Origin of the sequence: Streptomyces sp. NPDC005805 (assembly GCF_040630445.1) — a bacterium.
Lineage (GTDB): Bacteria > Actinomycetota > Actinomycetes > Streptomycetales > Streptomycetaceae > Streptomyces.
The window spans coordinates 55,171-112,841 of record NZ_JBEXXN010000018.1 but is presented as its reverse complement, the minus strand read 5'-3'; the positions used below and the strand labels follow the sequence as shown (position 1 = coordinate 112,841).

Sequence of the window (57,671 nt, the reverse complement as noted above, 5' to 3'; positions counted from 1 at the left end):
TACGACGGTCGGGCCGGCGGTGGACGGGTTCGGCGCGAAGGTGGTCATGGCGGGGTTCCTTGTCTTCTGTGTCTTCTGTGGGAGTCCGGGGTGCGGGTGGGGTGGTGGCGGGACCGCCGGGCAGGCCCGTTGAGTGCAACCGGTCGTGACGGGACCTCAGGCGCTGGTGGCCGCGGTGCCGTGGAGGGCTTCGAGGACCGGGTTCAGCCGGGCGAAGAAGCCGGGCAGGTCCTGCTGGAAGTAGAAGTGGTCGCCGGGCAGCACCTCGGGCTCGATCTCGTGCCCGGCCACCCCGGACCAGCCGGCGAGCATGCCGACCGGCACGATGGGGTCGGTGTCGCCGCCGAAGACCGCGACCGGGCAGTCCAGCCGCACGCCAGGGGCGGTGCAGCGGTAGACGTCGTCGATGGCGAAGTCGGCCCGGATGGACGGCAGGACGATCTCGCGCAGCTCCGGGTCGTCGAGGATGCCGTCGTCCGTGCCGCCGCGCGCCTTGATGGCGGCCACCAGCTCGTCGTCGTCCATCCGCTCGGGGTACACGGGGCACTGGTTGGGCAGGACGGGCGCCCGGCAGGCGGAGGCGATCAGTCCGCGCGGGGTGCGGCCCGCGGCCTGGAGGGCGCGGGTCACCTCGAAGGCGACCAGGGAGCCCATGCTGTGGCCGAGGACGACCAGGGCGCCGGTGTCGGCGGGAAGCGCGTCGACCACCGGCAGGGCCAGGTCGTCGACGGAGCCGGGCAGGTCCTCGCAGTAGCGGGCGCCCCGGCCCGGGTACTGGCCGATCAGCAGCCGCACATCGGCCGGCAGGTGCTCGCGCCAGACGCTGTACGCGTGGGCGTTGCCGCCGGCGTGCGGGAGCACCAGCAGCGACAGGCGGTGCGGCGCGTCCCCGGGGAGGTCCCAGACGACGTCCTCGGGGGCGGGGCCGGGACCGGCCTCGGGGCTCGGGGAGGTGGTGGCGTCGTTGCTGCTCATGAGCTGATCCGATCTGTCTCGGTGCGGCGGCGGAGGGCGGGTCGCGCCTTCCGTGCCGGAGTGGTCCTGAGGGTGTCGATGTGCGCCGCGAGCCGGGCCGCGGTGGGGTGCTGGAACACGTCCCGCACGGTGAGGCGGACGTCGAGGGCGCCGGCGATGTGGTTGGTGAGGCGGGCTCCCAGGAGGGAGTGGCCGCCGAGGGCGAAGAAGTCGTCGTCGATGGTGAGGGCGTCGGTGGGGGTGTCGAGGGTGCGGGCGAAGAGGGCGAGCAGGGTCTCTTCGAGGTGCGTGCGCGGGGCGCGTCCGCCGGTGGTGAGGGGCGCGGGGGCGGGCAGGGCACGCTTGTCGACCTTGCCGTTCGGGGTGAGGGGCAGCCGCTCCAGAACGGTCAGGTAGGTGGGCACCAGGTGCTCGGGCAGCCGGTGCGCCACATGTCGGCGGATCTCGTCCGGTGCGGTGTCCCGCGCGGTGACGAGGTAGGCGGCGAGCCGGTCCCGGTGGACGGTGACCACGGCCTGGGCGACGTCGGGGTGGGTGAGCAGCGCGGCCTCGGTCTCGCCGGGTTCGACCCGGAAGCCACGGATCTTGATCTGGTCGTCCGCCCGGCCCTCGTAGACCAGACGGCCGTGGGCGTCGAAGCGGGCCAGGTCGCCGGTGCGATAGAGGCGGGTGCCCCGGCCGCCGAAGGGGTTGGGGACGAAACGGGTGGCGGTCAGGTCCGGTCGGCCCAGGTAGCCGTGGGCCAGGCCCTCCCCCGCGAGATACAACTCACCGGTGACCCCGGGCGGGCAGAGGTTGAGGTGTGCGTCGAGCACATAGGCGCCCTTGTTGATCAGAGGTACGCCGATCGGGACGAGGGTGTGGGGCGCGTCGCCCGGTTCAATGGCGTGGGTGGTGGTGAAGCCCATGGACTCGGCAGGGCCGTAGCCATTGGCGATCACGATGCCGGGCTTCAGCCGCTGGAGTTTATGGACGTGGGCGGGGGACGCGGCCTCACCGCCGGTGAACGCGACGGTGACCGAGTCGAACGCCTCCGGGTGCTCGTCCACCAGGAAGTTGAACAGGCTCGCCGACAGCTGAAGCATCGTCACCCGGTGCCGACGCGACAACTCGCTGATCAGCACCGGCTCCGGACGCTGGCCGGGCTGAAGAACCGTCGTCCCGCCGTGGAGGAGGGCTCCCCAGAACTCCAGGCTGAACGCGTCCCAGGACACGGGCGAGCACTGGAGGAACACCTCGTCCGGCCCGAAGGAACCGTACGTCTGGGCGGTGACGGTGGAGACCAGGTTGCGGTGCGAGGAGAGAATCCCCTTGGGCCGCCCAGTCGACCCGGAGGTGAACATCAGGCAGGCCGGGTCTTCGGGTCCGACGGGGACACCGAGGTCGTCGGTGCTCTCGGAGGTGAGGGTGTCCGGTGTGTCGGTGTGGACGGCCCACGGTCCGTCGAGGCGGTGTGCGAGGGCCGGGCGGGTGACGAGATGGCGGATTCCCGCGTCCTCGGCGGCGGACCGCAGGCGCTCGTCGGGGAAGTCCGGGTCCAGCAGGGTGTGCCCGGCACCCGTCTTGGTCACCGCGAGGAGGGCGACGGCGAAGTCCGCGCCGCGTTCCAGCAGCACCCCCGCCATATCACCGCGTCCCAGGCCGTGGGACCGCAGGCGATGGGCCAAGCGGTTGGCGCAGGAGTTGAGTTCGGCGTAGGTGAGTGTCCGGTCTCCGTCGACGATGGCGGTCCGCTCCGGGTTTCGGGCGGCCTGTTCATCGAACCGCTCCACCAGCGTCCCGTCACCCGTCTCGGCGACCGTGCCGGCCCACGGCCCGGTCAGCAGTACACGCTCCTCGGCTGACAGGGTCTCCAGGCGGGAGAGCCGTACCTCGGGGTCGGCCAGCACCTGGGACAGCACCCGGCCCAGGACACTGCCCAACCGCCGCACGGTCGCCGCGTCGAAGAGATCGGCGGCGAAGAGGATCGCACCGTGCAGGCGGCGGCTGTCGTCGGATCGGACCAGGAATTCGAGGTCGAACTTGGCCGCGCCGTTCGCCGTGCCGGAGACCGTGGCCGTGCGGACACCCGCCAGGGAGAGTGCCGGGCGGCTGCCTACTTCGAGGCCGAGGCAGATCTGGAACAGGGGGTGCCGGGCCAGGGTCCGGGACGGGTTGATCGCCTCCAGGACCAGATCGAACGGCGCCTCCTGGTGCGCGAACGCGTCCAGATCCGCCGCACGCACCCGTCCCAGCAGCTCACGGAAGGTCGGATCACCCGCACTGCTCGTCCGCAGCACCAGCGTGTTCACGAAGAAGCCGACCAGCCCGCTCAATGCTTCGTCGCTGCGGCCCGCCACCGGTGATCCGATAGCGAGGTCTTCGCCCGCGCCCAGTCGGCTCAACGCCGCGGCCAGGGCCGCATGGACGACCATGAACGGGGTGACGCCTTCGGCGCGGGCCAGAGCAGTGACCTGCTCGAAGGCGGCTTCGCCCAGGTCGAGTTCAAGCTGCCCACCGCGGTGCGAGGCGGTCGCCGGCCGGGGCCGGTCCAGCGTCAGGCCGTGCTCCTCCGGGAGCGCGCTCAGCGCCTCGCGCCAGAAGCCCAGCTCTCTGTTCAGGACGCTCCCGGGGTCGTCCGGGGCGCCAAGGACCCTCCGCTGCCATGCCGCATAGTCCACGTACCTCACCCCCAACGGCTCCAAAGCACTGCTCTCCTCACCGGCCACGCGGGCCGCGTACGCCTGCTCCAATTCCCCGAAGAACACTCCGTTGGACACCCCGTCCGTCGCGATGTGATGCAGCACCAGCGACAAGACGGCCGAACTGTCCCCGAGATCGAAGAGCACCGCTCGCACGGGAATCTCCGAGGCCAGGTCGAACGCGCGCCCGGCGGCCTCGGCGAGGAGGGCATCCACCTCGGCCGCCCCGGCCCGGCGACGCTCCACGGAGATCCGTGCTCGCTCCACGGGAAGCACCCGTTGGCGTGGCTCGCCGTCCACCACCTCGAACACCGTCCGCAGCGGAGCATGCCGCTCCACCACATCCCGGAGCGCCCACTCCAACGCGTCCACATCGAGCGCACCACCGTCCAGACGCACCACCATCGGCACGTTGTACGCAGCGCTCCCACCGTCGAGCTGTGCCAGCAACCACAACCGCCGCTGTGCGAACGACACCGGGGTCAAGGCGTCGTCGCCGCCGGGGGTGCCCTCGCCAGGGAGGATCGGCGGGAGGGCCGTGGTGCCGGTCTGGGCGGCGATCAGCTCGGCGAGGCCGGCCACCGTCGGCTGCCCGAACACATCCCGGATCGTCAGGCGGGCGCCCAGCGCCGCGGCGACACGGTTCGTCAGCCGGGCCGCGAGGAGGGAGTGGCCGCCGAGGGTGAAGAAGCTGTCGTCGATGGTGAGGGCGTCGGTGGGGGTGTCGAGGGTGCGGGCGAAGAGGGCGAGCAGGGTCTCTTCGAGGGGCGTGCGCGGGGCGCGCCCGCCGGTGGTGAGGGGCGCGGGGGCGGGCAGGGCACGCTTGTCGACCTTGCCGTTCGGGGTGAGCGGCAGCCGCTCCAGAACGGTGACATGGGTCGGGACGAGGTGTTCCGGCAGACGATCGGCGACATGCCGCCGCACCTCGGCGGTGTCGGTGTCCCCTGCCACGACCACATACGCGGCCAACTGCTGCTCGTGTGCGGTCACCACGGCCTGAGTGACCTCGGGGTGGGTCAGGAGCACACTCTCGGTCTCGCCCGGCTCGACCCGGAAACCACGGATCTTGATCTGGTCGTCCGCCCGACCCTCGTAGACCAGACGGCCGTGGGCGTCGAAACGGGCGAGGTCGCCGGTGCGGTAGAGGCGGGTGCCCCGGCCACCGAAGGGGTTGGGGACGAAACGGGTGGCGGTCAGGTCCGGTCGGCCCAGGTAGCCATGGGCCAGGCCCTCCCCCGCGAGATACAACTCCCCCGTCACACCGGGCGGGCAGAGGTTGAGGTGTGCGTCGAGCACATAGGCGCCCTTGTTGATCAGAGGTACGCCGATCGGGACGAGGGTGTGGGGCGCGTCGCCCGGTTCAATGGCGTGGGTGGTGGTGAAGCCCATGGACTCGGCAGGGCCGTAGCCGTTGGCGATCACGATGCCGGGCTTCAGCCGCTGGAGTTTATGGACGTGGGCGGGGGACGCGGCCTCACCGCCTGTGAAGGCCACCGTGACCGAGTCGAACGCCTCGGGGTGTTCGTCCACCAGGAAGTTGAACAGGCTCGCCGACAGCTGAAGCATCGTCACCCGGTGCCGGCGGGACAACTCGCTGATCAGGGCGGGTTCCGGACGCTGGCCGGGCTGGAGCACGGTCGTCCCGCCGTGGAGGAGGGCTCCCCAGAACTCCAGGCTGAACGCGTCCCAGGACACGGGCGAGCACTGGAGGAACACCTCGTCCGGCCCGAAGGAACCGTACGTCTGGGCGGTGACCGTCGAGACCAGGTTGCGGTGCGAGGAGAGAATCCCCTTCGGCCGCCCGGTCGACCCGGAGGTGAACATCAGACAGGCGATGTCGTCCCCGGTGACCTCCGTGGCCAGGTTGGCGGACGGCAGGCCGGCCAGGTCGTGCAGATCGGCCAGGACCGTGGTCCACGTCCCGTCGAGCCGTGCCGCGAGGTCCGGCTCGGTGACCAGGACGCCGATGCCGGCGTCGGTGGCCGCCGCATGCAGGCGCTCATCGGGGAAGTCCGGGTCCAGCAGGGTGTACCCGGCACCCGTCTTGGTCACCGCGAGGAGGGCGACGGCGAAGTCCGCGCCACGCTCCAGCAGCACCCCCGCCATATCACCGCGTCCCAGGCCGTGGGACCGCAGGCGATGGGCCAAGCGGTTGGCGCAGGAGTTGAGTTCGGCGTACGTCAACTCCCGGTCCCCGTCGACGATCGCCGTCCGCTCCGGATGCCGAACGACTGCCTCCTCGAACCGCCCCACCAGCGTCCCGTCACCCGTCTCGGCGACGCTCCCCGCCCACGGCCCGGTCAGCAGCGCACGCTCCTCGGCGGACAGCGTCTCCAGACGCGAGAGCCGCACCCCGGGGTCGGCCAGCACCTGGGGCAGCACCCGGCCCAGGACACTGCCCAACCGCCGCACGGTCGCCGCGTCGAAGAGATCGGCGGCGAAGAGGACGGTGGCCCGCAGCGCGCGGTCGTCCTCCGAGCGGACGAAGACCTCCAGGTCGAACTTGGCGGACCCACTGGACGTTTTCTCGACGCGGCCGGTCCCGGCGCCAGGGAGCGTGAGGTGTGCCCCGGGCTCGTCGGTCTCCAGGGTGAGGCAGATCTGGAACAGCGGATGGCGGGCCAGGGTCCGAGAGGGGTTGATCGCCTCCAGGACCAGATCGAACGGCGCCTCCTGGTGCGCGAAGGCGTCCAGATCCGCCGCACGCACCCGTCCCAGCAGCTCACGGAAGGTCGGATCACCCGCACTGCTCGTCCGCAGCACCAGCGTGTTCACGAAGAAGCCGACCAGCCCGCTCAGTGCCTCGTCACCGCGCCCCGCCACAGGCGACCCGATCGCCAGATCCTCCCCTGCGCCGAGCTGGCTCAGCACAGCGACCAGGGCCGCGTGCACCACCATGAACGGGGTCACACCCTCCGCCCGCGCGACCTCCCTCACTCGCGTGAACAGGCCCTCGCCCAGGTCGAGTTCCACCTGACCACCACGGTGCGAGGCCGTCGCAGGACGGGGGCGGTCCAGCGTCAGACCGTGCTCCTCCGGAAGGTCCTTCAGCGTCTCGCGCCAGTAGCCCAGCTCCCGGTTGAGCACGCTCCCGGCGTCGTCCGGCGCCCCCAGCACTCGCCGCTGCCAGGCCGCGTAATCCGCGTACCGCACCCGCAGCGGTTCGAGGGCACTGCTCTTCCCACCGGCCGCGCGCGCCGCGTACGCCTGTTCCAGATCCCCGAAGAACACTCCGTTGGACACCCCGTCCGTCGCGATGTGATGCAGCACCAGCGACAACACCGACGAGCCGTTCCCGAGGTCGAAGACGCAGGCCCGCAACGGGATCTCCGACGCGAGGTCGAAGACCCGCCCCGCCGTCTCGCCCAGCAGCGCGTCCAGCTCGGCGGGCTCGACCCGCCGGTGCTCGACGGACACCCCGGCCCGCTCCACCGGCAGCACCCGCTGCCGCGGCTCGCCGTCCACCACCTCGAACACCGTCCGCAGCGGAGCATGCCGTTCCACCACATCCCCGAGCGCCCACTCCAACGCGTCCACATCGAGCGCACCGCCGTCCAGACGCACCACCATCGGCACGTTGTACGCAGCGCTCCCACCGTCGAGCTGTGCCAGCAACCACAACCGCCGCTGCGCGAACGACACGGGGGCCAAGGCGTCATCGCCATCGGGGTCGCCCTCGCCCGGAACGAGCGCGGGCAGTGCGGCGCTACCGCCCTGCGCGGCGATCAGCTCCGCCAGACCGGCCACCGTCGGCTGCCCGAACACATCCCGGATCGTCAGCCGTACACCCAGCGCCTCGGCGACACGGTTCGTCAGCCGGGCCGCGAGCAGTGAGTGACCGCCCAGGGTGAAGAAGCTGTCGTCGATGCCGACCGGGCCGGTCGTCTCCAGCACCGTGGCGAAGAGGGCGGCGAGGGTCTCTTCGGTGCGGTCGCGCGGTGCGCGGGTCGGTTCCTGGACGGCCACCGGCTCCGGCAGTGCCCGCTTGTCGATCTTTCCGTTGGGGGTGACGGGCAACCGGTCGAGGACCGTCAGGTAGGTGGGGACGAGGTGTTCCGGCAGACGGTCGGCGACATGCCGGCGGATCTCGGCGGTGTCGGTCTCCCCTGCCACGACCACATACCCGGCCAGCCGCTGCTGATGCACGGTCACCACGGCCCGGGTGACCCCGGGGTGGGTGAGCAGCGCGGCCTCGGTCTCGCCCGGCTCGACCCGGAAACCACGGATCTTGATCTGGTCGTCCGCCCGACCCTCGTACACCAGCCGGCCGTCCGCGTCGAAACGGGCCAGGTCACCCGTGCGGTACAGCCGCCCGCCCGCCGGACCGAACGGATTCGGAACGAAACGGGACGCCGTCAGGTCGGGCCGGCCGAGGTAGCCGTGGGCCAGGCCGTCGCCGCCCACGTACAGCTCGCCCGTCACACCCGGAGGGCAGAGCCGAAGGCGCCCGTCGAGCACATGGGCGGGTTTGTTGACCAGCGGCGTCCCGACGGGGATCGGGGCGGACGGGCCGGCCTCCTCCCCCACCGTGTGGGTGGTCGCGAAGATCATGACCTCGGCGGGGCCGTAACCGTTGAGGACCGTGATGCCGGGCCGGAGCCGCCGCAGTCGGTGGACGTGGGCGGGGGAGGCGGCCTCGCCGACGGTGAACGCGGTGGTGACCGTCTCGAAGGCCTCGGGGTGCTCGTCGGTGAGGTAGTTGAAGAGGGTGGCGGAGAGCAGGAGCGTGGTGACGCCGTGCCGGCGGGCGAGGTCGGCGACCAGGGCCGGTTCGGGCTTCTGGCCGGGCTGGAGGACCGAGGTGCCGCCGTGCAGGAGGGCTCCCCACAGCTCCAGGCTGAACGCGTCCCAGGAGACCGGGGAGCACTGGAGCCAGACCTGCTCGGGGCCGGTGGGCAGGTAGGGCTGGCCGATCAGGGTGGCGACCAGGTTGCGGTGGGAGGAGAGGATGGCCTTCGGCCGTCCCGTCGAGCCCGAGGTGAACATCAGGCAGGCCGGGTCCTCGGGGCTCACGGGCACGCCGAGGTTGTCGCCGCTCCCGGACCCGCTCCCCGACCCGGGCGCGTCCGGGTCCGCGTCGTGCACCGTCCAGGGCCCGTCGGCGCGTTCCGCGAGCCCGGGGCGGGTGACGAGGTGGGTGATACCGGCGTCGGTGGCCGCCGAGCGGAGGCGTTCTCCGGGGAAGTCGGGGTCGAGCAGGACGTGCGCGGCTCCGGTCTTGAGGACGGCGAGGAGGGCGGTGACGAAGGGGATGCCGCGTTCCAGGAGTACGCCCGCCAGGTCGCCACGGCCGAGCCCCCGGGAGGCGAGGCGGTGGGCCAGGCGGTTGGCGGCGGTGTTGAGTTCGGCGTAGGAGAGGTGTCCGTCGGCGTCGACGAGGGCGACGGCGTCCGGGGAGCGCTCGGCCTGCTGCTCGAAGCGTGCGACGAGGGTGGTGTCCACCGGGTCGGTGAGGGGCCCGGCCCAGGGGCCGGTCAGGGCGGTGTGCTCGGCCTCCGTCAGCACGTCCAGGTCGCCGACCGCGCGTCCCGTCGGGTCGGCCGCCGCGCCGAGGACGGTGGTGAGGAAGGCGGCGAACCGGTCCTGGTGGGCGGCGACGGCGGCTGGGTCGACGCCCTCGACCGGGGTGTCGAAGTCGATGCGCAGCCCGTGTGCGGCGCCGAGGTCGAGGACGGCGACGGCGAGGTCGCCGACGGGGCCGTTGCTGATGTTGTGGTTGACGGTGGGGTGTCCGCAGACGGTGAGGTCGCCGTGGAAGCCCATGATGTTGAGGACGGGGGTGGCGAGTCCCCGGGTGCCGGAGCCGTCCAGGGCGCCGGCGTCCCGGCACAGGTCCTCGTAGCGGGTGGACTGGTGGCGCAGCCCGTGCTTCACCTCGGCCGCCACGGTCCGCACCAGGTCGCGGAGGGGTTCCCCGGGGTTCACGCGGAGCCGCAGGGGGACGATGTTGGACATCATGCCGGGGGTGCTGCGGGCGAGGCGGGTGGTGCGGCCGGTGACGGGCAGGGCGATGACGAGTTCGTCCCGTGCGGTGACGCGGTGGAGGTAGGCGGTGAAGAGGGCGATCAGGAGGACGGACCAGGAGACGCGCTCACCGCGGGCGACGGTGCGCAGCCGGTCGGCGTCCTCGGCGGTGATGTGCACGCTGCGGCGGGCGAAGGCGAGGCCGCCGTGGGCGGGGGCGGCACGGCCGGTGCCCCGGACGAGTCCGGCGGGTCCGGCGGGTCCGGCGGGGGCACCGGCGAGGTGGTCACGCCAGGCGGCGCGGGTGGCGGCGGCCTCCTCGGAGTCCCGGTACGCGGCGTCCTCGGCGAGGAGTTCGGCGAGGCCCCCGAACGGTGAGTCGCCCCAGGGTTCCCCGGCGACGGCCCGCTCGTACAGTTCGACGAGCCGGGCGAGGGCCATCGACACGCCCACGCCGTCGACGACCAGGTGGTGGAAGCCGTAGAAGTAGAAGTGCCGTTTCTCGTCCAGTCTGATCAGTGCGCAGCGGACCGGCGGGGCCCCGCCCGCGAGGTCGAAGGGTGCGGTGATCAGGGCGTCGATCAGCCGCCAGGCCGCGGCCTCGGGGTCGTCCGTGCCGCTGACGTCGGTGAACGGGAGCCGCCGGTCGCCGGCGTCGGGGTCGATGACCTGGCGGATCTGCTCGCCGTCGTCCTCGAAGCCGCTGATGCGGAGGAAGTCGGCCTCCTCCACGAGCCGGCGCCAGGCGGCGTCCATCAGCTCCGGGTCCACCGGGCCGTTGATCTCGCGGCACTCGGCGACGTTGTACTTGACGCCGGTGGGGTCGAGGGTGTGGGCCGTCCAGATGTCCCGCTGGGCCACCGAGAGCGGCAGCCGGACCGGGGCCGGTGCGGGGACGACGGGCGGGCCGAACGGCATGGGGGCTCCTGGGGAAGTCACGGCTGGGGGCGGGCGATGGCCCTGCGGGCGGCACGAGCGGGGCGGCGGCGCAGTGGCCATACAACCCGTGGACGGGTGCCGGGAGCGGCAGTTGATCCGGCGGTACGCCAGCGGATCGGGGGTGCTGCGGCAGTCAGGCGGCAGCCGTTCCGGCAGGCACCGGGGCGGCGGCCAGGGCGCGGACCACGCAGAGCACGCGGAAGGCCGAGCGGCCGCCGTCCGTGCTGGGGCGGACGACACCGCTGATCAGCAGGTCGCGGATGACGCGGCCGCAGTGCGGCAGGGGCCGGCCGGTGAGCCGCAGGACGTCTTCGAGGACGAACTCGCCGTCACCGTCGGCGCAGAGGCCGGTGATCAGGTCCCGGTGGCCGGGCGGCAGGGCCCCGAGGGTGCGGGCGACGCGGTCCTGGAGGCGGGGTCCGGAGCGGCCGTCGGCGAGGTGGTCGAGGAGGGCGGCGGGGTCGGACTCGACGATGCCTCGGAGGGTGGGCAGGTCGCAGACGGTGAGCCAGGACGCGGCGGCGGCGAGGGCGAGCGGGTGGCCGTCCAGGCGGTGGCAGACCTCGGCGATATGGGCGAGGTCCTGCTCGTCGGGGACGAGGTCGGGGCGGACGCGGCGCAGCCGGCCGAGGAAGAGCCGGACGGCGGGCGCGTCGGGTCGGACACCGCCCCGGGCCGGGTCGGGGGCCTCCAGCGGGGAGAGGAGGAAGAGCCGTTCGCCGGGGACGTTCCAGGGTTCGTCGGCGGTGATCAGGAGCCGCAGGCCGGGGACGTCCCGGAGCAGCCGGGTGAGGCGGTGGGCGTCGAGAGTCGCGGGCTCCGCGCCGTCGAGAACGAGGAAAGCGCCGCGGTCGCCGAGCGCGAGGGCGAGGGCGGGGGGCAGGTCGTCGGGGTGACCCTCGCCGCGCAGGTGGGCGGCGCAGTCGGCGGTGAGGGCGGCGAGCGGGTCGTCGTCGGCGGGGAGGCAGTCGGCGACGGCTCCGGGGGCGGTGTGCCAGAGGACGGGGAGTCCGGTCTCGTGCAGCCGGGCGGCGACTTCCAGGGCGAGCCGGGTCTTGCCGACGCCGCTCAACCCGACGACGGTGACGAGGCGTTCGGCCCCGGTGCGCAGTTCCTCGGTGACGACGGCGGCCTCGGCCCCGCGTTCGACCAGGGGGTGGAGGGGGACGGGCGGCGCCGATCGCTCCATGGGCAGATGCCGGGCGGAGGCGCCGGGGTGTCCGCGTCTGACCGCGTCTTCGAGGGCGGTCCGGGCTCTCGGGCCGAGGCGCAGTCCGTCGGCGATGAGGCGGATGGTGTCGGTGCGCGGGCGCTGGGCCTTCCCCTTCTCCAGGTCGCGGATGGCGCGGACGCTGATGGTGGAGAGGTCCGCGAGTTCGCGCTGGGTGAGGCCGATACGGAGCCGGTGGCCGCGGATGAGGGTGCCGAGGGCGGCGATCGCCGTCGTGGTGCCGCCCTCCGGGGAGAGACCGGTCGTCATGAAGAGCTCCCGCTGGTCGAGTGGGGGGCGAGTGCCGGACGCGGGACCCGGGTCGGGTCGCCGGTCCGGGCTGGTGCCTCGCCGTCTGCTGTCCCCCATCGTCGGGACGCGCCTATCGGAGGGGCATCCCGTCGTTAACCGGGGGCGCCAGGGACGAATGTGGCGTCTGTGACAGCGGTTGACCTGCGGTGACGGGCCGGTGATAGCGGGCCGGCGCCCGGGCGGGGAAAGGGCCGTCCGGTGATAGCGGGGGGATAGGGCAGCGAGCGGTCCCGTGAATCCGGCCGTTCCTAGCGTGGTGGTCACAAGGAAACGCCGGCCCCGAAGACCTCAGGGAGAACCCGATGCAGAAGACCGCCGCCACCCGCAACGTCCTCCGCGCCGCCGTCACCTCCGCGCTGATCGTCCTGGTGACGGGTGCGGGGCTGGGCGCGGCCCAGGCGGACGAGGCCGCGCCGGCCACGCCCCCGGGGGCGACCGCGACCACCGTCCCCGCCGACGGTTCCGGTTCCGGTTCGACCGACGGTTCCGGTTCCGGCTCCGGTTCGGCCGAGGGCTCGGGTTCCACGGGCGGCTCGACCACCGCCAACAACCCCTGGGACTGACCCGGGCCGCCCCGCTGCCCCAGCGCTCAGCCCCCGCCCCTCCCCCGAGTGGACGCGGTCAGCAGGCTCCGATGAGCCGTTCCGCCTCCGCCAGCTCCCGCACCATCCGCCGCTCGCGGAACACCTCGACCGCCGGCGTCAGCAGTTCCCGGGAACGCCCCGGTTCCTCCGCCAGCAGCCTGGCCAGGTCCAGGCGGGCCAGTGCGCCACCGCTAAAATCCATGATCCTCTCCCGTGCGGCCACGGCACGGTCGTAGAAGTCCCTGGCCCGGTCCGGGCGGCCCATCAGGGCGAACGCCCGCCCCAGATCGCGCAGCAGGTGCCCCTCCCCGATCACGTCGCCGGACTCGCGGCAGAGTTCCAGTACCTCCGCGAAGGTGAGCACGGCCAGATCGTTGCGGCCCTGCTCCAGCAGCAACTGCCCGACGCGCCGCAGGGTCCGCGCCCGGCCGCCGGTGTATCCGATCTCCTCGTAGACGGCGAGCGCCTCGTCGAGCTGCTTCTGTGCCATGTCGGTCTCGCCCTGGCGCATCCGGATGTGGGCGCTCTGGGTCAGCACGATGGCCCGGCCCACCACGTCGCCGGCCCGGTCGAAGTCGGCGAGGGACCGGCCGTACAGCTCCAGTGCCGTGGTGTCGTCGCCGCCGGTGCGGGCGATGAGCGCCAGGTCGCGGTGGCAGAGCGCCTCGCCCGTGGGCTCGTCGAGGGCCTGGAAGACGTCGAGCGCGGAGGTGAGGGACTGGCGCGCGGTGTCGAACTGGTTGCGGCTCATATAGAGGGAGCCGAGGGAGGCCCGGATCGCCGCGGTGCCCCGCAGGTTGCCGGCCTTACGGACGGCGGCCAGCGCGCTGAGGTGGGTCCGCTCCCACAGGTCGTAGTGGCCGCGCACCTCGAACAGGGTGACCAGGGAGGTGGCGAGGTCCCAGCTGAGGTCGTGCAGTCCTTCCTCGGCGGCCTGTTCGACCATGCCGCAGAGCGCGGTCTGTTCCGCGTCGAGCCAGGCCAGCGGCTCGGCCAGCGCCTCGTCGGTGTAGGCGGCGGGCGGCTCCCAGCGGGCGGCCTCGCCGTGCAGGACGGTGAAGTCGCCGCCGTACACCTTCCGGTGGGCCTGCTGGGCGAGGTGCATCCAGCCGCCGGCCATCCGGGCGAAGGCGGCATGCCGTTCCTCGGGCGGGTGCTGGGCGGCGAGCTGTTCGCGGGCGTAGACGCGGATGATCTCGTGGAAGCGGTACCGGAAGCCGCCGGTGGGCTCGACTCCGGCGACGTCCAGCATCTGCACGTCGACGAGGGGTTCCATGAGGTCGGAGGGGAAGGGGCGGTGGTCGTCGAGGAGGGCGCCGGGCAGCCAGCTCGGCAGGGTGGGGGCGCGGGCGATGCTCAGCAGCCGCAGCAGGCCGCGGTCCTGCGGGGCGAGTCCTTCGTAGGTGAGGGCGAGGCTGGCGCGCATGGTCATCTCGCCGTGCGCGAGTTCGTCGAGCCGGTGCCGTTCGTTGGCGAGGCGCTGCACCATGGAGGCCAGCGGCCAGTGGGGGCGGGCGGCGAGGCGGGCGGCGACGATCCGCAGGGCGAGCGGGAGGCGTCCCACGCTGCGGACCAGGGCCTCGGCGGCGACCGCCTCATGGGCGACGCGTTCCCGGCCGACGATCCGGGCGAGCAGTTCCAGGGCCCGGTCCTCGTCGAGGACGTCGAGTTCCACGCGGTGGGCGCCGGGCAGGGCGGTGAGGCGGGCGCGGCTGGTGACGAGGACGGCGCAGCCCCGGCTGCCGGGGAGCAGCGGCAGGACCTGCCCCTCGGCCGCCGCGTCGTCGAGGACGACGAGGACGCGGCGGGAGGCGAGCCGGGTGCGGTACATCTCGGCGCGTTCGTCGAGGGATTCGGGGATGAGCTGGCCGGGGATGCCGAGGGCGCGCAGGAATCTGCCGAGGACCTCGACGGGGGTCGCGGGGGTGCCGCTGGTGCCGCGCAGGTCGCAGTAGAGCTGCCCGTCGGGGAAGCCGGCCTCGGCGAGGGCGTGGGCGACATGGACGGCCAGGGTCGACTTGCCGGTGCCGGGCTTGCCGGTGATGGCGGCGAGTCCGACGGTGCCGCGGCGGCCCGGCCCGCCGGTGAGAGCCTCTTCCAGGGCGGCACGCTGGGCGGTGTCGGCGACGAAGTCGGCCGCCTCGGCCGGGAGTTGGTGGGGGACGGCGTCGGCGGGGTGGTCGCCCGGGGGCGGCGCGGCGGCCGGGAGGGCGCCGTCACTCGCTGTGACCGGCGCCCCGGGTCCCGCGTCCGGCTGAACCGTTTCCTCAGACGGACTCCCGGCGGGTGCGCGGCGCGGAGCCCCGACGGTGGCCGGCCCGGATCCGTTCCCGGACGACCGGAAGCCGTTGCCGGACGGCTGGAAATCGCCCGTCGGCACGGCCTCATGGGACCGTGGGACCTCGCGCGCCGATGGCGGGAACTCGCTCACCGGCGGCGGCAGTTCACCGGCCAGGATCGCGGCCTCAAGCTCCCTCAGCTCCCTGCCGGGCTCCAGACCGAGTTCCTCCGCGAGGTACCGCCGGGCGGTGCGGAACGCCTCCAGGGCCTCGGCCTGCCGGCCCGACCAGTACAGGGCCTGGATCAGCAGGCCGTGCAGCTTCTCGCGCAGCGGATGCTCATGGGTGAGCCGCTGGAGCTCCCCCACCAGCCGGTCGTGGCGGCCGAGTTCGAGTTCGAGCCGGATACGGAGTTCAAGGGCGGCCAGGCGCTCCTCGTTGAACTGGCACGCCTTGTTCGCGAGCGGGGCGCTGTCCAGCCCGGAGAGGCAGTCGCCCTGCCACAGGGTCACGGCGGTCCGCAGCAGCCGTACGGCCTCGTCCGCCTCGCCGCGTTCGCGCAGGCCACGGGCGCGTAACACCAGGGTGGTGAAGAGCGCCGCGTCCACGTTCCCGGCGTCGGTGTGCAGGACGTACCCCGGCGGGCGGGTGCTGATGGAGGCCTCGCCGGCCGCCGCGGCGAGCAGCTTGCGCAGTCGTGAGACGCAGATCTGCACCTGGGTGCGGGCGGTCTCCGGCGGGTTGTCCTCCCAGATGAGGTCCACGAGGTGGTTGGTGCTGACCACCCGGTTGCTCTCCAGCAGCAGCGCCGCGAGGATCACCTCCTGACGCCCGGGAGGCACGCGCAGGGGCCCGTCGGTCCCCTGCACCTGCAACGGTCCCAGCACCCGGAAGGTGAGCGGCGACATGTCCGGGAGGTGGTCTCTCTCCCCGATGCCGTCAGCCAAGGAATCCCCCATGCAACGAATGAGTCGACAGGCCGTGGTTCGCGCCGGCAGGCCGGAATGTCAGGATCGAGTGAGGACAGTCTCCACATCTCTCCCCACCCTGTCCATGGCGTGAAGATCCCGGTCGAGGCGGGATAGGACGGCGATAACGGGGAGTTGGGGCCGGGCAGCAGAATCGCTCACCGAACGTGAAAGGAGGCGCGACAGTTGAACAGCCATGACGACGTACGCGACACCGCGACGGCCGGCCCGTGGGGCCCGGTCGACCTGGTCACCGCAGCGGGCATCGACCATGTCCGCCTGGTCTACGACTACCTCGACGCCGGTGACCTGGACTCGTGCGCGTCCCTGCTGCACGACCGCGTGGTGTTCGAACTGCCGGGCATGGACCCGGTCCAGGGCCGCACCGCGGTCCTTCAGGCCCACCGCCGCCACGCCGACCCGACGGCCCGCCACGAGATCGACCGGGTCATCGCCCAGGACCGCAGCGTGGTCGCGGCCGGGCGGCGGGTCCTCCCGGACGCGGCGCCCGGCCGCGAGCAGCGCTTCGTCGACTTCTTCAGCATCGCGGACGACGGGATGGTGCGGGGCTGCACGCGCTACTACCACCTGGCGCCGGGGGACGCGGGGCCCTGACCGCCCCGGTGGTGGCCCCGGGGCCGGCACGCGGCCGGGTCGGCCCGGCGGGCGACTCGGGTCGGCGGGGCGGGCGACTCGGGTCGGCGGGGCGGACGGGCCCGGTCGGCGGGCGGGGTCCGGCTCCTCCCGGGCGTGCGGGCGGGGCGGGCCGGGTGTCCGAGGTGGCGGATAGCCTGCGGTGATGACCGAGACGACGACGGACCACGACCGCGCCTTTCCCCCCGCCCTGGCCGAGGTGGCCGTGACGGAGTTCGACTACGCCGACGGCGACGGGATCGACTTCGAACCCTATGACGCCTTCGACTCCGCCGAGGAGACCACCGACTGGCTGCGGAGCTGGACCGGGAACCCGGAGGCCGACGGCGGGGCCTACCGGGTCTTCGGGCAGGACGGGACCGGCGGGCTGGCCGCGCTGTGGTGCGTGCGGCCCGGGCGGGCGCCGGCCGAGCAGCCGGTGGTGTTCTTCGGCTCGGAGGGCGCGCGGGGAGTCGTCGTGGGGAACCTGTCCGACTTCCTGTGGGTGCTCGCGGACGGCATCGGCCCGATGGAGGCGGTCGAGTACGACGCACACGAGAGCCGCCCCGACCCGGCGCTGACCGCGCTCGCCGAGCGGCACGCCACGACCCCGCGCCGGTCCGCCCGGGAGATCCTCGCGGCCGCGCGGGCCGAGTTCCCGGCGTGCGCGCAGGACATCGACGCCCTCTGCCGCTGACGCGGACGAGCCGGTCTCCACCGTGACGCCGCAGGGTGGCGGATCCGGACACGCGCACGCGGCTGTGCGATCGTTGCGGCTCCGGAGGGAGCGCAGCACGGCCCCCGGTCGTTGGACCTTCGACCGGGGCGTTCCGCAGACGCGCATCGCGACGCCCGTGCGACAAGGAGGACGGATTGAGCGCCGCCGAAGCAAGACGGCAGCAGGTGGACGAGGCGGGTGTCCTCAACGCGAAGAGGACGCTGGTCCAGCTCCTCGGCCGGGCCGGGTTCCCGGCCGGCGAGGCGGAGGAGCTGATCGGGCTGGTGGAGGCGGGCGCCCTCGCCCTCGCGCACAAGGAGATCCGCGACGTCCCGCGGAGCGCCCCCGGCGACAAGGGGGAGCTCTACGCGTCCGGTTGGCTCGACGGCGCGCTCGCCGTCACCGGCGAACTCGACGAGCTCGCCGAGCGCGCCCTGACCCGGGCCCTCGGCACGGACGCCTCGGGCGCGGGCTCGGACGTGCGCCGCCCGGTCGGAAAGATGGAGCTGGAGCGGGCGAAGGTCGCGGTCATGTCGCTGTACCTGTCCTTCACCGGTGTCTCCGACCTGGATCCGGAGGAGTCCGACCGGGTGCTCACCGCCGTCCTCGCCACCATGCCCCCGAGGGAGCGGGCCGGGTACGCGGGGCGGCTGACGGAGTTCAACGCCTCCCACCGCGCGCACCTGGAACAGTTGTACGCGCGGTACGGGCCCGGCAGCCGCATCGCGATCCACGGGCGGTACTCCCTGCTGCACTCCCCCACCAGCATGGCCGTGCTGGAGCGCCTCTCGGCCGCCCCGTCGGCCCTGCGGGAGGAATGGGACGCGGCGGAGCTGCCGCCGGTGTGGCTGGAGGGGCTGACGACGGCCTGGAGCGCGCCGGTCTGAGCCGCCGTCACACGTCGCCCGAGCGTCCGGGCCGACGCACGGGTGCGGGTCCGGGTGCGCGGACCGTGCGAAACTCACCGGGTGATCATCGAACGTGCGTACGCCCATCCGCCGGCCGGCCGTGAGGACGAGTGGCCCTGGTCCCTCGCCTGCGTCCGCAGCCTGGCCGGGCGGGGGCTGCGCTTCACCGCGCCGGTGACCTTCGTCGTCGGCGAGAACGGCTCGGGCAAGTCCACCCTGCTGGAGGCGCTCGCCGAGGGCTTCGGCCTGGACCCGTACGGCGGCTCCCACGAGTGGCGTTACGCCAGCCACCGCGAGAAGTCCGTGCTGGGCGAGCACATCCGGTTCGACGCCGCGCCCGGCGGCCGCCGCATGCTGACGAACTGGTCCAGCCGGACGGGATTCTTCCTGCGCGCCGAGACGGCGGTGGACGCGCTCGACCGCGAGGGCCTGCGCCCGCACGCGGTGAGCCACGGCGAGGGCTTCCTCGGCGCCTTCCGGGACAAGTTCCTGCGCCGGGGGCTCTATGTGCTGGACGAGCCGGAGGCGGCCCTGTCGTTCACATCCTGCCTGGAACTCCTCGGACATCTGCGGCGGCTGGCGGACGACGGCGCGCAGATCGTGTGCGCCACGCACTCCCCGCTGCTCACGGCCCTCCCCGGCGCGGACATCCTCGAAGTCGACGCCACGGGTGTGCACCGCGCCTCCTGGCAGGACCTCGCACTGGTCGACCACTGGCGCCGCTATCTGTCCGATCCGCACGCGTATCTGCGCCACGTCCTGGACTGACCACCCGGCGGCGGCGTCGGCGAGGTGCCGTGAACCCCGTGCGTCACACCCGTCACCCCGCTTTCGGGCACCGGCGTTTCGGCCAACCGCCGTCGCTCCACCGGCGGCCCCGGCCGCGGGGACCGGGAGCCGGGGCCTTGCCGCACAAGGGATCGAACGCGTCCGGAATCGAGCGCGTTCGATTCGCTCGTCGTCTCGTTGAGCCGTGCACCGCCGAGCCACCCAGGCCCTGGGTGCGGTGAACGAGCCGAGGAGCGACGCAGGTGACCGTGACCGACACCCCCACCACCGGAACCGACACCCCTCCCCCACCATCCCCCGCGACCATCGCCTTCCAGGGCGAGCACGGCAAGAACCCGCTGGCAGAAGCCGGTTTCGGGGCCATGGGCCGACGGCTTCCCGGCGTGCTGGGCCACACCGCCCGCATGGCCTGGTCCGTCGACCGGCGCGCCGTCCTGCTGCTGCTCTTCTGCCAGGTTCTCACCGGCGCCGCGGCCGCCGGGGTCCTCGCCTTCACCGCGCGGGCCATGACGCGACTCCTGGGTGCGGGCACCGTGTCCGAACGGCTGCACGCAGCCCTGCCCGCCCTGGCCGTGGTGGCGATCGCCGCTGCCGCCGCCCGGACCGGCACCGCGCTGGCCGCCTACGCGGACGGCCGGATCACGCCCCTGCTGACCACCGAGGCGGACATCGCGCTCGTCACCGCCGTGTGCCGGGTGGAGGCGTCCGCGTACGGCGAGGACGGCTTCGCCGACCGGCAGGAGGCCGCGGAGGTGGGCGTCACCCGGACCCGGACGATGGTGCAGGACGCGGAGCGGTTCACGGCCGCCCTGGTACGCATGCTCGCGGCGTGCGGGGTGATCACGGCGCTGCACGGGCTGATGCTGCCGCTGCTCCTGCTGGCCGTCGTCCCGGCCGGCGCCGGAGCCGTGCTCTCGGCGCGCGTCGACTACGAGACCCACTACCTGAACATCGGCGACCGGAACGTGCGCTCGATGATGCGCTGGTGGGCCACGTACTCCCGGCACGGCGACGAGGTGCGCGCCAACGGCATGACCGGCTACCTCGCCCACTGGTACCGCAGCCTGTCCGAGCGCATCGACCGGCGGGTCCTGGACGCGGCGCCCCGCACCCTGCGCATCTCGCTGACGACCGGTGCCCTCGGCGGCGTATTCCTGTTGGGGACCTGGGCGGCCCTGGCCTGGCTGGCGGCGACGGGACGGATCGCGCTGCCGGTCGCGGCCACCGCCGTGGTCGCCGTGCAGACGACGCTCGCCGCCCTCTCGCGGTTCGTCGTGCACGGCGCCGCGCTGTTCCACACCTCGCTCTACCTCGCCGACATGCGCTCCTTCCTCGAACTCGCCGCCCGGCGCGCCCCCGACCGGGGCCCGCTGACGATCCCCGAGCGGGTGGACGAGATCAGGCTCGACGACGTCGTGTACCGGTACCCGGGCAAGGCGGAGCCGGCCGTCGACGGCGTCTCGCTGACCCTGCGGCGGGGCGAGATCCTGGCCGTGGTCGGGGAGAACGGTTCGGGCAAGTCCACCCTGACCCGGCTCCTCACCGGCATCCTGCTCGCCGGTGAGGGGAGTGTCCGGTGGGACGCGACGGACCTCGCCCACGCCGACCCGGACGCCGTGTGGCGGCGGACCTCCCTGGTGCCGCAGAACTTCGCCTGCTGGCCCCTGCGGGCACGCGAGAACATCACCCTCGGCCAGCCGAGGACGTACGACGACGGGCCGGTGTGGGAGGCGGTCGACGCGGTCGGGATGCGTGAGGCCGTCGAACAGCTCCCGCAGCGGCTCGACACCCTGCTGGCACGGGAGCTGTGGGGCGGGGCCGAGCTGTCCGGCGGCCAGTGGCAGCGCCTGGTCCGGCCGCGCCCTGTACCGGCGCACCCCGCTGCTGATCCTGGACGAGCCCACCTCGCAGATGGACCCCCGGGGCGAGCACGCCGTGTTCGAGGAGATCAAGGCGATCGCGGCGGACCGGATCACGGTCGTGGTCACGCACCGGCTGGAGAACACCCGGATCGCCGACCGCATCGTGGTGATGGAGCACGGCCGGATCACCGAACAGGGCACCTACGACGACCTCGTGGACGCCGGTGGGACCTTAGCCGACCTGCTGCGGCTGTCGCAGGAGCGCTGAGGGAACCGCCGACGGTCGGCGGGACGGGTGGTTCAGGTGGCGGGACGCCGCCGGGACCACCCGGGCCCGGGCGCCGGGTCGTGCCCCGGGGCCGCGCCCGGTCGCGCCGTATGCTCGGCGCCCATGGGAGACCACGCGCCGCAGGACGACAGCCCCTGGCATCAGGGACGCAACCCGGACCGCCGGCGGATCGGGGCGCTCGGGTGGGCGCTGCTGGTCGCGGTCCTCCTCGTGCTGTTCCTCTTTGCGCCCCGCTGACCGCGCGCTCCGTACGCCCGCACCGCCCCGCCCCGGTACCGCCGGCGGGCTTGTTGTCGCCACGCGAGTGATACGTATAACCTTCCCCGAACCGCATCGCGCACCCCGTACATCCGCACACCCGTACCCCGTACGCCGCACCACCGAGGAAGACACCCCCCATGACCGCCACCACCCTCGCGCCCGCCCTCGGCGCCGACACCGTCCGCCGGCTCCCCAAGGCCGTCCTCCACGACCACCTCGACGGCGGTCTGCGCCCCGTGACCCTGGTCGAGCTCGCCGCCGCCGTGGGCCACACCCTGCCCACCACCGACCCGCAGGCGCTCGCCGACTGGTACGTGGAGGCCGCGAACTCCGGCGACCTGGTGCGCTATATCGCCACCTTCGAGCACACCCTCGCGGTGATGCAGCACCGCGAGGGGCTGCTGCGCACCGCCGAGGAGTACGTGCTCGACCTGGCCGAGGACGGCGTCGTCTACGGCGAGGTGCGCTACGCGCCCGAGCTGATGGTGAACGGCGGCCTCACCCTCCCCCAGGTCGTCGAGACCGTGCAGGAGGGTCTGGCGGTGGGCATGGCCAAGGCCGCGGCGGCCGGCACCCCGGTCCGGGTCGGCACCCTGCTGTGCGGGATGCGCATGTTCGACCGCACCCGTGAGATCGCCGATCTCACGGTGGCGTTCCGGGACGCGGGCGTCGTCGGCTTCGACATCGCGGGCGCCGAGGACGGCTTCCCGCCCGCCGACCACCTCGACGCCTTCCGTCATCTGCGGTCCCAGAACGTGCCGTTCACCATCCACGCCGGTGAGGCCCACGGGCTCCCCAGCATCGAGCAGGCCCTCCAGGAGTGCGGCGCCCAGCGCATCGGCCACGGCGTCCGGATCACCGACGACATCACCGGCGGGCGGCCCGGCCGGCTCGCCGCGTGGATACGCGACCGCCGGATCACGCTGGAGATGTGCCCCACCTCCAACCTCCAGACCGGTGCGGCGACCTCGATCGCCGAGCACCCGATCACCGAACTGCGCCGCCTCGGCTTCCGCGTCACCGTCAACACCGACAACCGGCTGGTGTCGGGGACGACGATGACCCGCGAGATGTCCCTCCTCGTCACGGAGGCCGGCTGGGGGCTCGACGACCTGCGGGATGTGACGGTCGACGCGCTGAAGAGCGCGTTCATCCCGTTCGAGGAGCGCAACGCGCTGATCGACGAGGTGGTCCTGCCGGGGTACGCGGCCGCCACCGCCCTGGTCTGACCACCGCGCCCGCGACGAATGGGCCGCGCGGTCCGGGCCGTCCACGCCGTCGCCGTCCGGGGAACGAAAATCCGGGCGCGGCGGCTGCGTTCCGCGACCCGCGAAGGATGGGCGGCCCGGTCCGGGGCAGACGGCGGTCACCGAGGCCCACGAAAGGACCAGTCGCCATGCTGCTCGCCCACCCCGCCGTCCTGCGCAAGCTCCTCGACGAGTACGAGACCCTGCGCGTGCTGAACGGAGCCGAGGGCACCACCGAGGTGCGCACCCGCATGGAGGACCTGGCGTACACGCTCTGCGTCTCCACCGGGACCCGGGACGTGGACGCGGCCCTGATCGCGGCCCGCTACCAGCTGCCCGGGGCGCGCCCGCTGGACGACTCGCTGCTGCTGGACGACCCGGTGGAGCCGGCGCCCGCGGTGGAGCGGGCGGGCTGAGACCCGGCCGCCGCCTCCCCGGACCCGTCGGCGGCCGCACCCATGAGGCCCGGTGGCCGGAACAAGACGTTCCGGCCACCGGGCCTCATGCGCGTCCGGGCCGCGGAGCCGCCCCGCCGTCATGCCCGTCAGGTCCGTCAGGTCCGTCAGGCAGTCGCGCAGGACGGGCAGAGCCCCCGGTAGACCACCTCCGCGCCGGAGACCGCGAACCCGAAGCGCTCCCCGGGCGGCAGGTCGGCCAGCGGGTCGCCGGTCGGGTGCACATCGCGGATGGCGCCGCAGCCCGAGCAGACCAGGTGCTGGTGCGGGCGATGGGCGTTGGGGTCGTAGCGCTTGGCGCGGCCGTCCGTGGAGACCTCCACCACCTCGCCCAGGGCGACCAGTTCGCCCAGGGTGTTGTAGACGGTCGCCCGGGAGATCTCCGGCAGGCGCTCCGCGGCGCGGGCGTGCACCTCGTCGGCCGTCAGGTGCACATGGTCGCCGTCGAGGACCTCCGCGACGACGCGCCGCTGGGAGGTCACACGCCAGCCACGCCCGCGCAGTCGTCGCAGCAGGTCGCTCATATCGGATTCACCTGTTCGGGGTCGGCGGGAGGTCCGCGGGTTCACCGGGCATCTGTCCGGATCACGATGGCGTACGGATCCCGAGGGGATATGGATTCGGCGAGCTTCTTGACCTGGACTCTGTCCATCGTAGGATCGGTTCCGGCGACCGCCAAGGGAGCACGCCAAGGAAGTCGGGACGCTCGGGCACGACCGGGGACGGGGCATTCGTTCTCCGGTCGAGGGACCGGTGCCGGCCCGTCTCGGCCGCTCCACCGTCCGCACTACCTGGGCGCCCACCATCGGCCCAGTCCGGAAGGATTCCCCATGTCCGAGAACCCCGACGCAATCGTCACCGACCCGAAGACGGAGAAGACGGAGGGGACCGGCGGCTGCCCCGTCGCCCACGGGCGTGCCCCGCACCCGACGCAGGGCGGCGGAAACCGCCAGTGGTGGTCGGATCGGCTGAACCTGAAGATCCTCGCGAAGAACCCCGCCGTGGCGAACCCGCTCGGCGAGGACTTCGACTACGCCGAGGCGTTCCGGGGCCTCGACCTGCCGGCCGTGAAGCGGGACATCGCGGAGGTGCTGACCACCTCGCAGGACTGGTGGCCGGCCGACTTCGGCCACTACGGCCCGTTCATCATCCGGATGGCCTGGCACAGCGCGGGCACCTACCGCATCAGCGACGGCCGCGGCGGCGCCGGGGCCGGCCAGCAGCGCTTCGCGCCGCTGAACAGCTGGCCGGACAACGGCAACCTGGACAAGGCCCGCCGTCTGCTGTGGCCGGTCAAGAAGAAGTACGGCCAGGCGCTCTCCTGGGCCGACCTGATGATCCTCGCGGGCAATGTGGCCCTGGAGTCGATGGGCTTCGAGACCTTCGGCTTCGCCGGTGGCCGCGAGGACGTGTGGGAGGCCGAGGAGGACGTGTACTGGGGCCCGGAGACCACCTGGCTCGGCGACGAGCGCTACACCGGCGACCGCGAGCTGGAGAACCCGCTCGGCGCCGTCCAGATGGGCCTCATCTACGTCAACCCGGAGGGCCCCAACGGCAACCCGGACCCGATCGCGGCGGCCCGCGACATCCGGGAGACCTTCCGTCGGATGGCGATGAACGACGAGGAGACGGTGGCCCTGATCGCGGGCGGCCACACCTTCGGCAAGACGCACGGCGCGGGCCCGGCGGACGCGGTCGGCCCGGACCCGGAGGCCGCCCCGATCGAGGAGCAGGGCTTCGGCTGGCGCAACAGCCACGGCACCGGCAAGGGCGGCGACACCATCACCAGCGGTCTGGAGGGAATCTGGACCAACACCCCGACCGCCTGGGACAACACCTTCTTCGACATCCTCTTCGGCTACGAGTGGGAGCTGTTCAAGAGCCCGGCCGGCGCCCACCAGTGGCGGCCGAAGGACGGCGCGGGCGCGGGCACCGTCCCGGACGCCCACGACCCGTCGAAGACGCACGCCCCGACCATGCTCACCACGGACCTGTCGCTGCGCTTCGACCCGGCGTACGAGCAGATCTCGCGGCGCTTCCACGAGAACCCGGCCGAGTTCGCGGACGCCTTCGCCCGCGCCTGGTTCAAGCTGACCCACCGCGACATGGGCCCGGTCGTGCGCTACCTCGGCCCGGAGGTCCCGCAGGAGACCCTGCTGTGGCAGGACCCGCTGCCCCAGGCCGGCCACGAGCTGATCGACGCGGCGGACGCGGCGGCGCTGAAGGCCGAGGTCCTCGCCTCGGACCTGACGGTCGCCCAGCTGGTGTCCACGGCGTGGGCGTCCGCCTCCTCCTTCCGGGGCAGCGACAAGCGCGGTGGCGCCAACGGCGCCCGTATCCGCCTGCAGCCGCAGAGCGGTTGGGAGGTCAACGAGCCGGACCGGCTCGCGACCGTGCTGCGGACGCTGGAGGGCATCCAGGAGCGGTTCAACGCGGCACAGACCGGCGGCAAGCGGATCTCGCTGGCCGACCTGATCGTGCTCGCGGGTGCGGCGGGCGTGGAGCAGGCCGCCAAGGACGGCGGGGTCGAGGTCGAGGTCCCGTTCACGCCGGGCCGGGTCGACGCCTCGCAGGAGCAGACGGACGTGGAGTCCTTCGCCGCGCTGGAGCCGGCGGCCGACGGGTTCCGCAACTATCTCGGCAAGGGCAGCCGGCTGCCGGCCGAGTACCTGCTGATCGACCGGGCGAACCTGCTCACCCTGAGCGCCCCGGAGCTGACGGTCCTCGTCGGCGGTCTGCGGGTGCTGGGCGCCAACTTCCAGGAGTCGTCGCTGGGCGTCCTGACGAAGAAGCCGGGGACGCTGACCAACGACTTCTTCGTGAACCTGCTCGGCCTGGGGACCACCTGGGCGCCGGTCGCGGGCGACTCCAACCTGTTCGAGGCGCGCGACGAGGCCACTGGCGAGGTGACCTGGACGGGCACCCGGGTCGACCTGGTCTTCGGCTCGAACTCGGAGCTGCGGGCTCTCGCGGAGGTGTATGCGAGCGACGACGCCAAGAAGAAGTTCGTGCACGACTTCGTGGCGGCGTGGGGCAAGGTCATGGAGCTGGACCGCTTCGACCTGGTCTGACGCGGACCTGCTCTGACGAGTCCGGCAGTGTCCGGCGGCGCCTTCGGCCGGCCCTTCACGGGTCGGGCCGGGGGCGCCGCCGGCGTTCACGGGGCGGGGCGGCTCGGGCGCGAGGGGGGTGGGCGGCCCCGGGCCGGGCAGGCGCTTGTACAGGGCTCCCGTCGCTCGCCCCCCTTGCGGCGGGAGCCCGCCCGCGTCCTGGTGCCGGGGGATTCCGTCAGTCCCTACGGTCCGTGGCGGGGCGGGGCTCCGGGGCTCTCGCGGTCCGGGCGAGTTCGGCGGTGAACTGGGCGCCGGCGAGCAGGGCGAGGTTGGACAGCCACAGCCAGATCAGGAAGACCACGATCCCGGCGAGGGACCCGTAGAGCCTGCTGTAGGTGGACAGGACCGTGGTGTAGAGAGCGAACCCGGCGGAGACCGCCAGCCACAGGACCGAGGCGAGGACTCCCCCCGGCAGGCTGTACCGGCGGCGCCGGGCGGCCGGCGGCCCGGTGTGGAAGACGATCACCACCAGCACGGACACCAGGCAGAGGAGCAGGGGCCAGCGCAGCACGCTCCAGGCGACCGCCACCGTGGCGTCCAGCGACAGCATCCGGCCCGCGGCCTCCGCGATGGGGCCGCTGACCAGCAGGACCAGGGCGCTCACCACCAGCAGCCCGAGCAGCGCGAGCGCCGTGAGCACGATGCGCGGCGCGGTCCGCAGGGGCGAGCGCCGGTCCCGGGTGCGGTGCATCCGGTGCAGCGCCCGCCGGAAGACCGCCAGATAGCTGCACGCGGACCACACCGCGCTGGCGGCGCCCGCGATCATCACCGTCCAGGCCGCGGAGTCACCGCTGACCATCCGGACCAGGGCGTCGTGGAGTTCCCCGCCCGCCGCGCCGGGTGCCCAGGTGCTGATGTGGCTGATGAACGCCTCGGCGGTCCCGGGGCTGAAGAAGCCGAAGGCGACGACGGTGACCACCAGGGCGGGCAGCACGGCCAGGATGGCGTAGTAGGTGAGGGCGGCCGCGTAGTCCGAGATGTCGTCGTTCCACATGGACACCGGGGTGCGGCGCAGAGCCGGGTATGCCCTGCCCCTCAGCCGCAGGCGGGCCCGGGTGAACCGGCCGTCGTCGTGGGAGCCGGTGCCTGGGGAGCCGGGGGCTTCGGTGCCGAGACCGGAGCCGGTGCCGGTGGTGGGCGGGGGCCGGACGGCGGCGTCGGCGGCGTGCGGTTCAGCGGACATCGGCGGTTCCGGCGGTTCGGGGACGGGCAACTCCGGTACGCCCGACGCGGGTGGCCCCGGAGGCCCGGGCACCGAGGCGGACGCGTGTGCGCAGCGTATACGGGTCGACGGACGCGTCCGTCTCCGTGAGGAGGGCGGCGAGCGGCGCGACGACCTCCCCCGGCGGTGTGCCGGGTTCGAGAGCGATCCGCAGACGTACGTCGAGGCGCCGCCGTGCCCGGCGGCGGACCCGGGCACGGCAGCGGGCGACACCGTCGATCGCCACCGCGCGTCGGGAGAGTGAGGTCTCCAGGGCGCTCGTGTCCAGCACCGCGCCGGGCACGGGCAGCGGCAGGCGTCGGCCGGAGGGACGGAGGGAGACATCGGCCGTCCATAGGGCGAGGAGCAGACAGATGACGGCCGCCGCGCCGAGAGCGGCGCCGGTCCAGGGGGTTCGGGCTGCGGCCGTCCGGGCGCGGTCGGCAGCCTCGGCCGCGGTGCCGGCCTCGGGCCACCAGGACGGCAGATGCGGCGTAACACCGGCGTCGGTGCCCAGCAGCAGAAGCCCGGCGAGAAGCAGCACCGCCCCGGCACAGGCGACGACCCCACGGTTCAGCAGGAGTCGGGACTGATTCATGGGGTGCCTCCGCTGCTCCGGGGGTCGGGGGGCGGTGAGAGGTCCGGGTCCAGGACGGGAACTACGAGAGCTGGTGAGAGGTCGGAGGCCGGGTCCGGGACGGGAGCTGGCGACGGGTCAGGTGCCGTTGACGGTCCCGGGGCGGACGGGCTGCCGTCGGCGGGTGCGGCCGTCCCCGGGCCCGGCGCGGAGCCCGACTCCTCCGTGGCCGGTGCCGACCGCGCCGGGCCCGGCGTCACCGTGACGCGCACCCGGGGGACACGCCCCAAACCGGAGCCCGCGAGTGCCTGCGCGGCGGTGTCCGTGACCGCGCGGCGCGCGGAGTCGCGGTCGCCGAAGGCGAGGCGGGCCCGGACCGCCGCCCGGCGGCGACGCACGCGGACGGTCACCCCGTCCACGCCCGGCACGCCGGAGACGACGTCACCCACGCGGCGCGCCACCGCCGCCCGGTCCACGCTCACCGCGACCGAGCCCGGCGCGGGCGAGAGCGCGGACAGCCTCCCCCTGTGCCCGGGCGCGACGGCCGCCCACAGCAGGACGAGTCCGAGCACGACGAGCGCCCCGCCGAACACCGGGAGGAGCCGATCGCCAGGACCGTGGCCGGGCAGCACGTCCACCGCGTCCACCGCTGACGCGTACCAGCCCCCTGCCGACTCGCCCGGCCGCACCCCGGCGAGCGAGGCCGCCCACACGGCCCCTGCGGCGCAGACCATGGCGGCGAGGAGCGCCGACAGCGTCGCTGGGAGCCGCCGCGGGGAGAGGTCGCGCCGGGTGGGCCGGGCACCCCAATCTGCCGGTGCGACGGCGGCGGTCCCATCGTGGGCCCGGCCGGGTGGAGGGCTCGTCAGCGCACTGATCCCGACTCGGGCGACCGACACATCGAGCCCGGTCAACTCCCCTGTCCTCGCGCTCACATGGTCACGCAGCAGCCGTGCCGAGCGAGCCACCGGCGCCCCCGCGGGCAGGGCGATGCCGAGGGAGACTACGGCTTCCCGGCCCCGGACCGCCGCTGACACCGTGCCCACGGCCGCCGCCCGCCCGGGCAGCGCCTCCGCGGCCGCCGCCGAGGCGATCCGCCGCACCGCGCGCCCCGCGACCGTGGTGGCTCCCCGCCCGCCGGGGGCCGGGGCGGTCACCGGCGTCCCCGCTGATCGAGCGCGTCCCGCAGATCGTCGAGGCGACCACCGCCGTCGACCCACCGGCCGGCCGCCCAACCCACCGCGCCCAGGGCCGCGACCAGCAGGAACGCCCCGAAGCCTCCGAACCAGCCCGCGAACGCAAGCGCCATGCCCGCGAGCATCCCTGTCGTCGCATTGCTCACCGTGGCTGCTTCTCCTTCCGCGCCGTCTGGTCGGCGCTCCGTACCGCTCGTTCCCCGCTGCGCCCCGGGCAGACCCGCCCGCCCCGGGCGAGGGGCGGTCACTCGACGCGGGTGTCGCCCGGAACGGAGTCGTCCTCGTCGTCGGGCAGGTGTACGTCGTTGACGGTGACGTTGACCTCCACGACTTCCAGGCCGGTGATGCGCTCCACGGCGGCGATGACGTTCTCCCTGACATCACGGGCGACATCGGTGATCGGGACGCCGTACTGCACGACGAGGTCGAGGTCGATCGCGGTCTGGCGTTCGCCGACCTCAACCTTCACCCCGCGTCCGACGTTGGGCCGACCGCCGGGGACACGGTCGCGTACGGCGCCGAGGGTGCGGGACAGGCCACCGCCCATGTCATGGACGCCGGGGATCTCGCGGGCGGCCATACCGGCGATCTTCACAACCACGACATCGGCGATGGAGGTGCGGCCTCGGGTGGCGGCCGGCTCGTCGGCGCCCGGCGCGCCGCCGCTCAGGGCGGTGGTGGCCTGGTGACGGGGCTCGGTCCGGGGGGCGTTGACGTGCTTGGCGGCGGGGGCTGTCTGGGTGGTCATCCGGATGGGTCCTCTCTCTTCTGCGTGGACTGCCTGTACGGGGACAGACCCTGACCGAGGGGCTTTGTGACGCGGCGGCACGGATTTTCTTTCGGCGGGGTTCCACGCGTCACAGATCCCGACCCGGTGGTGTCCAAGCGATCGTGACCACAGGAGAGGAGTCGCCCAGTGCCGGGCGCCCGCACGGATGTGCCAACCGATCTGCCACCGCCGGACACCGACGACGCACTGCTCGCGGTGCGGGCTGCCGAAGGAGACGAGGAAGCTTTCGAATTGCTGGTCCGCCGGCATGCACCGCCGATGATCCGGCTGGCCACCCGGCTGCTCGGAGACCGGGGCGAGGCGGAGGACGCGGTGCAGGAGGCGTTCGTGGGCGCCTGGCGCCGACTGCCGGAGTTCCAGAGCCGGGCGTCCTTCGGGACGTGGATCTACCGTATTGTCACCAACCGCTGTCTGAATGTGCTGCGGTCCCGCAGACCCGCCGCACCGCTGGAGGCAGTGGGCGAGCCGGTGGCCCCCGAGCACGCGGTCTCGCCCGCGCGGATCGCCGAGGGGCGGGAGGCCGTGCGTGAGATGCGGAAGGCCCTCGACACGCTCACGGCCGAACAGCGCGCCTGCTGGGTGCTGCGGGAACTCGACGGCCGCTCCTATGAATTCATCGCGGAGGCGGTGGGGATCGGCCAGGACGCCGTCCGCGCCCGGGTGTTCCGCGCACGACGCACTCTGACCGCTGCATTGGGGGACTGGCGATGAGCTCTCGCAACGATCCGCCCGACCGCATGTCCCCGCCGGACATGCACTGGGCCGCGCCCGACCTCACCTCCCCGCCCGACACGCACCGGGGCGCGCCCGTGTACGAGGGCGAGGCGCCCGTGCACGAGGACGAGGCACGGCTCGACTGCGGGCGGCTGCTCGCGGACGTCTGGTACGCCGTCGAGCAGCGGGATCCGGACACCCACCGGAGCACCTGCCCGCACTGCACCGCGGCGGCGGAAGAGTTCACCCGGCTGGAAAGCGCCGCAGGCCGGCTGCGCGAGGAGACGGCGACGGTGCCCGACGCCGACGCCTCCTCGCTCACCGAGCGGGTCATGGACGTGGTGCGCCTGGAGCTGCGCCCCGGCCGGCCCGTCCCCCTCGGCGAACCCGACGAGGAGCTGTCAGTCGTGGAGGCTGCCGCCGCCCGGGTGCTGCGGGCGGCGGCCGAGACGGTGCCCGGGGTGCGTGCCGGATCCTGCCGGCTGGTGCCGGAAGGTGCGCGCGGCGGCCCCGGGGTCCTGGTCCGGCTCGATGTCCATGCCCCGACCCACGCGGTCCTGCCCGGGATCGCGGAAGAGGTCCGCTCCCGGGTCCTGGCGGCCGCGGACCGGAGGCTGGGTCTGACGGCCCCCGAGGTGGACGTGCGCATCACCGATCTCACCGACGCCCCGGGTCGCCCCGCCCATGGCCCGGGCGATCCCCTCGATGGCCCGGGTCCCAGTTGGGCCACGTATGAGGAGGGCCGCTCATGACAGCCAACGGCACGTCGGCGCACGAGGCTCTTGTGGCGGCGGCCGCGGAGGCGGCGCTGTCCGTTCCAGGGGTGGCGTTCCTGAGACCCGGGTTCGGGGGGCTGCTGAGGTCCGCACTGTCGGCGCGGTCGCGCGAGGCGGACCCGACGGCCGGGGTGCGGCTGGTGCGTGGCGACGGCTCCGGTCCCTGGCGGGTGGAGGTCCGGGTGGTGGCGCGCGCGGAGGCCCGCACGGTGGACGTGGCGCGGGCGGTCCGGGCGGCGGTGCGCGACCGGCTGAAGCCACTGCTGCCTGCGGCAGCGGGGCCCCCGAGGGTGGTGGTGACCGTGACCGGCCTGCTCTGAGGACCGAGTGGCTCGCGCCGCCTGCGACGCCCGGGCCGCCCACGACGACCGGCGACGTGCACCGCGGGCCGGGACGGGGGCGGCCCCCGGGTGAGCCGTGTCTCACCCGGGGCCACCGCCTTGCCTATGCAACTCGTTGCATAGGAGCATCGTGCGCATGGCGCTCGACCACGCGATCCTCGTCTCCCTGCTGGAGCGGCCCGGCTCCGGCTATGAGCTGGCCCGGCGTTTCGAGCGGTCCATCGGGTACTTCTGGACCGCCACGCACCAGCAGATCTACCGGGTCCTCAAGCGCATGGAGGCCGACGGCCTGCTCGATCTGCGCGAGGTGCCGCAGCAGGGGCGGCCGGACAAGAAGGAGTACTCCGTGGCCGAAGCCGGCCGCGCGGCGCTCTCCCGCTGGCTGCACGAGCCGATCGAGCCCGAGAGCCTGCGCCACGACCTCGCCGTCAAGATCCGTGGCGCGGCCTTCGACGACCCGGCCACGCTCATCGGCGAGGTGGAGCGCCACCACCACGTGCACAGTGACCGCCTCGCGCACTATCTCGCCGGTGAGCAGCGGGACTTCACCGGCCCGGACGCACCCGCGCCGGATCCCGGGCGCGAGCTCCAGCACGTCGTGCTGCGCGGCGGCATCGCGTACGAGCGCATGACCATCGCCTGGCTCGACGACGTCCTCGCCACCCTGCACCGCCTCGGCGCGGCGGCGGACCCGCCCGCCTGAACCCGGCCGCGCCCCGCCCGTCCCGACCCGACCCGGCGCGCCCGCGCGCCGCGCACCCCGGCTTTCTCCGCAGACCGTCAGAACCACAGACCTTCGAACCACAGACCCTCAGCCCCGATCCACGGAAGGCGGTCCTCCCAATGGCCGACCAACTCCTGTTCAACCCGCGCACCTATGACCCGGCGCACTTCGATCCGGAGACCCGCAGGCTGCTGCGGGCGACCGTCGACTGGTTCGAGGAGCGCGGCAAGCGGCGGCTGATCGAGGACTACCGCACCCGCGCCTGGCTGGGCGACTTCCTCGGCTTCGCCGCGAAGGAGGGCCTGTTCGCGGCCTTCCTCACGCCGGAGTCGGCGGGCGCCGGGGAGAACCGCCGCTGGGACACCGCCCGGATCGCCGCGCTCAACGAGATCCTCGGCTTCTACGGCCTGGACTACTGGTACGCGTGGCAGGTGACCATCCTGGGCCTCGGCCCGGTGTGGCAGAGCGAGAACCCGGCCGCCCGCGCCCGGGCCGCCGAACTCCTGGAGCAGGGTGAGGTGTTCGCCTTCGGCCTCTCCGAGCGGGCGCACGGCGCGGACATCTACTCCACGGACATGCTGCTGGAGCCGGACGGCGAGGGCGGTTTCCGGGCCACCGGCTCCAAGTACTACATCGGCAACGGCAACGCCGCGGGCCTGGTCTCCGTCTTCGGCCGGCGTACCGATGTCGAAGGACCGGACGGGTACGTCTTCTTCGCCGCGGACAGCCGCCACGAGGCGTACCACCTGGTGCAGAACGTGGTCGACTCCTCCAAGTACGTCAGCGAGTTCCGCCTCGACGGCTACCCGGTCGGGCCCGAGGATGTGCTGCACACCGGGCGGGCCGCCTTCGACGCGGCGCTGAACACCGTCAACGTCGGCAAGTTCAACCTGTGCACCGCGTCCATCGGCATCTGCGAGCACGCGATGTACGAGGCCGTCACCCACGCCCGCAACCGGGTCCTCTACGGGCGCCCGGTCACCGCGTTCCCGCACGTCCGCCGGGAGCTGGCCGACGCCTATGTGCGGCTGGTGGGGATGAAGCTGTTCAGCGACCGGGCGGTGGACTACTTCCGCTCGGCCGGTCCCGAGGACCGCCGCTATCTGCTGTTCAACCCGATGACCAAGATGAAGGTGACCACCGAGGGCGAGAAGGTCATCGACCTGATGTGGGACGTCATCGCGGCCAAGGGCTTCGAGAAGGACACCTACTTCGCCCAGGCCGCCGTCGAGATCCGCGGGCTGCCCAAGCTGGAGGGCACGGTCCATGTCAACCTCGCCCTGATCCTGAAGTTCATGCGCAACCATCTGCTGGACCCGGTCGACTACCCGGCCGTACCGACCCGGCTGGACGCGGCGGACGACGCCTTCCTGTTCCGCCAGGGCCCGGCGCGGGGTCTGGGCTCGGTGCGCTTCCACGACTGGCGTCCCGCCTTCGACGCCTACGCCGAGGTGCCCAATGTGGTCCGGTTCCGGGAACAGGCCGATGCGCTCTGCGAGTTCGTCGCCACGGTCGCCCCGGACGAGACGCAGAGCCGGGACCTGGACTTCCTGCTCTCGGTCGGCCAGCTCTTCGCACTGGTCGTCCACGGCCAGCTGATCCTGGAGCAGGCGCGGCTGACGGACCTGGAGGCGGATGTCCTCGACGAGCTGTTCTCCGTCCTGGTGCGGGACTTCTCCGCGCACGCGGTCGAGCTGCACGGCAAGGACTCGGCCACCGAGGCGCAGCAGAGCTGGGCGCTGGGCGCGGTCCGGCGGCCGGTGGTGGACGAGGCGCGCTCGGCGCGCGTCTGGGAGCGGGTCGAGGCGCTGTCGGGGGCGTACGAGATGGCTCCGTAGCCCGGCGGGCAGGACCGGTCGGCAGCTCCCGTGGGCAGGGCCGGTGGCGCACCTCGTGGACAGGGTGTGCGCCCACCGCGCGCTACCGGGCCTCCCCCGGGGCCGCCTCCTGCGGCGGGCCGCCCGGGTGGCCTGGAGGGCCCGGGTGGCAGGGCTGCGCGTCGTGGGCGAGCAGGGCGAGCTGGATGCGGTTGTCCAGGCCGAGTTTGGCGAGGGCTCCGGAGAGATGGGCCTTGACCGTGCCGGTGGAGAGGAACAGCCGTTCGCCGATCTCGGTGTTGGACAGCCCCTCGGCGACGGCGGCGGCGACCGCGCGCTCCCGTTCGCTGAGGGCCGCGAGCCGTTCCTGTGCCCGGGCGGTCCGGTCGTCGCCGGTGCCGGGGCTCGCGGCGGCGTGGTCCATCAGGGCGCGGGCGGCCGACGGGGAGAGCACGGGCTCGCCGCGTGCGGCGCGGTGGACCGCGCCGACGATGTCCTCGGGGTCGGTGTGCTTGAGGAGGTAGCCGGCCGCGCCGGCCCGCATGGCGTCCAGCACCGTGGTGTCGGAGTCGAAGGTGGTCAGGACGATCACCTGGGCGCCGCCGCCGTCCTCGGTGAGGCGGCGGGTGGCGGTGATGCCGTCGGTGCCGGGCATCCGGATGTCCATCAGGACGACGTCGGGGGCGAGGGCCCGTGCGGCCTCGGTCGCCTGCTCGCCGTCGGCGGCCTCGCCGACGACCTCGACGCCGTCCGCGCCGCGCAGCATCAGCCGCAGCCCTGCCCGCACCAGGGCGTCGTCGTCCACGAGCAGCACGCGGATCACCCGCACCTCCCACACGGCCTGGACCTGGTCACGGCCACGGTAGCCGGGCCCGGAGGGTGAAGACGCCGTCGGTGCTGCCGTGCTCCAGGACGCCGCCCTCCAGTTCCACTCGTTCGGCCAGTCCGGTCAGGCCCGCGCCGGCGCCGGGGATCTCGGTGGCGGTCACCCCGACCGGCAGGGGGTTGCCGACCTCGACGGTGAGTCCCCGGCCGGGCGAGCCGGAGAGCAGGACGGAGAGCCGGGCGCCGGGCGCGTGCTTGCGGGCGTTGGTCAGGCCCTCCTGGACGACCCGGTAGGCGGTGCGCTGGAGCCGGGGGCGCAGCGCCCCGGGGACGGCGCCGGGGGCGAACGCGGTACGCAGGTCGATCTGCTGGCCCGCGGCCCTGGCCTCGTCGGCGAGCTGTCCGACGTCCGCCAGGCGGGGCTGGGGCGGGGCGGTCCCGCCGGTGCCGTACCCGTCGGCGGGTGCGGCCGCGGGGGCGCCGGGGCCGGGGGCCGTACCGGGGGCGGTGGCCGGATCCGGGTGCTCGTCGGCGCGCAGCACGTGGAGGACCTGGCGCAGCTCGTCCAGCGCCTGGTGGGCGTTGTCCCGGATGACCTGGGCACTCTCCACGAGCTCGGCGTCGCTCAGCGCCGGTGCGCCTCCGCTCCCGGCGCGCCGGGAACGGTAGAGCAGGGCCCCGGCGTGCACGGAGAGCAGGGAGATGCGGTGGGCGAGGACGTCGTGCATCTCCCGGGCGATCGCCGCGCCTTCGGCCCGGCGGGTGTCCAGCAGCTTGCGGGCGTGCTCGGCGCGTTCGCGTTCGACGTCCTCACGGAGCCGCAGGACGAGCATCCGGCGGGCCCGCAGGGCGCAGCCCCAGGCGAAGAAGACCAGGTGGTAGGCGAGGACGAAGACCGCTGTGGCCCATCCGCCCTCGTGCGGGACCGAGTAGAGGAGGACGTACGGTGCGGTCGCGACGACGAAGAGAAGCAGCACGGGGACGGAGCGCCGCCAGGGAACCCGCAGGGCCAGGTTGAGGATGATCACCATGCCCGCACCGAACATGCTGTTGGCGAGGGCGGCGGGGACGACGGCGAGCAGGGCGGTGCCGAGCGGCCACCGGCGGCGCCACCACAGGGACAGGCAGGCGAGGGCGCCGAGCGGGGCGTCCGCGGCACGGACCCAGTCGGGAAGGTGGTGGTACTCGCTGGTCACCGCGAGCATCACGGCCCACCAGGCGACGGCCCAGAGGAAGAGGGCGGAGTCGACGAGCCAGTCCCGCAGGGTGCGGGGGTGCGGCCCGGGGGTGCCCGCCGCGAGCAGGTCCCCGGGGAGCAGTGTCTCGGGGACATCGGCGGAGGCGGGTCGGCTGGCCACGCCACGAGCATAGGACGACGGTCGGTCGGGCCGGATCGGCCAGGTGGCCAGTGCCTTCCGGCCACCTGGCCAATGGCAGCCGGGTCCCGCAGCGGGAACGATGACGGCATGCGCCCGGAATCCGCAGCCCACGCCCCTGAGCCCACCGGCTCGCCGTCCCCCGCCCCCGCCCCCGCCGCCCCCGCCGCCGCCGCCGACACGGTGTCCGGCCCCGCGGCCGGCGGGTCCGCGGCCGACGCGGCGCCCGCCTTCGAGCTCGTCGGGCTGACCAAGTCCTTCAACGGCCGCCCGGCCGCCGACGCCGTGACGCTCTCCGTGCCGCGCGGCCGCCTGCTGGGCCTGGTCGGGCCGAACGGGGCCGGGAAGACCACCTCTCTGTCGATGGCGGTCGGGCTCCTGCGCCCGGACGCGGGCACCGCGCGGGTGCTGGACGTCGACGTGTGGGAGCGGCCGGAGGAGGCCAAGCGGCTGCTGGGGGTGCTCCCGGACGGGCTGGCCCTGCCGGAGCGGCTGACCGGCGCGGAACTGCTCCTGTACTGGGGGCGGTTGCGCGAACTGGACGACGAGGTGGTGCGGGCCCGGACGGCGGAGCTGCTGCGGGTGCTGGAGCTGGAGGAGGCGGAGGCGTCGGGGACGCTGGTCGTCGAGTACTCCACCGGGATGCGCAAGAAGATCGGCCTGGCGACCGCCCTGCTGCACGCCCCGAAGGTGCTGGTCCTGGACGAGCCGTACGAGGCGGTGGACCCGGTGTCCGCGCGGGTGCTGACCACCATCCTGCGCCGGTTCACCGCGGCCGGCGGTTCGGTGGTGGTCTCCAGCCATGTGATGCCGCTGGTGGAGCGGTTGTGCGACCGGGTGGCGCTGATCGCGGACGGCCGGGTGCGGGCGGACGACACCCTCGCCGAGGTCAGCGGGGACGGCACGCTGGAGGACGCCTTCGTGCGCCTCGTCGGACGGCGGGACATGGGCGAGGAGGAGCTGTCGTGGCTGGGCTGAGCGCGCTCGCGGGGACGGGCCGGACGGCGCGCACCCTCGTCGGGCTGAAGTTCACGGTCCTGCGTCACTCCTCGCAGGGGGTGCGGCTGAGCCGGGTGGTGTTCTGGCCGCTGGCGGTGCTGGCGACCTGGGGTGCGGTGGTGTTCGCGGACGGCACGGCGGTGCGGCACGACGTGCTGCTGCTGGTGTTCGCCGTGTGGGGCGTGGGCTGGGCGATCGGGCCGGTGCTCGCGTCGGGGGCGGGGGTGCTGCGGCCGGCGTTCTTCTCGCTGCTGCCGGTGGGGCGGCGCCGGCTGGGGCTGGCCCTGCTGGCGGCGGCCTGCGTCGGCTACGGGCCGGCGGTGAGCGTGCTGGCGCTGTCCTCGCTGGCCGTGCACGCCGCGCTCCTCGACCCGGTGACCGTCGCGGTGGCGCTGGTCGCGGTGCCGCCGCTGCTGGTGCTGATGGTGGCCGTGTCCCGGATCGTGTACGCGCTGATGGGCGCGGCGATGGGGTCGCGGCTCGGGGTGGCGATGTCGGCGATCCAGTACGGGGCGCTGGTCGCGTCCCTGTTCATGGGGTGGCTGGCGGTCGCGGGCACCAGCCGCGGGGTGGCGGCGGTGATCGGGGACGGGCTGCCCGGCCGGACGGCGGAACGGGTCCTCGCGGCGTTCCCGACCTCCTGGCCGGTGCGCGCGGTGGAGGCGGCCGCGTCCGGCGGCTGGGGCGCGGCGGCCGGGTGGCTGCTGGCGCTGACGGCGGCGGCGCTGCTGGCCGCCGGGGTGTGCGCGCTGGTGCTGGCACCGCGTACGCCGGTACGGGCCTCGCGCCGGCGGCTGCGCCCGCTGGGGAGCCGGGTGCTGACGGGCCGGCGGCTGCTGCCGGACACCCCGGTGGGGGCGGTGACGGGCAAGGAGCTGCGGCAGTGGTGGCGCGACCCCTGGCGCTCGCTGGAGTTGCAGTGCGCGGTGTGGACGTCGGTCTTCATCGTCGGGATCGGCCGGCTGAGCGAGCAGCCGGAGATCTGGCCGTTCGCCGGGCTGGCGGTGACGCTGATGACCGCGCTGGCCGCGTGCAATCTGCTGGGGCAGGACGGTACGGCGGTGTGGCTGACGGTGGTGGGGGCCGGGCCGGGGACCGTGCGGCACGACATCCGGGGCCGTCAGCTGGCGCTGCTGCTGTTGTTCGGTCCGCCGTCGGTGGTGCTGACGGTGGTGTTCACGCTGCTGTCGGGCGAGTCATGGGCGTGGCCGCTGCTCGCGGCGCTGCTGCCGGCCCTGCTGGGCGCGGCGGTCGGGGTGGCGGTGCTGCTGTCGGTGGTCGCGGCGACGCCGGGGGTGGACCCCAAGTACCGGGTGGGGCCGAACGACGCGGGGGACGTCTCGTACCAGATCTGGATCGGGCTGTACGGGACGCTGCTGCCGGTGGTGCCGACCGCGGCGCTCGCCGTGCCGGCGGCGGTCAGCGGGTCGACCGGGCTCGCCTGGGCGGCGGTACCGGCCGGGGTGCTCAACGGGGCGCTGGTGGCCTGGCTGTTGGGGCGCATCGCGTACCGGCGCCTGGCCGCGCGGCTGCCGGAGACCTTTGTGCGGCTGCGGTACGGCAAGGCGGTGGCGGCCGAGCAGCAGCCGGCCGGGCGGGGCTTGCTGGACGTCATGGAGCGCGGGTCGGTGAAGGGCAACCAGGAGCGGAAGCCGGTCGGCACCTGACCGGCCGGAACGGGGCGCGCGCGCCGGGTCGGGAGGGTGCTTCGAGGGCAGGGCGCGCCCGGTCGGGAGGGGGCGCGGGCCCGGGGGTACGAGGGTCGAGCGGCCCGGGCGGGGCCTGCCCGGCCCTGGGCGGGTCGAGCGGGCGCGCCGGGTCGGGCGCGCCCGTATCCCGGGATGCGGCGGTCCACTGGGCGAGACGCCCGTTGACCGCCGTACCGCGTTCTGGCACGTTGTGCCGCATGTTGCGTTCAGCCCTGCTCACCACGCGCGGTCATATCGACCTGCTGCGGGTGGCCTCCGCCGCGTGTCGCCGCGGCTGCTGACGCCTTCTTCCTTCGCACCTCCCGCTCCACCGCGTCCGCGGTGCCGCGCGTCCTTCCGCAGGCCCTGACACCCTGACCGCCCCTGCGCGGTTCCGGGGCGGTGCCGTGCGCCCGCGCCGCACCGCCGTCACGCGTGTCCGCGACGGCCGCCCTCCTCCCCTGGACCCCGTATGAGCATCAGTCATGCCCCGCCCGGCGCACCGAAGTCCGTGCCGCAGGGCTCCCCTCCCCCGACCGACGACGACCGCGCCGCCGCGACACCGCTTCACGCGGACACCGCCCCCGAACTGGTCCCCCTCGTCCCGGCCTCCTCCCGGCGGGCCCGGATACCCCGCTGGATGCGGCGCACCTCCGGCCCGCTCCTGCTGCTGGCGCTGTGGCAGGTGCTCAGCTCCACGGGCCTGCTGACCGCGGACGTGCTCGCCTCCCCGGGGCGGATCGCGCAGGTCGCGGGCGATCTGGTGGCCGACGGCTCGCTTCCCGCCGCCATGGGCACCTCGCTCCGGCGGGTGGCGCTCGGGCTGCTGGTCGGCACCGTCGCCGGCACCGGACTCGCCCTGCTCTCGGGCCTGTTCCGGATCGGCGAGGACCTGGTCGACGCGCCCGTGCAGATGCTGCGGACGGTGCCGTTCGTCGGTCTGATCCCGCTGTTCATCATCTGGTTCGGCATCGGTGAGGCCCCGAAGGTCGCCATCATCGCGCTGGGCGTCACCTTCCCGCTCTACCTCAATGTGTACGCCGGAATCCGCGGGGTGGACGCCCAACTCGTCGAGGCCGGCGAGTCCCTGGGCCTGGGCCGCTGGGGTCTGGTGCGCCATGTCGTGCTGCCGGGCGCGCTGCCCGGGGCGATGACCGGGCTGCGCTACTCCCTGGGCATCGCCTGGCTGGCCCTGGTCTTCGCCGAGCAGGTCAACGCGGACGCGGGCATCGGCTTCCTGATGGTGCAGGCGCGGGACTTCCTGCGCACCGACGTGATCGTGGTCTGCCTGATCGTCTACGCCTTCCTCGGCCTGCTCGCCGACTTCATCGTCCGCTCCCTCGAAAGGCTGCTGCTGCAATGGCGACCGACGTTCACGGGCCGGTGAGCCCCGCCCCCTCCCCCGCGTCCGGCTCCGGGGCGGCCTCGGCCGTCCGCGTCGAGGGGCTGACCCGGTCCTTCGGCGGACGGGCGGTCATCGACGACCTCGATCTCGACCTGCGCCCGGGCGAGTTCACCGTCCTCCTCGGGCGCAGCGGCTGCGGGAAGTCGACACTGCTGCGCATCCTGGCCGGGCTGGACCAGGACATCACCGGCACGGTCCTGGTGCCGCGCCGGAAGGCGGTCGCCTTCCAGTCGCCCCGGCTGATGCCGTGGAAGAAGGTGTGGCGCAACGTCCTCCTCGGTCTGCCGGATCGGCCGGACCGGTCGGTCGCCGAACGGGCCCTGGAGGAGGTCGGGCTGAGCCACCGTTCGGACGCCTGGCCGAAGACCCTGTCCGGCGGCGAGGCGCAGCGCGCCTCCCTGGCCCGGGCCCTGGTGCGCGAGCCGGATCTGCTGCTCCTCGACGAGCCCTTCGGCGCGCTGGACGCCCTCACCCGGATCAAGGCGCAGCGCCTGGTGGGCGAGTTGTGGCAGCGCCGGGGCTGCGCGGTGCTGCTGGTCACCCATGACGTGGAGGAGGCGGTGCTGCTCGCCGACCGCGTCCTGGTGATGGACGGCGGTGTCATCGCGCACGAGCAGCACATCGACCTGGCGCGGCCGCGCGACATCACCGATCCCCGCTTCGGCGAGCTGCGGGCCGGTCTGCTGGAACGCCTGGGCGTCGGCACCGGCACAGGCACCGGCACGCCGACACCGGCCGCGGCCTGAACAGGGGGCGCACCCGCCCCGAACGCCCCCCGCCCCGAACGCCCCCGCCACCCCGAGAACCCGATCACCCCGAGAACCCGATCACTCCGAAGGAACGGAACGAACCACCATGCGACCACGCCTCGCGTCCGCCGCGCTCCTGCTCCCGCTGGCCCTGCTGCTGTCCGCCTGCGGCGGGAACTCCGCGGCCGAGTCCTCCTCCGACACCGACGGCAAGGGCTCGGTGACCCTGAACGTCGGTGACCAGAAGGGCGGTTCGGAGGCGATCCTGCGGGCCGCCGGTGAACTCGACGACCTCGACTACACGATCAAGTGGTCGACGTTCACCTCCGGCCCCCCGCTGCTGGAGGCGGTCAACGCCAAGGCCGTCGACATCGGGGGCGTCGGCAACACACCGCCCGTCTTCGCGGCCGGCGCCGGCTCGAAGATCAAGGTCGTGGCCGCCTGGCACGGCAGGGCCAAGGGCGACGCCGTCCTCGTCCCGGACGGCTCCCCGCTGAAGGAGACCGCCGCGCTGAAGGGCCGCTCGGTGGCCGTGGCGCAGGGCTCCTCCGCGCACTACCAGCTCGTCGCCTCCCTGGAGAAGGCCGGGCTGTCGCTGAAGGACGTCGACGTCAAGTACCTCCAGCCCGCCGACGCGCTCGCCGCGTTCACCTCGGGGAAGGTGGACGCGTGGGCGGTGTGGGACCCGTACACCTCGCAGATCCTGGGGAGCGGGCAGGGCCGGGTGCTGACCACCGGCGAGGGGGTGGTCAACGGGCTCAGCTTCCAGGTCGCGGCGCCGGACGCGCTCGCCGACAAGAAGAAGTCCGGGGCGATCGAGGACTATCTGGAGCGCCTGCGCCGGGCCCAGGACTGGGTGTTCGAGCACCCCGAGGAGTGGGCGAAGGTCTGGGCGAAGGACACCGGTCTGCCGTACGAGGTCGCGCTGGCCTCGGTGAAGCGGACCAACGCCACCCGTATCGCGGTCGCCGTCGACCCGCCGCTGATCGCCTCCGAGCAGAAGATCGCGGACACCTTCGCCGGGCTGAAGCTGATCCCCGGCGAGGTGGACTTCTCCGCGTACACCGACACCCGCTACAACGGCGACCTGCCGCCGTCCACGACCACTCCGCGACCCTCCCGGGAGTCCTGACATGACCGTACGTCTCCACTGGTTCCTGCCCACGGGCGGCGACGGCCGCACCCTGGTCGACCGTCACGCCTACGGGCCGAACGGGGCGTCCACGCCGCCGCGCGGGGTGCGGACGCCGGACATCGAGTACCTGGCCCAGATCGCCAAGGCCGCCGAAGGGCTCGGCTTCGAGGCCGTGCTGACGCCCACCGGCACCTGGTGCGAGGACGCCTGGCTGACCACGGTGGCGCTCGCCCAGCACACCGAGCGGCTGAAGTTCCTGGTCGCCTTCCGGCCCGGCCTGATCTCGCCCACCCTCGCCGCGCAGATGGCGGCGACCTACCAGCGGGTGACGCGGGGGCGGCTGCTGCTCAACGTGGTCACCGGCGGCGACTCGGACGAGCAGCGCCGCTTCGGGGACCGTCTGGACCACGACCGGCGCTATGCCCGCACGGACGAGTTCCTGTCGGTGGTGCGCGGGGCGTGGCAGGGGACGCCGTACGACTTCGCGGGCGAGCACTACCGGATCGACGGCGCGCTCACCGCGCTGCCGCCGGACCCGCTGCCGCCGCTGTTCTTCGGCGGGTCGTCCCCGGCGGCCGGGCCGGTCGCGGCGCGGCACGCGGATGTGTACCTGACGTGGGGCGAGCCGCCCGCGCAGGTCAAGGAGAAGATCGACTGGATTCGCGGGCTGGCGGAGAGGGAGGGCCGCGAGGTGCGGTTCGGCGTCCGGCTGCACACGATCTCGCGGGACTCCTCCGCCGAGGCGTGGGCGACGGCGCACCGGCTGCTGGAGGACCTGGACGCGGACACGGTCGCGGCGGCGCAGGCCGCGCTCGGGCGCAGTGAGTCGGTGGGGCAGCAGCGGATGCTGGCCCTGCACGGCGGCTCGCGCGAGGACCTGGAGATCCATCCCAACCTGTGGGCCGGGGTCGGGCTGGTCCGGGGCGGTGCGGGTACGGCGCTGGTCGGCAGCCACGCCGAGGTCGCGGACCTGATCGAGGAGTACCACGCGCTGGGTGTGGAGCACTTCGTGCTCTCGGGCTATCCGCATCTGGAGGAGGCGTACTGGTTCGGCGAGGGCGTGATCCCCGAGCTGGCGGCCCGGGGCGTGCTGGACCGGGGCGTGCCGGACCGGGGTGTGCCGGACCGGCCGGACGCGGGTGCGGGCGCGCGGGTGCCGCTGGCGGTGGCCGGCGGACGCTGAGCCGGAAGCCGGCTCAGCGCCGGGCCAGGGGCCGGGTGCGGATCGACGTCCGCACCCGGCCCTATGCCGTTCGGTCATCAATCGATCAACATCGGTCATTACTGAGCAGAGTCCGCCGGGGCCCTCTCCGGCGGCCTACGGTGCGATCACCGAATGTGCCGGGGGCAACCCCGGCCCACCACACGCGAGATTGGGGAGAGACCGTGGCGAGTGTGGAAGTGTCGCTCAAGGAGATGATGGCCGGGGTCGAGGGGGCGCTGGGGGCCGCTGTCGTCGACTACACCAGCGGGATGGCACTGGGAACCCTCGGCGGGAGCAAGGACCTCGACCTGACGGTGGCGGCGGCCGGGAACACGGACGTGATCCGCGCCAAGGTCCGCACCATGGAGCAACTGGGGCTGAAGAGCGGGATCGAGGACATCCTGATCACGCTGGCCAGCCAGTACCACCTGATCCGGCTGGTGTCCGGACGCTCGGGGAACGGGCTGTTCCTCTACCTGGTGCTGGACAAGCAGCGCTCCAACCTGGCGATGGCCCGTCATCAGCTCCGCCGTGTCGAGGAGCAGTTGGAGGTCTGACCCACGGCAGTCGCCGGCCCTCTTTCGCGCCCACGATGTGAAGACTTCTTCAAGTCGCCACATCAGCATGAACCCAACTCATGGATGGGCGCGGCCCGGCTCACGGAGGATCGGCGAGGGACGAAGGCGCGGCGGCACTCCGGGGTGCCGCCGCGGCCGGGACGACAACCCCGACGCGTCAGGGAGCGAACGCGCATGCAAGTACCCCTCTACCAGGCCAAGGCGGAGTTCTTCCGCATGCTCGGGCACCCGGTGCGCATCAGGGTCCTCGAACTGCTCCAGCACGGGCCGGTCCCCGTACGGGACCTGCTCGCCGACATAGAGATCGAACCGTCCAGCCTCTCCCAGCAGCTCGCCGTGCTGCGCCGCTCCGGGATCGTGGTGTCGATACGGGAGGGCTCGACCGTCAGCTACGCCCTCGCCGGCGGCGATGTCGCCGAACTCCTGCGCGCGGCCCGCCGTATCCTCACCGAGCTACTGGCGGGCCGGAACGAACTCCTCGCGGAACTGCGCGAGTCGGACGAACCGGCCCCGACGGCCGCCGGCGGACGGGTCTAGGACGGCCCGGCGCCACCGGCAGGGCGGGGCCGGGGCGGCCCGCCGTCACCGGCCGCCGCCCGAAACGCGGGCAGAGCACCCGGTTTCGGGCGGGGCGGGACGGGGAAGCGTCCCCGCGCGGTGCCGGGGCCCCGGCACCGGACCCCCGCGACCGTGCCCGGGAGGCTTCCGTGCAGGAACCGGCGTCCGCCGCCGAGTTGTTCGACGCGCTCGGGAAGGAGTACGAGACCGCCTTCGCCGGGGCCGAGGGGCAGCGGCGGAGTGTGGAGTGGATGATCGGCCAGGTGCCCGACGGCGGGCGGGTGCTGGACGTCGGCTCCGGCACCGGCCGCCCCGTCGCCGCCGCGCTCGCCGCGGCCGGGCTGCGGGTGACCGGTATGGACGTCTCGCCGGTCATGGTCGAACTGGCCGCGCGACAGGTCCCCGAGGCGCGGTTCGTCCGGGCGGACATCCGCGCCGAGGTGCCCGAGCCGGGGCGGTACGAGGGGGCGTGCGCCTACTTCTCCCTGCTCCAGATGTCCCGCGAGGAGCAGCGGGCCGTCGTCGCGCGGATCGCCGGGTCCCTGGTGCCCGGCGGTGTCTGCGCGCTGGGCACGGTCCCGCTGGACCTCGACGGCGTGGTGGGCACCTGGATGGGACACACCGTCCGCCTCACCAGCTTCCCGCCGGACGGCTTCGTGCGGCTCGCGGAGGACGCGGGACTCGACGTCGTGGAGGTGAACGAGGAGGTCTTCACCCCCGCGACGGAGCTGGCCCGCGTCGAGCCGCAGCTCTATGTGCACTGCCGGCGCCCCGCGTGAGCCCCGCCCGGGCGTACCCCGCCTTCTGCGCCCACACCCATCTGTTCCCCGGGGCCCGGCCGCTCCTGCGGGAGCTGGGCGACCCGGCGGCTTTCGCCGCCGCACCCCGGCCCGTCGGCGTGGAGCTGGAGTTCGCCGACGGGGTCGTCGCCGCCGCCGAACTCCTGGTCGCGGGCCCGGGGGACGCGGTCCTCGCGGTGCCCGCGTACACCACGGCGGCCGGTACACGGATCGCCGAACGCACGTGGCCGGTAAGGGAGCTGCGGACGGGCGGCGACATGGAGGGCGGCGAGGTGGAACTCGTGCTCGGCGGCCGGGCCGCCTGAGCCCGCGGCAGACGGCCGCCCGCCCCGGGGCGCCGGTGCGCTCCCGGGGCGGGCGGGGGCGCAGCCTCGCCGGACGGGTGCCGGAGAGGGCCGGCCGTCCGGTGGGTCAGCCGGCCAGCCGGGAGGCGATGTCCGCGAGGTGGCGGCCCTGGTAGCGGGCGGCCTCCAGGGTCGGCTCGTCCGGGCTCTCGCCGCCGCCGCTCGGCCAGCTGGTGCCGTAGGGGTTGCCGCCGGCCGCGAAGAGCAGCGGGTCGGTGTAGCCGGGCGGCACGATGATGCAGCCCCAGTGGTAGAAGACGTTGTTCAGGGAGAGCAGGGTCGACTCCTGGCCGCCGTGCCGGTTCATGGCCGAGGTGAAGCTGGTGACGGGCTTGTTGTGGAAGGCCCCCGCCTGCCACAGACCGCCCGTCTGGTCGATGAACTGCTTGAGCTGCGCGGTCACATTGCCGAAGCGGGTGGGCGTGCCGAAGGCGTATGCGGTCGCCCACTCCAGGTCCTCCAGGGTCGCCTCGGCGACCTCGTTCTTCGCGGCGTCGACATGGGCCCGCCAGGCGGGGTTGGCGTCGATCGCCGTGTCCGGCGCGAGTTCCGCGACGCGCCGCAGGCGGACCTCCGCCCCGCGGCTCTCCGCGCCCTCGGCCACCGCCTGGGCCAGGCTGTGCACATTGCCGGTCGCGCTGTAGTAGATGACGGCCACTCGGACACCCATGGGACGGGCCCCTTCCTCGGTTCTGGTGTGCGGTCGCGCGGTCGCGTTGCCGCGCGGGTCGTGACCCTCGACTGTCCCCCGGGACGGGGTCCGACACCTGTGCCGACCGCACCGCCCGGAGCAAGCTTCGCCTCAATGCAGCAAGGCGGGGGTGAGTCCCGCCCACGGATTGGGCAGGTCGCCGGTGACCGGGCCGGTGACGGCCGCACCCCGGCTCAGGGCGGTCCGCACCGCGAGCGGCACCAGGGCGGGCGGCACGCCGTAGACCAGGTGGCAGAAGCGCTCGGGCGGGCGGCGGACGGTCCACTCGGGGCGGGTGAACGCGGAGACATAGGTGCTCCAGTGCCCCTCGAAGGTGACCACGAGGTCGGCCGCGCGGCTGTAGCCGGGCGCCGGGTGGACGCCCGGGTTGAGGACGACGGGCGAGGCGCCGAGCCGGCGGACGGCGCGCACCAGGCGCCGGCAGGCCGGGAGTTCGGCGGCGCCGGACGTCACCCGGTCGAGGAAGCAGCCGTCGGCCGCGTACCAGTCGCGGTGGCGGGCGACATCGGCGACCACCTCGGCGTCCGGCCGCCGTCCATAGGCGCTGTCGACATAGCCGAGGACCCGCGCGCCGCCGGCCCGGAGGGCGGCGGCGGCCGCGACGTACGCGGGGTCGGGCGCGGTCCCCGGCCCGTCGGCCGGGTTGACGACGACCGCCCAGGTGTCCCGGGCGGCGGTGATCAGCCGGTGCCAGGAGCCGGGGTCCTCGGCCGGGTGCACATACAGGGGGACGAGGAGACTCACCGCCCGCCGCCGTCCGCACCGGTCCGCCCCACGACGCCGGGCGGTGACCCCGCGTCCGGGCCCGGCGGCCCCCCGTTCGCGTCCACGTCCCGGCCCGACGACCCCCCGTCCCGGCCCGACGACCCCCCGTCCGGGCCCGCGTCCGCGTCCGGGCCCGCCGCCTCCGCCCACAGTGCCGCGACCGACTCCGCCAGGGTGTGCTCCGGCCGCCAGCCCAGGGCCCGGTCCGCGGCGGTGATGTCGGAGCACTGCCACGCCACCCCGCCCGAACGGGCCGAGCCCCCGGACTCCTCCGCGACCCGCCCCGGGAACCCGGCCGCCCGGGTCAGGGCGGTGACCAGTTCGCGGACCGGTACGGCCGCTCCCCCGCCGATGTTGAGGACGGGCGGCAGCGGGCCGGGCGCGGTGGCGGCGAGGACGGCGGCCCGGGCCACATCGCGCGCGTCCACGAAGTCCCGGTGCGGGGAGAGGTCCCCGAGCCGGATCACGGCGGCCGGGTCCGGCCCGGCCTCGCGCAGCAGTCGCGCGACGCGGCCGGGCAGTCCGGCGGCGGGCGCGCCCGGCCCGACCGGGTTCCCCACCCGCAGGACCACCACGTCCAGGCCGGAGGCCGTGACCGCGACGGTGCCCGCGAGTTTGGTGGCGCCGTACGCGGTGACGGGCGCGGCCGGGGCCGTCTCCGGCGTACGGACGCCCGCCGGCCCGGGCCCGTACTCGGCCGCCGACCCCAGGTGCACCAGGCGCGCCCCGGGGGCGGCCCGCCGGAGCGCGGCGCAGAGCAGGGCCGGGCCGCGGGCGTTCACCTCGGCCAGGGTGACCGGGTCGCCGCCGACCGCGCCCGCGCAGTTGACGACCGCGTCGGGCGCGGCCTCGGCGAGGGCCCGGCCGAGGCGGTCGGCGGAGTCGGTCGCCAGGTCGGCGGGGACGTCCGCGCCGGGCGCCCGGCCGCCGGTGAGGACGGCGGTGCCGGGGGTGCGGCGCAGCAGCCGGACGACCTGGCGGCCGAGGTATCCGGTGGGGCCGAGGACGAGGATGCGCATGGCGGCGGTCAGGCTCCCTTGAGCAGCAGGGACTTGCGGCTGGTGAACTCGGCGTTGGCCCGGTCGTAGTCGTCGGGGCGGCCGATGTCGAGCCAGTAGCCGTCGAACTCGTAGGCGTGCGGCGGGTTTTGGGCGGCGAGCAGGTCGAGGACGAGTTCGTCGAAGCCGAGGGGCAGTCCGGAGGTGTAGGTGTCGAGGGTGGCTCGGGAGAGGCCGTAGACGCCCATGGAGACGCGGTAGTCCATGCTGGGCTTCTCCGTGAAGCCGACGATACGGCTGTCGGCGGTGGTGAGGACGCCGAAGTCGATGCGGACCCGGCGGTCGTAGGTGGCGATGGTGAGCGGGGCGCCGGAGGCGGTGTGCCGGTGGAGGAGGTCGGCGTAGTCGAGGTCGGTGAGGATGTCGCCGTTCATGACGAGGAAGGTCTCGGGCAGCCGCTCGCGCAGGGTGAGCAGGGGGCCCATGGTGCCGAGGGGGCTCTCCTCGGTGGCGTAGTCGACGGCCATGCCCCACTGGGAGCCGTCGCCGACATAGGCGCGGATGATCTCGCCGAGGTGGCCGATGGCGAGGGTGCAGCTGCGGAATCCCGCGGTGGCGAGCTGGCGCAGCACGATCTCCAGGATGGCGTGCTGGTCGCCGATCGGCACCAGGGGCTTGGGCAGGGCGGTGGTGTAGGGCCGCAGCCGGACACCCTTGCCTCCCGCGAGGATCACTGCGTGCACGGGCTTGCTCCTTCGTGGTGGTGACGGTGGTCGTTCGGGACGGTGGTGGCGCATAAGGTGACGAGTGACGAGTCGTCAGATGTTGTAGATGCCGGTTTTGTAGCGGGCCAGGTTGGCCGGGTCGCGGAAGAACGCGGCGGTGGCGGCGAGGCCCTGCTCCAGGTCGTGGGCGGGCGCCCAGCCGGTGGCCTCGCGCAGCCGGGTGGCGTCGGCGACCAGGCGCATCACCTCGGAGTCGGCGGGCCGGACGCGTTCCTCGTCGGTGCGTACGTCGACGGGGGTGTCCATGACCTTGCCGATCAGGGTCACCAGCTCGCCGACGGAGATCTCGCCGCCGGTGCCCGCGTTGAAGGTCCGGCCGACGACCCGGTCCGCGTCCGCGGTGCCGACGGCGAGGAAGGCGCGGGCGGTGTCGGCGGCGTAGGTGAAGTCGCGGGTGGGGCGCAGGTCGCCGAGGGTGATGGTGCGTTCCCCGGCGGCGATCTGGCCGATGACGGTGGGGATCACGGCCCGCATCGACTGGCGCGGCCCGTAGGTGTTGAAGGGGCGCAGGGTGACCACGGGGGTGCCGAAGCTGGCGTGGTAGCTGTCGGCCAGCCGGTCGCCGCCGGCCTTGGAGGCGGCGTACGGGGACTGGGTGTTGATCGGGTGGTCCTCGGTGATGGGGACGGTCCGCGCGGTGCCGTAGGTCTCGCTGGTGGAGGTGTGCACCAGGCGCGGGGTGCCGAGGGCGCGGACGGCCTCCAGGACGTTGAGGGTGCCGGTCACGTTGGTGTCCACGTAACTGTGCGGCGCCCGGTAGGAGTACGGGATCGCGATGAGGGCGGCCAGGTGGTAGACGCAGTCGGCGCCCTCGGCGAGAGAGCGCACCGAGCCGGGGTCGCGGACGTCGCCGAGGACGATCTCGACCTCGGCGAGGACGTCGGCGGGCAGGGTCTCCAGCCAGCCGTACGAGGAGAAGGAGTTGTACTGCGCCATGGCGCGGACGCGGTGTCCGGAGGCGACGAGGGCCTCGGTGAGGTGGGAGCCGATGAAGCCTTCGGCTCCGGTGACGGCGGCGAGCGGTGCGGAGGTCAACTCGGGTTCCTTCCATGGTCGTCGACAGGTGCGGGAGCGTGCGGAGGTGGTGCGGAGACGTGCGGTGGCCGCGCACCGGGGCGCGCGGGTGCCGGGCGGCTCAGCTGTGCGCGGCGGGCCGGCCGAGGCGGTGGAGCACCCACCCGCCGAGGACGAGCGCGCCGGCCGCGCAGCACAGGGGCCCCAGCAGGGGGTGGGGCGGCGGGTGCGCCAGGGCGGGGACGCCCGCGGCACCCGCCGCCCCGGTACACACCAGGGCGGGCGGCCAGGCGACGCCGAACGCCTGGAGCAGCAGGGCGGTCCAGAGCAGCGCGGCGAGCGGCAGCAGGGCGGCCGGATCGGAGCCGGTGAGCAGCGCGCCGGGCAGCAGGGGCAGCAGATAGGCGAGGAGGCAGCCGAGCAGGACGGCGGCCGAGCGGAGCCGGAACGCGGCCGGGGTGGCGGTCGCCCGGAGCGCCGCGACGGACAGGCCGCGGTACCGGTAGAGCAGCCACTCGGCGGGCCCCATGCTCACGGTCAGCACGATCACGGCGAGCGGTTCGCTCCGCCCCTCGGTCAGCACCAGCGTCCCGGCGGCCAGCCCGAACAGGGCGTACGGCAGGGAGCCGGCGAGCCGGGGCCGGGGTGCGGGCGGCGCGGGGGCGGTGGCGAAGGCCCCGGCCAGGGAGTGCGCGGCGGCGGCGACCGTGCAGGCTACCGTCAGCAGGGGCAGCGCGAGCCGGGCGGCCGGGCCGGGGTCACTCCACGGCAGGAGGGCGGCGCCCGCGATCACCGGGGCGAGGGCGGCCAGCAGCAGCCGTTCGCGGGCGAGGACCAGCAGCACGCCCGCGCCGGCCAGGTACACGGACTGTCCGGCCGCGAGCAGAACCGCGGGGCCGAGGCCGGCTCCGGAGCGGGTGCCGGCGAGGGCGACGGCGGTACCGGCGGCCGTCGCCAGGACCGCGCCGAGCAGCACGCCGGTGAGCAGGGTGCGCGCGGCCTCGCGGCGGCCGGTCGCCAGGCGCAGATGCGCGCGGTGGCCGAGGCCCTGGCCCCAGGCCCAGGACAGGAGTCCGGCGGTGACCAGCGCCGGTACGGCGCCGGACGCCCGCCAGAGCGGCGCGGTCAGCAGATGGGCGAGGCCGGGCAGGGCGAACAGGGCTCCGCGCAGGGCGCAGCGCAGATGGTCCGGGCGCCAGGGGTCGGGGGCCGGCGGCGGTTCGGGGAAGGTTCTGGGCACCCGCTGGTAGAGGGCGGAGGCGAGGGCGAACAGGTCGGCCCTGCCGTAGCGTTCGCGGATCACCTCGGCCGTCAGGCCCTCGGACTCCAGCAGGGCGGCGATCTCGTAGGGGTGGACGGCGGGGCCGACGCGGTCGGTGAGTTCGGCGGCGAGCCGGTCCACCTCGTCCTCGTGCCGGGCGCGGTGGCCCGGCAGGGCGAGGGTGAGGGTCCGCTCACCGCCGAGGGTCCTCTCTCCGCCGAGCCGCAGCATGAGGGTGTCCTCCCCGCCCGCCCCGGGCGGCTCCAGTGCCAGCGGCCCGCTCATCGGGCGGCCTCCACGGGGACGGCGGCCGTCGGCACCCCGGCCCGCGCCCCGGCGGCGGCTGCCGGGACCACCAGCGACGCGACCGGGACGGGCACCGGGGCCGTCCCCGTCCCGCCGCGCAGCGCCAGGTCCGCGTAGATCGCACGGAAGGCGTCGACCGTCTGACGGAGGGTGAACTGCTCGATCACCCGCAGCCGGGCCGCCTCCCCCATCCGCCGTCGGCGCTCCGGGTCCCCGAGCAGGTCGAGCGCGGCCGCCGCCATGGCCGCCGGGTCGCGGGGCGGGACGACGAGACCGGTGTCCCCGACGGCCTCGCGGACCCCGCCGACATCGGTGGAGACCGTGGCCCGGCCGCAGGACATGGCCTCGATCAGGGTGAACGGGAAGCCCTCGCTGATGCTGGAGAGCATCACGACCGACCCGGCCGCGTAGGCGTCGGTGATGTCGTCGACGCGGCCCTCGAACACCACCGCGTCCGTCTGCCCGAGGTCGGCCGCGAGGGCCTCGCAGCGTTCCCGGTACGCCTCGCCGCCGCGCGGAGTGCCGCCGAACAGCCGGAGCCGGGCGGCCGGTTGTTTCTCGCGCACCAGGGCGAAGGCGCGGATCAGGGTCTCCAGGTCCTTGATCGGGTCGACCCGGCCCGCCCAGCTGAGCACCGGCCCCTCCGGTTCGGGTCCGGCGGGCGGGAAGGCGGTGGGGTCGACGCCGTTGTAGACGGTCCGGATGAGCCGGGGGTCGGCGCCGCCCTGCTCCTCCCAGAGCCGGTTGTAACGGTTGCCGGGGGTGATCAGGGCGGCCCGGCGGTACGTTTCCTCGGCGAGCAGCCGGAAGAAGCCGAGCACCAGGGCCTTCACCGGCCAGCGGTAGGGCGCGGTGCGGTAGCCGAGGTAGCGCTCGCGGAGGTAGACACCGTGCTCGGTGAGGAGCAGGGGGACGCCGTGCCGTTCGCGTCCGGCGAGGCCGGGCAGGACGGCGACGCCGCCGCTGACCGCGTGCGCCACGCCCTCTTCGGGCGCCTCGGCGGCGAGCGGGCGCAGCGCGTGCTCCAGGAGGGTCGTGGCGGTGACGGCGTCGTGCAGGCTGGGCCGGGCCTCGCGCACCATCAGGCCGGGCCGGTTCCACACGGAGGTGAGCACGCCGATGGCGCGGTCGCCGCGGAGGAACGGGCCGAGGTGTCCGTCGGCCGCCGCGTCGGCCAGGGCGTAGAGGGCGGGGGCGAACCCGTCCTCGGCGCACGGGTCGAGGAGGGCGGTGACGAACCGCTCGTAGGCGGCGGCCAGTCGGCGGGCGCGGCGGCCCGCCGGGGCGCGTCCGGCGGGGGCCGGGCCCCACATCGGCACCGAGCGGACGCGGGCGACCTGCGGGGGCAGCTCCCAGACGACCGGTTCGCCGCCGGTGCCGGTGACGGCGAGGACCTCGAAGCGGACGTCGGGCATGCCGGTGACGAGCTGGTCGCACCAGACGCTCACACCGCCGTGGCTGTGCGGGTAGGTGCCTTCGGTGAGCAGGGTGACGCGCGGCGCGCCGGGAAGAGCGGGCATGGAGATGCTCCACCGTCGAGGACCGGTCGGTCCAGGGCTGGTCGGGGTCCGGTTCCGCGGGCCGCGGGCGTCGGGTGACGCCCGCGGCGGGCGGAGCGGTCAGCTCCCGGGAGCGGGGACCGGCGGCCGGACGGCCTCGGCGGCGGTGGACCGGGGAAGGAGGGTGACCCCGGCGGGTACGGGCGCGTCCGGCGCGGGGGCGACGGCGGCGGGCGGGGCGACGGCGTCCGGAGTGGGCGCGGCCGGGGTCCCGGGGACGGTCAGGGTGAGCGTCCCGGCCTCCCCGGCGGCCCAGCCGGAGACCGCTCCGGCGTACGGCGTCCCGAATGCGGAGCCGCCGGCGGTGGCGTCGGTCGTCCCGGTGGGCACGGTCGCGGGGACGTCGACTCCCGCAGGGGCGTGCACGGTGACGGTGTTCCCGGTGCGGTGGGCGGTGACCTCGCCGTCGGCCAGGGCGGTCCGCCAGGCGGCGCGGCGCTGCTGCTCGGTGCCGATGTCCTTCATCCGCAGGTTGACGATCGGGGTGCTGTCGGCGAACAGGCCCGCGTAGGTGCCGAGGACGGCGTCGAGGACGGGGTAGGCGATGCGTTCCTCGGCGAGGTTCGACTGGTGGATGAAGTGGGGCCTCGGGTCGTTGGCGACGACATGGCCGAGGGCGATCCGGGTCTCCAGCGGGACGATGTGGCCGGTGTAGCCGGTGGCCGGGTCGAGGGGCTCCGGGAGGCAGGTGGTGGTGGCGGGGTTGTCCTCGCAGATACCGCTGCCGCCCTGGGCGCGGCTGGTGTAGATCCAGTTGTACTCGTCGACCTGCTCGGCGGCGCGGCCCGCGTTGTAGAAGATGTTCATGGGGTGGCGGGCGACGGTGAGCGCCGTGCCGACGCGGCGCAGTTGCGGGTCGCGGGAGTTGTCCGAGGCGAGCCAGGTGATGCCGTTGTCGGTGAGGGCGGGCGCGAGGTTCGGGTTGTCCTGGGGCTGCTGCGGGGTCACCTTGAGGCCGGAGTGCTCACCGGTGACCAGCTCCCCGTTCTCCAGGGGCAGTCCGGCGGCGGTGCCCCAGACGCGGTTGGTCGCGATCTCGTCGGAGATCTCCTCGCGGCTCACCCAGGCGGTGCCGCCGCCGGGCGCGGTGGCGCAGCGCCAGGGGACGACGGAGATGTCCTGGACGCAGCCGAGGAAGGCGTGCGTGTAGGTGTGGTTGATCCAGCGGAAGCGGTGCCGTTCGGCGAGGAGGCGGTCGGCGAGGGCGTCCTCGCCGTCGTGCTCCTCGCGGTGGTCGGCGCTGCCCGCGCCGTTGTAGGCGAGGTCGAGGGTGAAGTCGCGGTCGTCCTGCCAGGCGGTGGCGTGGTCCACGTCGGCGGCCGTCATCCGGATCGGGTCGGGCTCGACGTCGTCGTCGGTGCAGTCCACGTCGCCGGGGGTGCAGTTGAGTTCGCTGTTCCAGCGGTCGTCGGCGGCGAACACATCGTCGACGTGGACGGCGAAGTAGTTGCGGGAGGCGCCCAGGTGGACGCCGCCGGTCATCCACTCCACGATGCCGCGGGCGAGGAGCCGGAACTGCTGCTGGTGCTGGTTGTAGACGAAGGTGACGACGAGTTCGCGGCGGCCGTCGTGCCGGTACTCGCCCACCAGGGAGCCGCGTCCGGCCCGGCCGGGGATCGGCGCGTCCACGTACGGGGTGAAGTCGGCGCCGGCGACGGGGGTGGAGAGGAAGGCGTAACTCTCGCCCACCGCGGGGTCGTTGTCCTCGAAGGGCACCGCGCCGTCGAGATAGCCGAAGGCCCCGGCGCGGCCCGCGGGGGTGACCCGGGCCTCGACGCCGTCGACGCTGCCCGCGTACCCGGCGAGGACCGCGTACTCCAGGCCGGCCTCGGGGCGGGCGTAGGTGTAGGCGTCGACCTGCGGGATGCCGTAGGTGCGCTCGTACGCGGCCAGGGCCGTCATCTCGTGGGAGCCGGCGGCGAACGGGTTGTCGTTCGGCAGGACGACGGCCTGGAACTTGGCGCGCGGGCGGCCGTCCACGGTGTCCGCGAGGAAGTCCTCGTCGATGACCGGGCGGCCGGACTGCCGCAGGTCGACCTCGGTGTACGGGGTGCCGGCGGCGGTGAGTTCGGCGGCGATGGCCCCGGTCGCCGGGCCGCCGTCGGTGACCATGAGCACCCGCAGGTCGATGCGGGGTTCCGGTGCGTCGGCGTGGGCCCCTTGCAGGGGCACGCACAGGGTGGCCAGCAGCGCGCCGGCCGTGCACAGGGTGGTGCGAATGCTCCGCTTCATGCGGTCGAGTCCCTCCCCAGGGCGGGATGAGGGCAGCCCCCAGCGGAGCCGACGTCACCCCCGTGCGGACGCCGCCGCCCCCCTCAGGCAACCGGTCGCGCCGCATCCGTCCCGACACATGGTGGGGCGCGTGTGGACCTTTTGTGTTCCTCCTGCGAAACCTGGCGGAAAACGTCAGGTGACGAATGGTCAGAAAGCTTGCCCGCAAGGACTGTTGGGCGCAGGAACGTTTCGACCGCCGGCACGGTTCCGAGCTGGCGTTACGCCCGCCCGGTGGGGTGCGCGCGGCACGGCCGGGGCGCAGGGAGGCACCATTGGTAGAGACCACGGAGATCACCCCGCCGACTGAGCGTTTCCGGTCACGGGAGCGCCCGCCGCCTCCCGTCGGAACGGGGCGCGGCGGGCGCTCGCACGGGGCCGTCAGGCCGTCAGGCCGTCAGATGCACAGGACCCTCAGGAACACCGACCCTCAGGAACACAGGACACGGATCTCGGGGGTGTGGAGCGGGCCGCCGGAGGTGGCCGTCCCGTCGCTGAACTCGGCGTAGAAGTACGAGTAGAAGCCGATGTTGCCGTTGCAGCCGGAGTCCGGGGCGACCTGGAGCCTCAGGGTCACGGTCCGGCTCTGGCCGGGCGGGACGGTGGTGCCGTAGTTGGCCCCGAGGTTCGCCGGACCGGTGCCGGCGCAGTCGACGTCGCCCGCGGCGGTGGCCCGTGTACAGCCGGTGAAGGCGTACGTCAGGTCCGGGCGCTGGGTGGTCAGCCAGGTGGGGTCGATCGTCTGGTGCACGAACCACACGTCGTGGGTGTGGTGGTTGGTGAGCGTCATGGTGACGTCGACCGTGCCGCCCGGCACGGTGGTGGCCGCGCCGGTGGAGAAGGTCAGCTCGGCGGGCCCGGGCGGAGCCGCGTGCGCCGTGGGGGCGAGGCCGAGGACGGCGAGGAGGAGAGCGAGGACGGAAGCGAGGCCGAAGCGCCTCAACGGAGTGCGTCGCATGGGCCGGAACGCTACGAGAGGCGACGCCGGGGCGCGCCCGGCCCGGGCGGGGACGCGGCGGAGTCGACCGGAAGTGTGCGGCGCGTGAAGGCACGGTGAGGCGATCTTCACCGGCCGGGTGGGCCCGCCGTTCCCGCACGGCAGCGGGGCGGGGGCGCGGGCGGGCCCGGTCGGCGCCGGGGCGTGCGCCCCGGCGGACCGCCGTGCTCGCCGATGGCGCATACCGGGCCACGCACGGGCCCGCCCGGCGGCGGCGTACGGTGGCGCGCCCGGTCCCGGCCGCCGGGGCGGGCCGGATCGCGGGGCCGGATGGGCCGGACGGCACTGGGCAGGGAGGTCGGCGCGGAGGGACGCTGGAGGCAGGGGAAGGCCCCGTACACACAGGAGGCGGCACTCATGTCCAGGACGCCCAGGACACCCCGCACGGTCGACGACGTGATGACGCACGCCCCCGTCGCGGTGGGCCGCGACGCCTCGTACCGGGAGATCGCCGCGCTGCTGGCGGACCGCCGGATCAGCGCCGTACCCGTCCTGGAGGGCGACGGGCGCGTGATCGGGGTCGTGTCCGAGGCCGACCTGCTGCCCGCCGCGGAGTACGCGGCGGCCGGCGGCGCGGGCCCGGACCCGGCCGGCACGGGGGAGGCGCTGACCGCGGACCGGCTGATGTCCAGCCCCGCCGTCACCGTGCACGCCGGTGCCGGGATCGCGGAGGCGGCCCGGATCATGGCCCGCCGCCGGGTGAAACGGCTTCCCGTGGTGGGTTCCGGCGGGCTGCTCGAAGGCGTGGTCAGCCGGGGCGATCTGCTGAAGGTCTTCCTGAGGCCGGACGCGGAGATCGCCGCCGAGATCCGCGAGGACGTGCTGCCGGGTCTGCCCGGGCCCGCGGACGTGTCGGTCTCCGTCGCCGAGGGCGCCGTCACCGTGACGGGCGCGCTGCGCGACCGGGAGCTGGTCCCCCTGCTGGCCCGCGCGGTACGGGCCGTGGAGGGCGTCGTCGACGTCCGCATGGACCTGTCCGCGCCCGTACCCGCAGGTGCGACCGCCGGGCCCCCGGCCCG

General features: G+C 74.1%; 47 protein-coding genes and 1 pseudogene (2 of these 48 only partly in view). 26 read left to right on the top strand and 22 right to left on the bottom strand.

The genetic code is table 11. The annotated features are described in order from the left end of the window. From ABZ457_RS13220 to ABZ457_RS13205, 4 genes are all read right to left on the bottom strand, one after another. Positions 1-48, bottom strand: the beginning of a protein-coding gene (locus ABZ457_RS13220; protein ID WP_359157154.1) for a TauD/TfdA family dioxygenase. Its footprint begins 987 nt before the window's first position; the window shows 48 of its 1,035 coding nt (coding positions 1-48); the start codon lies at positions 46-48; its stop codon lies off the left edge, out of view. A 108-nt stretch (positions 49-156) separates the two neighbouring features. Further along, positions 157-975 carry an alpha/beta fold hydrolase gene (locus tag ABZ457_RS13215; RefSeq protein WP_359157152.1) on the bottom strand — a complete coding sequence of 273 codons (819 nt, stop codon included), beginning with the start codon at positions 973-975 and terminating at the stop codon, positions 157-159. Further along, on the bottom strand, positions 972-10,538 hold the full coding sequence (locus tag ABZ457_RS13210; RefSeq protein ID WP_359157150.1) for an amino acid adenylation domain-containing protein: 9,567 nt from the start codon (positions 10,536-10,538) through the stop codon (positions 972-974). The genes ABZ457_RS13215 and ABZ457_RS13210 overlap by 4 nt, the downstream gene beginning before the upstream one ends. Before the next feature lie 154 nt (positions 10,539-10,692). Beyond that, positions 10,693-12,039 carry a helix-turn-helix domain-containing protein gene (locus ABZ457_RS13205; protein ID WP_359157148.1) on the bottom strand — a complete coding sequence of 449 codons (1,347 nt, stop codon included), beginning with the start codon at positions 12,037-12,039 and terminating at the stop codon, positions 10,693-10,695. A gap of 344 nt (positions 12,040-12,383) precedes the next feature. Here ABZ457_RS13205 and ABZ457_RS13200 point away from each other — a divergent pair, with 344 nt between their 5' ends. Next, positions 12,384-12,644, top strand: a complete 261-nt coding sequence (locus tag ABZ457_RS13200; RefSeq protein WP_359157146.1) for a hypothetical protein — start codon at positions 12,384-12,386, stop codon at positions 12,642-12,644. 58 nt (positions 12,645-12,702) lie between these two features. On the opposite strand, the gene ABZ457_RS13195 is transcribed toward ABZ457_RS13200, so the two are convergent. Next, entirely contained in the window at positions 12,703-15,852 is a 3,150-nt protein-coding gene (locus ABZ457_RS13195) for a BTAD domain-containing putative transcriptional regulator (protein ID WP_359157167.1), read from the bottom strand. Between the two features lie 246 nt (positions 15,853-16,098). Here ABZ457_RS13195 and ABZ457_RS13190 point away from each other — a divergent pair, with 246 nt between their 5' ends. The 8 genes and pseudogenes from ABZ457_RS13190 to ABZ457_RS13155 all read left to right on the top strand — a co-directional run bounded on the left by ABZ457_RS13190 (position 16,099) and on the right by ABZ457_RS13155 (position 23,035). After that, entirely contained in the window at positions 16,099-16,527 is a 429-nt protein-coding gene (locus ABZ457_RS13190; protein ID WP_359157144.1) for a nuclear transport factor 2 family protein, read from the top strand. 184 nt (positions 16,528-16,711) lie between these two features. Then, complete coding sequence (locus tag ABZ457_RS13185) at positions 16,712-17,242, top strand: SMI1/KNR4 family protein (protein WP_359157142.1); 531 nt, start codon at positions 16,712-16,714, stop codon at positions 17,240-17,242. A gap of 176 nt (positions 17,243-17,418) precedes the next feature. Beyond that, on the top strand, positions 17,419-18,150 hold the full coding sequence (locus tag ABZ457_RS13180; RefSeq protein ID WP_359157140.1) for a hypothetical protein: 732 nt from the start codon (positions 17,419-17,421) through the stop codon (positions 18,148-18,150). An 81-nt stretch (positions 18,151-18,231) separates the two neighbouring features. Further along, positions 18,232-18,939: an AAA family ATPase gene (locus tag ABZ457_RS13175; protein WP_359157138.1), complete on the top strand. Its 708-nt coding sequence runs from the start codon at positions 18,232-18,234 to the stop codon at positions 18,937-18,939. Positions 18,940-19,322: 383 nt separating this feature from the next. Continuing rightward, positions 19,323-21,090: pseudogene (locus ABZ457_RS13170) on the top strand (ATP-binding cassette domain-containing protein). A gap of 123 nt (positions 21,091-21,213) precedes the next feature. After that, on the top strand, positions 21,214-21,348 hold the full coding sequence (locus ABZ457_RS13165) for a hypothetical protein (RefSeq protein ID WP_359157136.1): 135 nt from the start codon (positions 21,214-21,216) through the stop codon (positions 21,346-21,348). Positions 21,349-21,509: 161 nt separating this feature from the next. Then, positions 21,510-22,601 (top strand): adenosine deaminase, encoded by a 1,092-nt coding sequence (locus ABZ457_RS13160; RefSeq protein WP_359157134.1) that lies wholly within the window; start codon positions 21,510-21,512, stop codon positions 22,599-22,601. 167 nt (positions 22,602-22,768) lie between these two features. Next, on the top strand, positions 22,769-23,035 hold the full coding sequence (locus ABZ457_RS13155) for a DUF5133 domain-containing protein (RefSeq protein ID WP_359157132.1): 267 nt from the start codon (positions 22,769-22,771) through the stop codon (positions 23,033-23,035). A 146-nt stretch (positions 23,036-23,181) separates the two neighbouring features. Here the strand turns inward: ABZ457_RS13155 and ABZ457_RS13150 are convergent, their stop codons facing one another. Beyond that, entirely contained in the window at positions 23,182-23,598 is a 417-nt protein-coding gene (locus ABZ457_RS13150; protein ID WP_359157130.1) for a transcriptional repressor, read from the bottom strand. A gap of 306 nt (positions 23,599-23,904) precedes the next feature. Between ABZ457_RS13150 and katG the strand changes: the two genes are divergently transcribed. Then, the gene (gene katG, locus ABZ457_RS13145) at positions 23,905-26,145 is read left to right on the top strand and encodes a catalase/peroxidase HPI (protein ID WP_359157127.1); all 2,241 of its coding nucleotides are present in this window, start codon (positions 23,905-23,907) and stop codon (positions 26,143-26,145) included. Positions 26,146-26,362: 217 nt separating this feature from the next. Here the strand turns inward: katG and ABZ457_RS13140 are convergent, their stop codons facing one another. The 5 genes from ABZ457_RS13140 to ABZ457_RS13120 form a co-directional block, all read right to left on the bottom strand. Continuing rightward, positions 26,363-27,181, bottom strand: a complete 819-nt coding sequence (locus tag ABZ457_RS13140) for a YihY/virulence factor BrkB family protein (protein ID WP_359157165.1) — start codon at positions 27,179-27,181, stop codon at positions 26,363-26,365. 178 nt (positions 27,182-27,359) lie between these two features. Beyond that, the gene (locus ABZ457_RS13135; RefSeq protein WP_359157124.1) at positions 27,360-27,986 is read right to left on the bottom strand and encodes a hypothetical protein; all 627 of its coding nucleotides are present in this window, start codon (positions 27,984-27,986) and stop codon (positions 27,360-27,362) included. After that, on the bottom strand, positions 27,983-29,122 hold the full coding sequence (locus ABZ457_RS13130) for a DUF6286 domain-containing protein (RefSeq protein ID WP_359157122.1): 1,140 nt from the start codon (positions 29,120-29,122) through the stop codon (positions 27,983-27,985). The genes ABZ457_RS13135 and ABZ457_RS13130 overlap by 4 nt, the downstream gene beginning before the upstream one ends. Beyond that, complete coding sequence (locus ABZ457_RS13125; RefSeq protein WP_359157169.1) at positions 29,119-29,307, bottom strand: hypothetical protein; 189 nt, start codon at positions 29,305-29,307, stop codon at positions 29,119-29,121. The genes ABZ457_RS13130 and ABZ457_RS13125 overlap by 4 nt, the downstream gene beginning before the upstream one ends. A gap of 98 nt (positions 29,308-29,405) precedes the next feature. After that, entirely contained in the window at positions 29,406-29,909 is a 504-nt protein-coding gene (locus ABZ457_RS13120; RefSeq protein WP_359157120.1) for an Asp23/Gls24 family envelope stress response protein, read from the bottom strand. A 189-nt stretch (positions 29,910-30,098) separates the two neighbouring features. Here ABZ457_RS13120 and ABZ457_RS13115 point away from each other — a divergent pair, with 189 nt between their 5' ends. From ABZ457_RS13115 to ABZ457_RS13095, 5 genes are all read left to right on the top strand, one after another. Continuing rightward, entirely contained in the window at positions 30,099-30,662 is a 564-nt protein-coding gene (locus ABZ457_RS13115) for a sigma-70 family RNA polymerase sigma factor (protein WP_359157118.1), read from the top strand. Beyond that, positions 30,659-31,417, top strand: coding sequence for an Asp23/Gls24 family envelope stress response protein (locus tag ABZ457_RS13110; RefSeq protein WP_359157116.1), 759 nt, complete (start codon positions 30,659-30,661; stop codon positions 31,415-31,417). Before ABZ457_RS13115 ends, ABZ457_RS13110 begins: the two co-directional genes overlap by 4 nt. Further along, complete coding sequence (locus ABZ457_RS13105; protein WP_359157114.1) at positions 31,414-31,761, top strand: hypothetical protein; 348 nt, start codon at positions 31,414-31,416, stop codon at positions 31,759-31,761. Before ABZ457_RS13110 ends, ABZ457_RS13105 begins: the two co-directional genes overlap by 4 nt. Before the next feature lie 157 nt (positions 31,762-31,918). Then, positions 31,919-32,485, top strand: a complete 567-nt coding sequence (locus tag ABZ457_RS13100) for a PadR family transcriptional regulator (protein ID WP_359157112.1) — start codon at positions 31,919-31,921, stop codon at positions 32,483-32,485. A 140-nt stretch (positions 32,486-32,625) separates the two neighbouring features. Next, entirely contained in the window at positions 32,626-34,344 is a 1,719-nt protein-coding gene (locus tag ABZ457_RS13095) for an acyl-CoA dehydrogenase family protein (protein WP_359157110.1), read from the top strand. Between the two features lie 82 nt (positions 34,345-34,426). Here the strand turns inward: ABZ457_RS13095 and ABZ457_RS13090 are convergent, their stop codons facing one another. Then, on the bottom strand, positions 34,427-35,146 hold the full coding sequence (locus tag ABZ457_RS13090) for a response regulator transcription factor (RefSeq protein ID WP_359157108.1): 720 nt from the start codon (positions 35,144-35,146) through the stop codon (positions 34,427-34,429). Positions 35,147-35,174: 28 nt separating this feature from the next. Then, positions 35,175-36,506 carry a histidine kinase gene (locus ABZ457_RS13085; protein ID WP_359157106.1) on the bottom strand — a complete coding sequence of 444 codons (1,332 nt, stop codon included), beginning with the start codon at positions 36,504-36,506 and terminating at the stop codon, positions 35,175-35,177. 108 nt (positions 36,507-36,614) lie between these two features. On the opposite strand from ABZ457_RS13085, the gene ABZ457_RS13080 reads away from it, so the two are divergent. From ABZ457_RS13080 to ABZ457_RS13035, 10 genes are all read left to right on the top strand, one after another. Continuing rightward, positions 36,615-37,502 carry an ATP-binding cassette domain-containing protein gene (locus ABZ457_RS13080; RefSeq protein ID WP_359157104.1) on the top strand — a complete coding sequence of 296 codons (888 nt, stop codon included), beginning with the start codon at positions 36,615-36,617 and terminating at the stop codon, positions 37,500-37,502. After that, a complete protein-coding gene (locus ABZ457_RS13075; protein ID WP_359157102.1) occupies positions 37,490-39,190 on the top strand; it encodes a hypothetical protein in 1,701 nt (566 codons plus the stop codon). The genes ABZ457_RS13080 and ABZ457_RS13075 overlap by 13 nt, the downstream gene beginning before the upstream one ends. A 493-nt stretch (positions 39,191-39,683) precedes the next feature. After that, entirely contained in the window at positions 39,684-40,598 is a 915-nt protein-coding gene (locus ABZ457_RS13070) for an ABC transporter permease (RefSeq protein WP_359157100.1), read from the top strand. After that, positions 40,571-41,362, top strand: a complete 792-nt coding sequence (locus tag ABZ457_RS13065; RefSeq protein ID WP_359157097.1) for an ABC transporter ATP-binding protein — start codon at positions 40,571-40,573, stop codon at positions 41,360-41,362. The genes ABZ457_RS13070 and ABZ457_RS13065 overlap by 28 nt, the downstream gene beginning before the upstream one ends. Positions 41,363-41,471: 109 nt before the next feature. Next, the gene (locus ABZ457_RS13060) at positions 41,472-42,497 is read left to right on the top strand and encodes an ABC transporter substrate-binding protein (protein WP_359157095.1); all 1,026 of its coding nucleotides are present in this window, start codon (positions 41,472-41,474) and stop codon (positions 42,495-42,497) included. Between the two features lies 1 nt (position 42,498). Further along, a complete protein-coding gene (locus ABZ457_RS13055) occupies positions 42,499-43,683 on the top strand; it encodes an LLM class flavin-dependent oxidoreductase (protein ID WP_359157093.1) in 1,185 nt (394 codons plus the stop codon). 203 nt (positions 43,684-43,886) lie between these two features. Continuing rightward, the gene (locus ABZ457_RS13050) at positions 43,887-44,261 is read left to right on the top strand and encodes a hypothetical protein (RefSeq protein WP_359157091.1); all 375 of its coding nucleotides are present in this window, start codon (positions 43,887-43,889) and stop codon (positions 44,259-44,261) included. A gap of 195 nt (positions 44,262-44,456) precedes the next feature. Continuing rightward, positions 44,457-44,819 (top strand): metalloregulator ArsR/SmtB family transcription factor, encoded by a 363-nt coding sequence (locus tag ABZ457_RS13045; protein ID WP_359157089.1) that lies wholly within the window; start codon positions 44,457-44,459, stop codon positions 44,817-44,819. 170 nt (positions 44,820-44,989) lie between these two features. Next, a complete protein-coding gene (locus ABZ457_RS13040) occupies positions 44,990-45,619 on the top strand; it encodes a class I SAM-dependent methyltransferase (protein WP_359157087.1) in 630 nt (209 codons plus the stop codon). Then, positions 45,616-45,945, top strand: coding sequence for a hypothetical protein (locus tag ABZ457_RS13035; RefSeq protein WP_359157084.1), 330 nt, complete (start codon positions 45,616-45,618; stop codon positions 45,943-45,945). Before ABZ457_RS13040 ends, ABZ457_RS13035 begins: the two co-directional genes overlap by 4 nt. 106 nt (positions 45,946-46,051) lie before the next feature. On the opposite strand, the gene wrbA is transcribed toward ABZ457_RS13035, so the two are convergent. The 9 genes from wrbA to ABZ457_RS12990 form a co-directional block, all read right to left on the bottom strand. Continuing rightward, entirely contained in the window at positions 46,052-46,654 is a 603-nt protein-coding gene (gene wrbA / locus ABZ457_RS13030; RefSeq protein ID WP_359157082.1) for an NAD(P)H:quinone oxidoreductase, read from the bottom strand. A 132-nt stretch (positions 46,655-46,786) separates the two neighbouring features. Continuing rightward, the gene (locus ABZ457_RS13025) at positions 46,787-47,440 is read right to left on the bottom strand and encodes a spherulation-specific family 4 protein (protein ID WP_359157080.1); all 654 of its coding nucleotides are present in this window, start codon (positions 47,438-47,440) and stop codon (positions 46,787-46,789) included. Further along, positions 47,437-48,480, bottom strand: coding sequence for an NAD(P)-dependent oxidoreductase (locus tag ABZ457_RS13020; protein ID WP_359157077.1), 1,044 nt, complete (start codon positions 48,478-48,480; stop codon positions 47,437-47,439). Before ABZ457_RS13020 ends, ABZ457_RS13025 begins: the two co-directional genes overlap by 4 nt. An 8-nt stretch (positions 48,481-48,488) precedes the next feature. Beyond that, on the bottom strand, positions 48,489-49,202 hold the full coding sequence (locus ABZ457_RS13015) for a sugar phosphate nucleotidyltransferase (protein ID WP_359157075.1): 714 nt from the start codon (positions 49,200-49,202) through the stop codon (positions 48,489-48,491). Between the two features lie 75 nt (positions 49,203-49,277). Next, complete coding sequence (locus ABZ457_RS13010) at positions 49,278-50,279, bottom strand: GDP-mannose 4,6-dehydratase (protein ID WP_359157073.1); 1,002 nt, start codon at positions 50,277-50,279, stop codon at positions 49,278-49,280. A gap of 100 nt (positions 50,280-50,379) precedes the next feature. Beyond that, complete coding sequence (locus ABZ457_RS13005) at positions 50,380-51,804, bottom strand: hypothetical protein (RefSeq protein WP_359157071.1); 1,425 nt, start codon at positions 51,802-51,804, stop codon at positions 50,380-50,382. Next, positions 51,801-53,345, bottom strand: a complete 1,545-nt coding sequence (gene pelF, locus ABZ457_RS13000) for a GT4 family glycosyltransferase PelF (protein ID WP_359157068.1) — start codon at positions 53,343-53,345, stop codon at positions 51,801-51,803. Before pelF ends, ABZ457_RS13005 begins: the two co-directional genes overlap by 4 nt. A 99-nt stretch (positions 53,346-53,444) precedes the next feature. Further along, positions 53,445-55,616 (bottom strand): hypothetical protein, encoded by a 2,172-nt coding sequence (locus ABZ457_RS12995; RefSeq protein ID WP_359157066.1) that lies wholly within the window; start codon positions 55,614-55,616, stop codon positions 53,445-53,447. Between the two features lie 469 nt (positions 55,617-56,085). After that, positions 56,086-56,613, bottom strand: coding sequence for a hypothetical protein (locus tag ABZ457_RS12990; protein ID WP_359157064.1), 528 nt, complete (start codon positions 56,611-56,613; stop codon positions 56,086-56,088). Between the two features lie 396 nt (positions 56,614-57,009). Between ABZ457_RS12990 and ABZ457_RS12985 the strand changes: the two genes are divergently transcribed. Continuing rightward, on the top strand, positions 57,010-57,671 hold the 5' portion of the coding sequence (locus ABZ457_RS12985; protein ID WP_359157062.1) for a CBS domain-containing protein. It continues 22 nt past the right edge of the window; the window shows 662 of its 684 coding nt (coding positions 1-662); its start codon is at positions 57,010-57,012; its stop codon lies off the right edge, out of view.

Excerpts from the sequence above, each read along its gene's own strand:
- ABZ457_RS13215 (WP_359157152.1), bottom strand. The coding sequence starts at position 975 with ATGAGCAGCAACGACGCCACCACCTCCCCGAGCCCCGAGGCCGGTCCC.
- ABZ457_RS13210 (WP_359157150.1), bottom strand. The coding sequence starts at position 10,538 with ATGCCGTTCGGCCCGCCCGTCGTCCCCGCACCGGCCCCGGTCCGGCTG.
- ABZ457_RS13205 (WP_359157148.1), bottom strand. The coding sequence starts at position 12,039 with ATGACGACCGGTCTCTCCCCGGAGGGCGGCACCACGACGGCGATCGCC.
- ABZ457_RS13200 (WP_359157146.1), top strand. The coding sequence starts at position 12,384 with ATGCAGAAGACCGCCGCCACCCGCAACGTCCTCCGCGCCGCCGTCACC.
- ABZ457_RS13195 (WP_359157167.1), bottom strand. The coding sequence starts at position 15,852 with ATGTCGCCGCTCACCTTCCGGGTGCTGGGACCGTTGCAGGTGCAGGGG.
- ABZ457_RS13185 (WP_359157142.1), top strand. The coding sequence starts at position 16,712 with ATGACCGAGACGACGACGGACCACGACCGCGCCTTTCCCCCCGCCCTG.
- ABZ457_RS13165 (WP_359157136.1), top strand. The coding sequence starts at position 21,214 with ATGGGAGACCACGCGCCGCAGGACGACAGCCCCTGGCATCAGGGACGC.
- ABZ457_RS13160 (WP_359157134.1), top strand. The coding sequence starts at position 21,510 with ATGACCGCCACCACCCTCGCGCCCGCCCTCGGCGCCGACACCGTCCGC.
- ABZ457_RS13155 (WP_359157132.1), top strand. The coding sequence starts at position 22,769 with ATGCTGCTCGCCCACCCCGCCGTCCTGCGCAAGCTCCTCGACGAGTAC.
- ABZ457_RS13150 (WP_359157130.1), bottom strand. The coding sequence starts at position 23,598 with ATGAGCGACCTGCTGCGACGACTGCGCGGGCGTGGCTGGCGTGTGACC.
- katG (WP_359157127.1), top strand. The coding sequence starts at position 23,905 with ATGTCCGAGAACCCCGACGCAATCGTCACCGACCCGAAGACGGAGAAG.
- ABZ457_RS13140 (WP_359157165.1), bottom strand. The coding sequence starts at position 27,181 with ATGTGGAACGACGACATCTCGGACTACGCGGCCGCCCTCACCTACTAC.
- ABZ457_RS13135 (WP_359157124.1), bottom strand. The coding sequence starts at position 27,986 with ATGAATCAGTCCCGACTCCTGCTGAACCGTGGGGTCGTCGCCTGTGCC.
- ABZ457_RS13120 (WP_359157120.1), bottom strand. The coding sequence starts at position 29,909 with ATGACCACCCAGACAGCCCCCGCCGCCAAGCACGTCAACGCCCCCCGG.
- ABZ457_RS13110 (WP_359157116.1), top strand. The coding sequence starts at position 30,659 with ATGAGCTCTCGCAACGATCCGCCCGACCGCATGTCCCCGCCGGACATG.
- ABZ457_RS13105 (WP_359157114.1), top strand. The coding sequence starts at position 31,414 with ATGACAGCCAACGGCACGTCGGCGCACGAGGCTCTTGTGGCGGCGGCC.
- ABZ457_RS13100 (WP_359157112.1), top strand. The coding sequence starts at position 31,919 with ATGGCGCTCGACCACGCGATCCTCGTCTCCCTGCTGGAGCGGCCCGGC.
- ABZ457_RS13095 (WP_359157110.1), top strand. The coding sequence starts at position 32,626 with ATGGCCGACCAACTCCTGTTCAACCCGCGCACCTATGACCCGGCGCAC.
- ABZ457_RS13080 (WP_359157104.1), top strand. The coding sequence starts at position 36,615 with ATGCGCCCGGAATCCGCAGCCCACGCCCCTGAGCCCACCGGCTCGCCG.
- ABZ457_RS13070 (WP_359157100.1), top strand. The coding sequence starts at position 39,684 with ATGAGCATCAGTCATGCCCCGCCCGGCGCACCGAAGTCCGTGCCGCAG.
- ABZ457_RS13065 (WP_359157097.1), top strand. The coding sequence starts at position 40,571 with ATGGCGACCGACGTTCACGGGCCGGTGAGCCCCGCCCCCTCCCCCGCG.
- ABZ457_RS13060 (WP_359157095.1), top strand. The coding sequence starts at position 41,472 with ATGCGACCACGCCTCGCGTCCGCCGCGCTCCTGCTCCCGCTGGCCCTG.
- ABZ457_RS13055 (WP_359157093.1), top strand. The coding sequence starts at position 42,499 with ATGACCGTACGTCTCCACTGGTTCCTGCCCACGGGCGGCGACGGCCGC.
- ABZ457_RS13045 (WP_359157089.1), top strand. The coding sequence starts at position 44,457 with ATGCAAGTACCCCTCTACCAGGCCAAGGCGGAGTTCTTCCGCATGCTC.
- wrbA (WP_359157082.1), bottom strand. The coding sequence starts at position 46,654 with ATGGGTGTCCGAGTGGCCGTCATCTACTACAGCGCGACCGGCAATGTG.
- ABZ457_RS13020 (WP_359157077.1), bottom strand. The coding sequence starts at position 48,480 with ATGCGCATCCTCGTCCTCGGCCCCACCGGATACCTCGGCCGCCAGGTC.
- ABZ457_RS13005 (WP_359157071.1), bottom strand. The coding sequence starts at position 51,804 with ATGAGCGGGCCGCTGGCACTGGAGCCGCCCGGGGCGGGCGGGGAGGAC.
- pelF (WP_359157068.1), bottom strand. The coding sequence starts at position 53,345 with ATGCCCGCTCTTCCCGGCGCGCCGCGCGTCACCCTGCTCACCGAAGGC.
- ABZ457_RS12995 (WP_359157066.1), bottom strand. The coding sequence starts at position 55,616 with ATGAAGCGGAGCATTCGCACCACCCTGTGCACGGCCGGCGCGCTGCTG.
- ABZ457_RS12990 (WP_359157064.1), bottom strand. The coding sequence starts at position 56,613 with ATGCGACGCACTCCGTTGAGGCGCTTCGGCCTCGCTTCCGTCCTCGCT.